We start from the raw sequence: 57,671 nt of genomic DNA on the forward strand, positions 1-57,671 counted from the left end.
CCAATTTCAATTGCACAACCTGGGTCAGCGGGTTTGCCGTACCCAGGCCATCAATGGCGCTTTGCCATGCCGCACGCGCTTCGTCGCGCTTGCCTTGCGCAGCGAGAATATCGCCGCGGCGGTCAGCGAACAAGGCGGCGAAAGCGGCCGGCGGGTTGTTCAGTTGTGCAAGCGCCGGATCATATTGCTTCTGATCCAGCAGCATGCCGGCCAGACGCAGGCGCGCCACGGCTTGCATGGCGGGGTTCTTGCCTTGGCCGGCCAGCCATTCCAGCTGTTCGCGGGCGCCGGCTTCGTCCTTCTGGGCAGCCAGAGCTTGCGCTGCCACCAGCGCGCCACGGGCGGCGTAGCCGGTTGCCGGATATTGATCACGCAGCGTGGCGGCGGCGGTCTTGATGCGCACCGACGAATCGGCGCCGCCCAGACGGGCCGCATCTTCCAGCGCTTCAAAATAGCCCATGGCCTGATTGGCACGGTGCGATTCGTAGGCCTTCCAGCCCCACCAGCCGCCCCAGGCCAGCGCCACCACGGCAAACAGCGTCACAACAAGCGTGCCGTAACGGGCCCACCACGCCTTGATAGCGTCGAGTTTTTCCTGTTCTTCGAGATCGTATGCCATGCCTTAACCCTTGTTGTTCAGTACCGCAGCCAGGCCCGACAACGGAACCTGCTGCTGCGCGGCGTCGCCCTGGGCGTCCGCACGCAAATATTTGACGCTGGCGGTTTGTGACGCGACTTCATCGGCGCCAAGAATAACCGCAACCCGAGCGCCGCTGGCGTCGGCACGCTTGAATTGGGACTTGAAGCCCGCCGAACCGGCATGCACGATGACCGACAAGCCGGCATCGCGCAGGTCTTCGCCAACGCGGGCGGCCAGGCGCTGTGCGTCTTCACCCTGGTGCACGACGTAAACGTCGCACTCGGCGGGCGCCGCAAGCTCAACGCTTTGTTCCCAAAGGTCCAGCAGGCGTTCCATGCCGATTGCGAACCCGACGGCCGGCGCGGGCTTGCCGCCCAGCAGTTCGATCAGGCCGTCATAGCGGCCGCCGCCGCACACGGTGCCTTGGGAACCGAGGCGATCGGTCACCCACTCGAATACGGTCAGGTTGTAATAGTCCAGACCGCGCACCAGGCGCGGGTTCAAGCTGTATTCGATGCCGGCTTCGGTCAGGCGCTGGCACACGCCATCAAAGTGAGCACGAGATTCCTCGCCCAGGAAATCGAACAGGCGCGGCGCGCTGTTGGCCATTTCCTGCATGGCGGGATTCTTCGTGTCCAGCACGCGCAGCGGGTTGGTGTACAGGCGGCGCTGGCCGTCTTCGTCGAGGATGTCGCGATGCTTTTCCAGGTGCTCGATCAACGCGGCGCGGTGCGCGGCGCGTTCGGCGGGCTGACCCAGCGAATTCAATTCCAGACGCACGTCCTTCAGGCCCAGCAGCTTCCACAGGCGGGCCAGCATGACGATCAGCTCAGCGTCGACATCGGGGCCGGTGAAGCCCAGGGCTTCCACGTCGATCTGATGGAACTGGCGATAGCGGCCGCGCTGCGGGCGCTCGTGGCGGAACACGGGGCCGATCGAATACACGCGCTGCGGGCGGTCATAGAGCATGTTGTGCTCGATAGACGCACGCACGATGCCGGCCGTCATTTCAGGACGCATCGTCAGCGACTCGCCATTCAGCGCATCGGTGAACGTGTACATCTCTTTTTCGACGATGTCGGTGACTTCACCGATGCCGCGCGTGAACAGGCGCGTATGCTCAAGCACAGGCGTACGCACATTGCGATAGCCGTAGCCGCGCAGCCAGCCGCGCACGATTTCCTCGAATTGTTCCCAGCGGGCGCTCGGCCCGGGCAACACGTCATTCATGCCGCGTATGGCGGCGACTTTCTGGAAAGCTTGAGTCATCTTGATCATGCCGCATCACGCGCCTGCCGGCGCGCTTCACGGCTACACCCTTTCTTTTAATGAGAGGCGAGCACGCCGTAACGGCGCGCCACGTAGTCTTCGACGATGGCCTGGAACTCTTCGGCGATATGGTCGCCTTTGAGCGTCACCGTGCGTTCGCCATCCACGAATACCGGCGCCGCGGGCACTTCGCCCGTTCCCGGCAGACTGATTCCGATATCGGCATGGCGGCTTTCGCCCGGCCCATTGACCACACAGCCCATGACCGCGACGTTCATGCTTTCGACGCCCGGATACTGCGACTTCCAGACCGGCATCTGACGACGCAGGAAGGACTGGATGCTATCCGCCAGTTCCTGGAAGAACGTGCTGCTGGTGCGGCCACAGCCGGGGCACGCAACCACCATGGGGGTGAATGCGCGCAGGCCCATGGTCTGCAGGATTTCTTGCGCCACGACCGCTTCGCGGCTGCGGTCGCCACCGGGTTCCGGCGTCAACGAAATACGAATGGTGTCGCCGATGCCCTGCTGCAACAACACGGCCAGCGCAGCGGTGGACGCCACGATGCCTTTGCTGCCCATGCCGGCTTCGGTCAGGCCCAGATGCAGCGGGTAGTCGCAACGGGCGGACAAGTCGAGGTAGACGGCGATCAGGTCCTGCACGTGGCTGACTTTGCACGACAGGATGATGGCGTCGCGCCGCAAGCCGAGTTCTTCGGCCCGCTGCGCATTGGTGATGGCCGATACCACCAGCGCATCGCGCATCACGGCCTGGGCTTCCCAAGGCTGCGCGCGGCGGCTGTTTTCGTCCATCTTGCGCGCCATCAACTCGTGGTCCAGGCTGCCCCAGTTCACGCCGATGCGCACGGGCTTGTCGTAGCGGCAAGCCACTTCGATCATCTGCGCGAAATTGTCATCGCGACGCTTGCCGCCGCCCATGTTGCCGGGGTTGATCCGGTACTTGGACAGCGCCTGCGCGCATTCGGGAAACTGCGTCAGCAGCTTGTGGCCGTTGTAGTGGAAGTCGCCCACCAGCGGCACGTTCACACCCATGCGGTCGAGCTGTTCGCGGATGGCGACCACTTCACGAGCCGCCTCGGGCGTATTCACCGTGATCCGCACCAGCTCGGAACCGGCCAGCGCCAGTTCTTTGACCTGGATCGCGGTAGCGATGGCGTCCGCGGTGTCGGTGTTGGTCATGGACTGCACGACGACGGGGGCATCGCCCCCGATCATCACGACACGTTCGCCCCACTTGACCGCCACCGAGCGCGTGGCGCGGCGCGTAGCGGCCCCCACGGCGGGAGGCGGCGCGTCCTGGCAAGGCAGAGAGGAATCTTGCATCGGTGGAATCGGTTTACTTGGTCGGCTTCGGCAGCCAGTCGAACGGCAGCCATTGCTGCGGCAACCAGCCTTGCCAGAAGGCATACGCCACGCCGGCGGCCAGCACCAGCACGATGGCGATCAGCCACCCCCAGGAGGTCGAGGACGAACGGTCGTCATCGGCGCTGGACTGAGGAATGGAATTGGCCGAATGCAGCGCGCCCGGGCTCAGCTTCACCGGACCGGTGACGCGTGCTTTCGGGTCGAGCGAATCGACGATGGCTTGCGAATCCGCGCCCAGCAGGCGCGCGTAGTTGCGCACCAGGCCGCGAAGGGAAACGCCGGTGGGCAAGTCTGCCCACGCTTCGTTTTCCAGGGCTTCGATCTGCTTGGTAGAGAACTTGATGCGGCTGGATACTTCGTCTAGCGACCAGCCCTTGGACTGCCGCAGCGCGCGTAGCGCCGAGCCGACGTTGCCCGCTGCGCTTGCGGGCGTTTCAGAAACTGCAGAAGCGAAATCCTGCGTCATGCATGCACCTGTTTAATTGGTATGGTCTGGCGCTGTGCGGCATTGCGCTCGGTAATCCGAGTGCGGTCGCGCACTTCTCCGGCCAGTTGACCACAAGCTGCATCGATATCGTCGCCCCGGGTCTTGCGCACGGTCGTGATGATGCCGGCATCCATCAGGCGCTGCGCAAACACCTTTACGCGCGCGGAGTTGGAACGCTTCAGGCCCGACTCAGGGAAGGGGTTGAACGGAATCAGATTGAGCTTGCAGCGCAGCTGGCGTGCAATTTGGATCAGTTCCTTGGCGTGCTGGTCGGTATCGTTGATGCCATCCAGCATGCAATATTCAAACGTGATGAAGTCGCGCGGGGCAAACGCCAGATAACGTTCGCAGGCCGCCAGCAACTCCTTCAGCGGGTACTTCTTGTTCAGCGGCACCAGCTCATCGCGCAGCGCATCGTTGGGCGCATGCAGCGACACGGCCAGCGCCACCGGACAGTCTTGCGAGAGGCGGTCCATCATGGGAACCACGCCAGACGTGGACACCGTAACGCGGCGGCGCGACAGGCCGTAAGCGTTGTCGTCCAGCATCAGGCGCAGCGCCGGCAACACCTGGTCGTAGTTGAGCAAGGGCTCGCCCATGCCCATCATGACCACGTTGCTGATGACGCGCGTATCTTCGGTGGCTTTGGCGCTTTCCAGGCGGGCGGTGCCGATGTCGGCCTCCAGCACGCGCTTGGCCCACCACAGCTGGCCGATGATTTCGCTGGTTTTCAGATTGCGGTTAAAGCCCTGATGCCCGGTCGAGCAAAAGCGGCAATTCACCACACAGCCGGCCTGGCTGGAAATACAAAGGGTGCCGCGATCGTCTTCAGGAATGAAGACGGTTTCGATGGCATTGCCCTGCCCCACATCGAACAGCCACTTGCGCGTGCCGTCGGTCGAGCGCTGCTCGATGTTGACGGGCAAGGCTTCGATGCGGCAATTCGACGCGAGCTGGCTGCGAAATTCGCGAGCCAGGTCGGTCATGGCGTCGAACGAATCGGCGCCGCGCTGGTGCATCCAGCGCTGCAGCTGGCGAGCGCGAAACGGCTTGCCGCCCCACTGCCCGACAAGTTCGGACAGGGCGGAGCCATCCAGCCCCAGCAGATTGATTCGTTCGACGGATTCCATGACCTGGGTAACGCTAAAAAACTAGAACAGTGCTTACGCGAAAATCAACGGCTGTGGATGTTGATTTCGGGGAAGAAGAAAGCGATTTCGACAGCAGCCGTTTCCGGAGCGTCCGAGCCGTGCACGGCGTTGGCGTCGATGCTGTCGGCGAAGTCGGCGCGGATGGTGCCGGGAGCAGCCTTCTTCGGGTCCGTGGCGCCCATCAGGTCACGGTTCTTCAGGATGGCTTCTTCACCTTCCAGCACTTGCACGAAGACCGGGCCCGAGATCATGAAATCGACCAGGTCCTTGAAGAAGGGGCGTTCCGAATGCACGGCGTAGAAACGCTCGGCGTCGGCGCGCGACAGTTGCGCCAGGCGGGCGGCGATGACCTTCAGGCCGGCTTGCTCGAAACGGCCGACGATCTGGCCGATGACGTTCTTGGCGACGGCGTCGGGCTTGATGATCGAGAGGGTGCGTTGGATGGACATAAGGAACTCCGAAAGCTGATTTCTGACTGGTTTCTAATGAATTGCCTGGCGTGGCTCTGCACTTGTCGGTGTCAACCTAGAAGTGTCATCGCGCTGTTGGCGCACAGGCGGTCCGGGTTGCTTGAACGATGCCGTTCGCATTCCGGGCCGTCCTGAACCACATGGCCAAGGCAGGGATTCGACACTGCCTACCGATCGGATGCGCCCTCAATTCTTGTTGAGAATACAGAAAGGTGAGCTTTTCGGCGCATATTTCTGAAGGAATCCTCAATGAATTCAGGGACTTCTAAAAGGTTTTCAGTAACCCGGTATTCTAACACGCTGAGAAGACCGCATTACATCTTAAAATGAGCGGTTTGCTGCCCGTATCCCTACGCCGGGCGCCCTGTTTGCCGGAACCCTGTAATGACTCAAGCTGCCCCCCCGAACGCCGCGAACCCCGCGAGCGACACCCCGGAACTCTCCAAGAGCTTCGAACCCTCCGAATTGGAATCCCGCTGGTACGCCGAGTGGGACAAGCGCGGGTACTTCACGGCGGGCCAGCACGTAAAAACGGGGACGGAAAGCCAGCCCTACGTCATCCAGTTCCCGCCGCCCAACGTGACAGGCACGCTCCACATGGGCCACGCCTTCAACCAGACCATCATGGACGGGCTGGTGCGCTACCGCCGCATGTCGGGCGACGACACCGTATTCATTCCCGGCACCGACCACGCCGGCATCGCCACGCAGATCGTTGTTGAAAGACAGCTCGACGCCCAGAAGGTTTCCCGCCACGACCTCGGCCGCGAAAAATTCGTGGAAAAGGTCTGGGAATGGAAAGAAAAGTCGGGCAACGCCATCACCGAGCAGGTGCGCCGCCTGGGCGCGTCGGCCGACTGGCCCCGCGAATACTTCACGATGGACGACCGCATGTCGCGCGGCGTCGTCGAAACCTTCGTGCGCCTGCATAAACAGGGACTGATCTACCGCGGCAAGCGCCTGGTCAACTGGGACCCGAAGCTGCTGACCGCCGTATCCGACCTGGAAGTGCAGTCCGAAGAAACCGATGGCCACATGTGGCACATCCTCTACCCCTTCGTCGACGGCCCGCAAACCATCGTCGACAAAGACGGCCAGACCGTCACCTTGCGCGGCATGACCATCGCCACGACCCGCCCGGAAACGATGCTGGCCGACGGCGCGCTGTGCGTGCACCCCGAAGATCCGCGCTACCAGCACCTGATCGGCAAGGAAGTCGAGCTGCCGCTGTGCGACCGCAACATCCCCATCATCGCGGATGATTTCGTCGACCCCGCCTTCGGCACGGGCTGCGTGAAGATCACTGGCGCGCACGACTTCAACGACTACGCCTGCGCGATGCGCCACGATCTGCCCCTGATCGTGATCTTCACGCTGGACGCGCACATCAACGAAAACGGCCCCAAGCAGTTCCAGGGCCTGGAGCGCTACGAAGCCCGCAAGGCCGTTGTCGCCCAGCTGGATGCCGAAGGCTATCTGGTCAAGATCGAACCGCACAAGATGATGCAACCCAAGGGCGACCGCACCGGCGTCGTCCTGGAACCCATGCTGACGGACCAATGGTTCGTGGCCATGAGCAAGCCCGCGCCGGAAGGCACGTTGAATCCGGGCAAGAGCATCACCGAAGTGGCGCTCGAAGTCGTGGCCGACGGCCGCATCCAGTTCTACCCGGAGAACTGGACCACCATCTACAACCAGTGGCTGAACAACATCCAGGACTGGTGCATTTCGCGCCAACTGTGGTGGGGCCATCAGATTCCGGCTTGGTATTCGGACGACGGCCAGATCTTTGTGGCGCACGACGAAGCGGGCGCCATCGAGCAGGCCCGCGCCGCTGGCGTGACGGGCGATCTGAAGCGCGACCCCGACGTCCTGGACACCTGGTTCTCGTCGGGCCTTGTGCCCTTCACGACGCTGGGCTGGCCGGACAACACGCCGGACCTGCAACGCTACCTGCCTTCCAGCGTGCTGGTCACGGGCTTTGACATCATCTTCTTCTGGGTCGCCCGCATGGTCATGCTGACCACGCACATGACCGGCCAGATCCCGTTCAAACACGTCTACGTGCACGGCCTGATCCGCGACGCCGACGGCCAAAAGATGAGCAAGTCCAAGGGCAACACCCTGGACCCGGTTGACCTCATCGACGGTATCGACCTGGACGGCCTGGTCACCAAGCGCACCTACGGCCTGATGAACCCCAAGCAAGCAGGCGCCATCGAAAAGGCCACGCGCCGCCAGTACCCGGACGGCATTCCCGCCTTCGGCACCGACGCGCTGCGCTTCACGATGGCCGCTTACGCCACGCTGGGCCGCAACATCAACTTCGACCTGAAGCGCTGCGAGGGCTATCGCAACTTCTGCAACAAGCTGTGGAACGCCACCCGCTTCGTGCTGATGAACACCGAAGGCCATGACCTGACGGGTTCGGACACGGGCGAGACCTCGTTCGTGGACCGCTGGATCGTCAGCCAGATGCAGACGCTGGAAGCCGATGTGGCGCGCGGCTTTGCCGACTACCGCTTCGACAACATCGCCAACGCGCTGTACCGCTTTGTCTGGGACGAATACTGCGACTGGTATCTGGAACTGGCCAAGGTGCAGATCCAGACCGGTACGCCGGCCCAGCAACTGGGCACGCGCCGCACGCTGATCCGCGTGCTGGAATGCGTGTTGCGCCTGGCGCACCCCATCATTCCGTTCATCACGGAAGAGCTGTGGCAGAAGGTGTCGGTGGTGGCGGGCAAGCGCAAGGAAGGCGTTGCCGACAGCGTCAGCGTGCAGCCGTATCCGCAAGCCAACCCGGCCGCCGTGGACGCTGCGGCAGAAGCCGATGTGGCTGAGCTCAAGGCGCAGGTTGAAGCCGTGCGCGCACTGCGTGGCGAGATGAATCTGTCGCCCGCCCAGAAGGTGCCGCTGTGCGCCCAGGGCGACGCGCCCACGCTCAAGCGCAACGCGCCGTATCTGGCCGCGCTGGCCAAGCTGAGCCAGGTCGATGTGCTGGACGTGCTGCCCGACGCCGGTGCGCCGGTCCAGGTCGTGGGCGCCAGCCGCCTGATGCTGCACGTGGAAATTGACGTGGCCGCCGAACGCATCCGCCTGGACAAGGAAATCGCGCGCCTGGACGGCGAGATCGCCAAGGCCAACGGCAAGCTGTCCAACGCCAGCTTCGTCGAACGCGCCCCGGCAGCGGTTGTCGAACAGGAAAAGGCGCGCATGGCGCAGTTTGGCGAAACGTTGCAGAAGGTGCGCGAACAGCGCGCCAAGCTGGGCGACTGAGCAAACGGCCTGGCCGCTTGAACGAATAACCCCGGACGATGTCCGGGGTTTTTTTATGGCCTCTGTCCTGACAGGCACGTCCTGACAGGCATGTCCTGACACGCACGTCCTGACAAGCACCGCCTGACAGACAACTCCGCACCGACCTCCCGCCTACACACCGCCATCGTTCAGGCGATACCAGGTCACCACTGCATTCACGTAGAGCCGCCGCAGCCCGTACAGCGGGAACGGCACAATCGGCGAAAGCGGCACCGGCAATGCATTCGCGTCGCCCGTGGCCACGTATTGCGCCATCGCTCGCCCCATGCTGGTCTGCAAGCCCACGCCCCGCCCTTGGCAGCCGATATCCACCAGCAGGCCCGGTTGCGGCTCGTGCAGATGCGGCAGGTAGTCGCGCGTAACGGCAACGCGTCCGCACCAGCGATATTCGAACGGGGTGCCGGCCACCTGCGGGAACAGCTTCAGCATCACGCGTTCCAGATGCGCCCAGTCCTGCGGGCCCTTGGGTTCACGAAAGGGCCCGCGACCGCCCATCAGCAATCGGCCCTGGTGATCCAACCGGAAGTACAGCAACAGGTTGCGGGTATCCGACGTGACATGCCCCTCGGGGAAGATGCCTGCGCGCACGGCCTCCCGCAGCGGCGCCGTGGCCACCTGGAAGGTGTTGGCGTCGATGATGGACGTCTTCAAACCGGGCAACAGATCACCGCCATAGGCGTTCGTGCACATCACCACGCGGTCGGCGGTAACCGTCGCGCCGCGCGCGGTGGTGGCGGTCCATTTGCCGGCCTCGCGCTTCAAGCCCGTGACCGGCGTATCGGTGTGGATGACCGCGCCCGCATTCAATGCAGCACGCGCCAGACCGCGCACATAGCTCAAGGGCTGCACGGCGCCCGCGCGGTTATCGACCCATCCGCCCAGATAGCGGTCGGTTCCCAGCAAGCGCGCAACCTGCCCGCGATCCAGCGGCTGCGCATCCACGCCATGGCGCGCCCATTGGGCGGCGCGGTCGTGCGCGGTGCGCAACGCGTCGGCGGTGTGCGCGCCTTGAATCCAGCCTTTACGGACGTGCGGCACATCCATGGCATGGCGGTCGATCAAGTTGAACACCGAGTCGGCCGTGGCGCCGGCGAACCGCAACAGCCGCTCGCCGCGGTCGTGGCCGAACATCGAGATCAAGGCGTCCGGGTCGTACTTCAAGCCGGGAATCACCTGCCCGCCATTGCGGCCCGATCCGCCGAAGCCGATCTCGCGCGCCTCCAGCACCACGGTTTTGACGCCCCGCTCGGCCAGATGCAAGGCCGTGCTCAGGCCCGCGTATCCGCCGCCGATGACGACCACGTCCGCCTGTGTGGAGGCCATCAGCGGCTCGGTCGGCGGAGGCGCCGCGGCGGTGGCTGCCCACAATGACGGAGATAAGGGAAACGGCGCTTGCTGCATGATGATTCCTTACATGGGATGCAGCACGCGGCGCAGGAAGTCCTGCGTACGGGGATGCTGCGGATGATTCAGCACTTCGCGGGCCGCGCCCTGCTCCACCATGACGCCGCCATCGAAGAACATGACGCGGTCGGCAACCTCGCGGGCAAAACTCATTTCGTGCGTCACGACCACCATCGTCATACCGGCTTCCGCCAGCTTGCGCATGACGCCCAGCACATCGCCCACCAGCTCCGGGTCCAGCGCGGAGGTGGGCTCGTCGAACAAAATCGCTTTGGGCTGCATCGCCAACGCGCGCGCAATCGCCACGCGCTGCTGTTGGCCGCCCGACAACTGATTCGGATGCGCGTCCGCCTTGTCCGCCAAGCCCACGCTAGCGAGCAGCTCGCGGCCGCGTTCCAGCACTTGCGCACGCGGTTCCTTCTTCACGAAGATCGGCCCTTCGATCACGTTTTCCAACGCGGTGCGGTGCGGAAACAGGTTGAAGCGCTGGAACACCATCGCCACCTGCGTGCGGATGGACACGATGGACGGCGCATCGGCGTCAACCAATTCCCCATCAACCGTGATACGGCCAGCGTTGTAGCGTTCCAGCCCGTTGATGCAGCGCAGGATGGTGGATTTGCCCGAACCCGACGGGCCGATCACGCAAACGACTTCGCCCTTGCTGACTTCGGCATCGATCCCTTTCAGCACCTCTAGCGGGCCGAAGCTCTTGCGGACTCCCTGGAGTTCGATCATTTCGTGGCGCTCCTTTTTTCCAGATGCCGGACCAGCAGAATCAGCGGCACACACATCACGAGGTACATCAACGCCACCAGCGAAAACACCGTCGCGTTCTTGAAGGTCGACACAGCGATCAGCTTGCCCTGCAAGGCCAGCTCCGCCACGGTGATCGTGGAGGCCTGCGACGAATCCTTGAGCATCATGATCATGATGTTGCCGTAGGGCGGCAGCACAATCTTCACAGCCTGCGGCAGCACCACGCGGCGCATCGTCATGCTCCAGCTCATGCCCATCGCCATCGCGGCTTCGATCTGGCCACGGTCAATCGCCTGAATCCCCGCGCGAAAATTCTCGGCCTGATAGGCTGAATACGCCACGCCCAAGCCGATGATGGCGGCCTGCACGGCTGTCAACGACACACCCATGTCGGGCATCACGAAATAGATATAGAACAGCAGCACGATGATCGGAATGCCGCGCAGCAGATTGATGATGCCGCCGCTGAGCTTGGACAGGAACGTGTTGCCCGACACCCGCATCAGCGCCCACACCAGGCCCAGCACGGTCGACAGCGCCAACGACCCCAGCGTCACCAGGATTGTCAGCTTTGCCCCTTGCAGCAATATCGGCAGATACTCCGCCGAATCCTTGAAGAATTCCATCATGACTTCACCCACCCCGACGAGACAGCCCACGGGAACGCGGGATGCGCCCCGCCCGCCGGCGCGCGGGCGCGCACCGGCCAGGCTGATGCAAAAACTGCGAGTTGCTTGAGATCAGGCCGGCATCACGCGCCGGACAGGCCCCACTTTTTCAGGATGGCGTCGATGGCGCCGTCCGCCTTCAGCTTGACCAGCGCCTTGTTGATGCGATCAAGCAGCGCGGTGTCTTCCTTGCGCGTGGCCAGCCCCAGGCTGCCCATGATGGTGGGCTGGTAAGACTGCGCCATCTTCAGGTTCGGGTAGTTGCCTTGCGTCAGGATGTAGGCCGCAATCGGGTAGTCCATGAAGCCGCCCTGGATACGGCCGGCATTGGCGTCGCGCATCATGTCGGGCGGGTTGTCGTAGAGCTTCACTTCCTTGAACACGCCGCTCTTTTGGATGGGTTCGACAAACGCGGTGCCCACCTGCACGCCTACCGTCATGTCTTTCATGTCGGCAAAGGACTTGTAATCCTTGTTGTCGGTCTTCAGCACCATCAGCCCTTCGCCGTAGCGATAGACCGGTTCCGAAAAACTCACCACCTGCTGGCGCTGCGGCGTGATGAACATGGCCGCCGACACGATGTCGATACGCTTGGAAGTCAGCGAACCGATCAGCGCCGAAAACGCCATGGGTTCGATCTGCACCTCGAATCCCGCTTCTTTGCCAACCGCTTTCACGATGTCGACCATCACGCCTTCAATGCTGTTGGTCTTGGTGTCGAGAAACGTGAACGGACTGCCGGTGGGTGTGGACCCCACTTTCAACACCGTCTGGGCGTGCGCGCCCGCGGCCATGGACAATGCAGCAAATACCGAGACAACCAGAGTCTTGAATTTCATGACATTTCCTCATCGTGGCAAAGAAGTCCGGGCAACGCCTGGCGTGTCCGGTGGCGCGGCGATCCCCAGTGTCGCCACGCCGCTGTGGATGCTGCGCGCCTAGGGCGCTTGTTGCGTGTCGTCCCCCGCGGCTTGAGTGATGTTGGAAATGGCCCAGATGACTTCCGTCGCCTGCGAGCCGGGATTGCGCCAGCGGCGCGGCGTGCTGCTGGCATAGCAAAAACTATCGCCTTCGTTGAGCAGCACGACGCGGTCGCCTACCCAGAGTTCTAACGACCCTTTGAGCACCACGCCGATCTGCTCGCCCTGCCCCGTTACGAACAGCTCATTGCCGGTGGAGCCGCCCGGTTCGATGGTCGCGCGGCAGAGATCCATGCTGCGGCAGGCGGGCGGCGTATACATCTCTTTGCTGATGCCTTTTTCGCTCAGGTCGATAAACCGATGCGTACCGGCGCGCGCCACGCGGCCGCCATCTTCGCCCTGCGTGTGCTCGGCATTGCGCAGCAGCGAATTGACCGACACCTGAAATTCACGGGCAAGCAGGTCCAGCGTCTTGACCGAGGCGGAACTCAAGCCCCGCTCGATCTGGCTCAACAGTCCGACCGACATGCCGCAAGCACTGGCCACATCGGTCAGCGAGCGGCCCTGTTGCTTGCGCAACTGGCGCAATTGCTGGCCCAGCCACATATCAACGGCGGATTCCGGCCGGCCGGACGACAGGCGCGATGACGCCGGGGTTGGGCGTTCAGAGGAAGACAGGCCAGATTCGTCGCGGCGGGGCTGATTCATATGAAAATTTCATTTGCATGTAATTTTCAATACTAAGGAGCACACAAACCGCCCACAACCTAGGAACATCCCTAGCGGGGTTGGACAGCGCCAGTCTGATGAAAAGCGTTAAGAAGAGGCGTCAGGCGTTGCGGGCGTACTGGCCGCAGGCTTGCTTGAAGATTTGCGCCGCCGCTTGGGGGCATCAGATGCCGGGTCGTACGTGCCGGCCAATTCAGCCAAAAAGCGCTCATCGGCTTTGCTCAACCAGCCCTTGGCACGGGCGGATTCGAGCAGCTCAGGGCGCCGGGCGGCGGTCAACGCCAGCGAGCGTTCGCGTCGCCAACGGGCGATGTTGGCGTGATGGCCACTAAGCAGCGCCGGGGGCACGGACTCGCCCTCGTAGACTTCGGGGCGCGTGTAGTGGGGGCTGTCCAGCAAGCCGGACAAGGTGTCATTGAACGAGTCCTGCAATGCGGAATCGCCATCGTTGAGCACGCCGGGCAAGAGACGCACGGCGGCATCGATCACCGCAAGCGCGGCGATTTCTCCGCCAGACAACACAAAGTCGCCCAGGGATATTTCGTGGGTCACGCAGCGTTCAATGAAGCGCTGGTCGACACCTTCGTATCGGCCGCAAATCAGGATGATTCCGTCGCTTGCAGCCAGTGTTTCGGCGCCCGCCTGATCGTAGCGCTGCCCAACCGGGGCCAGCAGCGCAACGGGGGCACGGCCCAGGCCAAGCGCGGCGCGCGCGTCCTGAGCGGCGTTGACAGCGGCTTCCAAAGGCCCCGCCATCATCACCATTCCGGGGCCGCCGCCGTAGGGGCGGTCGTCCACCGTGCGATGAACGTCGTGCGTGAAATCTCGAGGATTCCACGCATGCAGAGACCACCGGCCCTGGGCATGCGCCCGGCCGGTGACACCCAGATCGCGCACTACCCCGAACATTTCGGGAAAGAGCGTAACGACGTCAAATCGCATCAAAGATCCGCCGGCCAGTCGCTGTCAATGCGGCGAGCAGCCAGATCGACGGCGTGTATGTGCGCACGTACGAACGGAACAAGCATTTCGGCGGGTCGGCCTTTGGCGGTCAGGATGGGCTCGGGCCCTTCGGCCCCTGCCTTCTGGCACAAAACCTTCAAGACGGCGTGAGCGCCGTTATCAAGGACTTCGTCCACCACGCCAATCAAGGCGGGTTCACCGTTGGCGCTGGTGTACAGCGCGCAGCCGATGAGGTCGACCCAGTAGTATTCGTCTTCTTCCGGCGCGGGGAAAGATCCGCGTGGCGCCTGCACGGAATATCCGCGCATGGCTTCGGCCTGATCGCGATCGGCAATACCCGCCAGCTGGGCCACGACCGTGGCGCCTTGCGAGCGGGCTTGCAGAACTTTGATTACGACAGGCGCAGACGCGACAGCGCCCCGCGCCAATTCAGGCACAGGGCGAGTCAACCACCATTGAGATGCTGAGAGCAGCACTTCGGCATTGGCCGAATGAGGCTGCACTTTGACCCAGCCTTTCACACCGTAGGCTGCAGTGATGCGGCCCAGCTCGATCAAATCCGTAGGCGCCGCGTTAGAGGTTGCGGCATCAGACATGTATCGCGCTCTTGGTAAGGATGAAACAGCTAAGAATGGTAGCTTTTACAGCTGAACTAACGACTTGGTTGGTCGACGCGGCAATTAAGCAGCGGCGGAAACCTTAGCCGAGTAGTCCTTGACCAGACGCTCAACAGCAGGCGACAGTTGGGCGCCAGTGCCGGTCCAGTACTGCACGCGATCCAGCGCAATGCGCAGGTTTTCCGTGCCTTCGCTAGCTACGGGGTTGTAGAAACCCACGCGCTCGATGAAGCGGCCGTCGCGACGGTTACGCGAATCGGTGGCCACCAGGTTGTAAAACGGACGCTTCTTGGACCCACCGCGGGCCAGGCGAATCACCACCATAGGTAATCCCTTGAATTAGTTGTGAAAAACGGGAAATTCTAGCACTTAAACAAGCCAGCTGGCAAATGCAGGTGCTGAATCAGTCGTGGCGGCGCGTTTTGTATCCTAAAACACCACATCCGGGTATTCTACAAAAACGGGCCGGAGCCCGCCGCAGACCAAAGTGTAGCCTTCTCGCCGCGCCCACGTCTGCATTTCCTGCGGTTGATCGTTAGTGCGTTTGAAGAATAACCCGATTGGAGAGATCGGATTTATGTCGTCGTACGCCTTACTCCACGCTTTGCTCCACCCGGCCACGCCCCTGCGGCGTCGGCCCATCGCAGTATTCAAGCCCTCGTCCTGAAGGCGGATATCTTCCGCTGAGCTCGCATTTTCCCCAGTTCCCTCGTGTTTTTTCCCAACACTTCCTCTACTGGAGGGTGCCACATCATGAAGAACCAGAAATCTGTCTTCACTCCCGTTGCGCGCCTGGCGTTGACGGGCATTTTGCTGGGCACATTGGCGATGCCGTTTGCGGCGTCTGCCCGCGTGGTCGGCGCGGCGCTCACCACCGCGTCCGGCAAGGTGACGGCGGTTGACCCCGCCACGCGCACCATCACCCTGCAAGGCGCCAACGGCAATTCCGTCGATGTCGTTGCAGGCCCGGACGTGCGTAATTTCCAACAGATCAAAACGGGCGATACCCTGACGCTGGATTATTACGAATCCGTCGCGGTCGATGTGCGCCGCGCGGGCTCAGGCGCGCCCGAGGTCGTCACAGAAACGTCGGCGACCCGCAGCGCCCCCGGCGCCAAGCCCGGTGGCGCGATGGGCCGCCAAACGACCATCACCGCCGAAATCTGGCACATCAACAAAAGTGCAAACTTGGTCACTCTGAAGGGCCCGCAAGGCGGGATGCGCACCATCCAGGTCAAGGACCCCGCGCTCCAGGCACGCTTGCAGCAGCTGAAGGAAGGCGATCTGGTGGATTTCACCATTACGCAGGCGGTCGCTGTGGCCATCCACAAGTAAACCCGTCAGCGTCATGCAAAAAGGCCCGCTGGAAGGCGGGCCTTTTTATTGCATCGGGCGATGATTATTGGCCGAGGGCCGGAAGGTCAGCGCCGTTGCAGGTAGTGCACGCAATGGCCATCAGCCTCGTGCTGCGCAACCAGCGCATTGCCGGTTTGCCGAGAAAACGCCTGAAAGTCGCGGATTGCATTGCGGTCGGTGGTGACAACGCGCAAGACTTCGCCGCTGACCATCTGCGCCAACGCTTTCTTGGCGCGCAGGATGGGCAGCGGACACGTCAGGCCGCTGGCATCCACTTCCTGCTGAAACACGGGCGTTTGCGCGCCCGCGTTCAGGCCGGTATCCCCGCTGCTCATCACAGACGCTCGTCCACCCACTTCTGCACGCCGGCAATCGCTGCGGGCAAGGCTGCGAGATCGGTGCCGCCGCCCATGGCCATGTCCGGGCGGCCGCCGCCCTTGCCGCCAACCTGGCTGGCGACAAAGCCCACCAAATCGCCAGCCTTGATGCGGTCGGTCAGGTCGGCGGTAACGCCGCCCACCACGCTGATCTTGCCATCGGCAGCGCCGGTGGCCAGCAGCACCACCGCCGGCTTCAGGCGGTCTTTCAGGTTGTCGACCATGCCGCGCAATGCCTTGGGATCGACATCGGCGATGCTGGCGGCCAGGACTTTGATGCCCTTGACGTCAACGGCGGCACTGGTAGCCAGGTCGTTACCCGCGCTGGCGGCCAGCTTGTTGCGCGATTGCTCAAGGTCCTTTTCCAGCGCCTTGACCTGATCCTGCACCTGCGCAATACGCGCCGGGACATCGGCCGGCGTGCTACGCAGCATGCCGGCGATCTGGGTCAGCAAGGCGTTCTGGTTCTGCACCCAAGCCAACGCGTTGTCGCCCGTGATGGCTTCGATACGGCGCACACCCGCCGCCACGCCGCCTTCGGAAATGATCTTGAACAGGCCGATGTCGCCCGTGCGGCTGACGTGCGTGCCGCCGCAGAGTTCACGCGAGAAACCAATGTCCAGCACGCGCACGGTGTCGCCGTATTTTTCGCCGAACAGCGCCATGGCGCCGCCCTTGACCGCGTCGTCGTAGGCCATGACCTGGGCCACGGTGGGCTGGTTGGCCAGGACTTCGGCGTTGACAATGGCTTCAACGCGCGCGATCTGCTCGGCGGTCATCGGCGCATCTTGCGCGAAGTCGAAACGGGTCTTGTCGGGGTCCACCAGCGAGCCGCGCTGCTGCACGTGCGCGCCCAGCACCTGGCGCAAGGCCTTGTGCATCAGGTGAGTGGCCGAGTGGTTGCGCACCGTGCGGGCGCGGCGAACTGCGTCAACGCGCGCCAGCAGCGTGTCGCCGATCGACAGCGTGCCCGATTCCAGCACGCCATGATGGCCAAACACGCCGGCCTGGATCTTGAGCGTATCGGCCACGGCAAAGCGCACGCCGTCCGCTTCCAGCAAACCGGTGTCGCCGACCTGGCCGCCCGACTCCGCGTAGAACGGCGTGACGTCCAAGACCACCACAGCGCTTTGGCCGGCCTTCACTTGCTGCACTTGCGAGCCATCGACATACAAGGCCGTGACCTTGACGTTGTCGAGCTCCAGCTTTTCGTAGCCTTCGAAGCGCGTGTCGGCGCCTTCGTAGCTGAGGCCTTCGGCCATCTTGAACTTGCCGGCGGCGCGCGCCTGGTCACGCTGGCGCTCCATCGAGACCTCGAAACCGGCCATATCGACTTCCACTTCGCGTTCGCGGCAGATGTCGGCGGTAAGGTCCACGGGGAAGCCGTAGGTGTCATAGAGGGTGAACAGCGTCGTGCCGTCCAGCACGCCGCCCTTGGGCACGTTGGCCAGGGCGGTGTCCAGAATGCGCATGCCATGCTCGAGCGTTTCGCCAAAGCGCTCTTCTTCCTGCTTGAGCACCTGGCCCACGCGGTCAGCCATGGCGGCCAGTTCCGGATAGGCTTCACCCATTTCCGCGACCAGATCCGGCACCAGACGGTGGAAGAACGGCTTGGTCTGACCCAGCTTGTAGCCATGGCGCAGCGCGCGGCGGACGATGCGGCGCAGCACATAGCCGCGGCCTTCATTGCTGGGAATCACGCCGTCCACGATCAGGAACGAGCACGCGCGGATGTGGTCAGCGATGACCTTCAGCGAGTTGTTGTCCAGATCCTTCACACCGGTTTCGCGAGCGGCGGCGTGGATGAGCGTCTGGAAGAGATCGATTTCGTAGTTGGAATGCACGCCCTGCAAGACGGCGGCGATACGTTCCAGACCCATGCCGGTATCGACACAGGGGCGCGGCAGACGCGGCATATTGCCTTGCGCGTCGCGCTCGAACTGCATGAACACCAGGTTCCAGACTTCGATGTAGCGGTCGCCATCTTCCTCGGGCGATCCCGGGGGGCCGCCCCAGATTTCGGGGCCGTGGTCAAAGAAGATTTCCGAGCACGGACCGCAAGGGCCGGTGTCGGCCATCTGCCAGAAGTTGTCGGAAGCGTAGCGTGCGCCCTTGTTGTCGCCGATGCGGATGATGCGCTCGGCCGGCACGCCGACTTCCTTGGCCCAGATGTCGTAGGCTTCGTCGTCTTCCTGGTACACGGTGACCCAGAGCTTCTCGGCCGGCAGCTTGTAGACCTGCGTCAGCAGTTCCCAGGCGTACTGGATGGCGTCGCGCTTGAAGTAGTCGCCGAAGCTGAAGTTACCCAGCATTTCGAAGAACGTATGGTGGCGGGCGGTGTAGCCCACGTTCTCCAGGTCGTTGTGCTTGCCGCCGGCGCGCACACTGCGCTGCGACGAGGTGGCTCGCGTGTACGACCGCGATTCCTTGCCCGTAAACACGTCCTTGAACTGGACCATGCCCGAATTGGTGAAGAGCAAGGTCGGGTCGTTGCCGGGGACGAGCGACGACGAAGGAACAATGGTGTGTCCCTTCGACTTGAAGAATTGCAGGAACTGGCGGCGAATCTCGGAGGATTTCATCGTGGATGACGCAGGATTTAGGCGAATCTTTGATTATAGAGGTTTGGCGGAAAAGCGCGGGAATGGGTGCCAGACCGCCTATCTGACGCAGACATAACCGGTGGTCCACCCTTCGGTTTCGGTCCATTTCCCGCCTGCCGACACGATGACCTCCGTGAAACCAGGTGGGCAAGAGCACTGCCCGGTGACGGGATTTGCGGTGGAGGCTCCGGAAAAGTGCGTGCAGCCCCTCGGATAGTTGACGCTATACGCGCCGCCGAAGCCGCTGCTGGCGCGCCGCCAGACGCTGGATTGGCAGGTCAGCAATTCGCCATCGTCCGACGTGGCGATCGTGCCAACCGCCACCCCGCAGTGCTGCCCCGCCTGAGCCCGCGCCCCCACCGACAGATACCCGCCCGCGATCACGGAAGACGCGGCCGTCAGCGTGCCTTGCAGCATGGGGTCACGCGCGTCGCCAATCCTGACGAAAGGGTCCAGGTCGGGCATGACGGGCGAGCGATCGGCTCCAGGCCCCGCCCCGGCCCACAGCGCCACCGTGCCTGCGGCATAGGCAGGGGCGCCGGGCGCCAGAGGGTTCGGGAAACTGAACGACGAGCCGCGAACCCGGTCAGGCGACTCCGCCCACACCGCGCCGCCATAACCTTGCGCGGCGTCCATCACCGCAGCAATGCCAATCAGATCAGGAAAGCGAGACCCAGATTTCAGAATCGGTGCGGCGCTATAGACCAGGGCATCGAGCCGGCAGCGCTCGCCTGGGCAACCTTCGCCCCTGACTACCCTGATCTGCGCGCCGAACCCCATCGCCGAACGCTCTGGGAACGCCGCCGGCAGCAGCGCCAGGGCGCGAAGCTCGGGCACCGTCGGCGCAAGAGCATCCACGAATAGCGGCTGCCCGCCCTCACTCAACGGGGCCTCTGCCTTGGCCAGCACGTCGAAATGCCGAGTCAGCATCCCCGCCGCAGCCTCGCGGACCTGCGTGAGCCACAGCCCCGAGGCACGCGCCGCCGCGTCTTCGATTCGCTGTACGACCTGGTTCGACGCCCAAATGGCGATGACAGACGTCAATGCCAACGCAAGCGCCAGGCCCACCAGCGAAAAGCCCCCCTGCTGATGCGGACTCAAGATGGCGCGCCACCGCGCGCCGTCCGACAAGGCAGGCCGCATCATTTTGCCGTGAATACAAAAGTGTTGACGTCCCCTTGGCCGCATTGCGCCTGGGCCTGCGCTGCGCGGTAGGGCAGGATGGGGATGGATTGCGTATCTTTGACGACTTTGACGCCTTCGCCGCCGCCGATGGAAATTGTGTCCGACACGCGTTGCAGCACAGACGCCAGCGCCGGACAGGCTGCGTGGCTCACATTCGTCAGCGTCACGGTGAAGGCAGAACCCAGGCCTGCGCCCCCCAATGTCCCGGCCACCACCTCCACCACCCCATTGCGGCCCGCCCCGCTGCCGCCCAGGCCATGCACGATACGGGCCGACGCGCCGCTGCCCTGAACGGCCAGCACGCTGGAATCGCGCAGCGCATTCGCCATTGCGCCAGTGTCCAAACCCAAGTACGGATTGACGCCGCCGCCTTGGGCATTGATTTTCATGCTGGCGATGAACCGCTGGAGTTCTTCGCCCACCTTGGGCACCTTGTTCTCGATCACGTACGCACCAATCGCGGGAATGCCGACGATGGCGATCAACAAGACGATGGCGGTAACGATGGACACCTCCATTAACGAGAACCCTCGCTGACGCGTGCTGAGCCGATATTGCTGAACCCTTAGACCAGGCATGGTTGCCTCCTTTCGTTGATGAAATCAGTGGTTTGAGTGATGCATCGCCGCGCTACTGGCTTGCGTAGAAATTGGTCAACGCCTGGCGCAGCTCATCAATGACGCCGTAATGCCAGAACGTGACGCCCAACACGGTCGCCAGCGACAGGATCAGCAACGACCATCGCAGCGTGGCGGCTTGCCGGCGCACCCGCACCAGCAGGCGCAACTCGACGCGCTGGCGAACCTGCGCCAGACCGGCCTCCAGCCCCAACGCGTCCATCATGTCGGCCATGTACCACCAGGTTTCCTGATCCAGCAGGCCCGTGCCGAATACCTCGGGGCCGCTTGCCCCGGCATTGATGCGGTCCAACATGGTTTGCAGGTGCGCGTGCATCCACGGTTGCGCGCTGCGCGCCTGGACAGACAGCGCACGGCGAAGCCGGGTGTCAGCCGCCCCGTGCTGGCGAACCAGCACCGATAGCAGGCAAAGAAAGCGAATCGCCTGGAAATCCCGGTACAAGCGCCACAGCAGCCAGCCATCAAGCACGCGCCTGAATGGACCCGTGAGATTCGGCAGCGACCACAGACTCAACCCCGCCAGGCCCAAACTGAGCACGAGCCAGAGCAGCAGCCACTGCTTCAACGCGCGCGCCAGGGCGAACAAACCGCGCGTCAGCCCCCGATAGTCTTCGGGCGGCACCAGCTGAAAGACCTGCTGCAAGCGCGGMACGCTGAAGTAGGGAATCGCGCACAGCAGGGCGAACGCGACGGCAGCCGCCACGACGCCCGCCGCCGCCGCCGTCGCCACAGCCAGCCAGGCATCCCCGGCCAACTGGACGGCACGCGACAAGTCGCGCAGCGCCGCCGCAAGATCGCCGCCCTCTTCCTGCACGCAGCTAAGCAGCAAGCATTCGCCGGAAGGGAATGAGTCCCGCCACGCCAACCCCAGGTCGCCGCCCGCCTCAAGGTACGCCGCAGCCCAATCGCGAGACAGCCGGCCCCGTACCGTGCGCGGGCCGTATCGGCGCGCATCGTCATCAAAAATGTCGCGCAGGTTCTTGCGCCCCTGCGTGCCATCGATCAGATCGGCAAGATAGGCGTAGTAATCGGCGCGCTGGAAACGAAAGCGCATCGCATCCATCCATCGCGGCGCGGCTACGAAACGCAAACCGAACCGAACCGGGGCCGGGCGAGTCAGCCAAGTCATGTCAGCCACCTCATGTAAGCCACCTCATGTCAGCCACCTCATATCAGCCACCGATCCCGTCCGGCGCCCGGTTCGGCGCTGGCGGCTTGCGGTGAAACCAGAAGGTCGAAGCGGCGCAGCAGCGCTCGCGGGTCCACCTCGCCGGAGCTGACTCGATGCAAGGCGCCGTCCAACGCCCTTGCGCCTCGTGTTGAAGCATCGCTCCATGCCCATGGGTCTGCCTCTTGCGTGGCCGACATCAACGCCGCGTTATCGCGCAAACGCACGCGTTCCAGAAAACCCTCTACCCGTTCGGGCTCGATCATTTCCGCCGCAACACAGCGCCCCGCCGTGCCATTGAGTTCAGGCAATTGCGGACGACGGCAAGCGCCGCACCCGGCCGGATTTCTGACCCTCAGTGCATGCGGCTCCAAGCGGTACACGCGTTTCATTTCGTGCGTCCAAGCCTGCCAATCCCATTGGGCAGCGAACGCCGAATCCGATGTGCGCGAAAAGGTTTGCTCTCGCCAGAGGGATTCCAGCGGCAACGCGCAGGCCGAACACAAGCGCGGCAACAGCGTTTGATAAACCAGCAGCTTGAGCATGCCGGGCGTCGCGAGGAAATCTCGAGACACACCAATCGCCTCTGACGCCAGCCGTTCAGGAACCATGGCCGCCGACCCCGCATGCGTGGTGGCGTAAAGGCTGACGCCCGAACCGGCCAGGTCCATGAACGCTCGCCCCGTATCCACATCTCGGATTTCTCCGATCAGCAAATCGTTCATCGCCGACCGCTTGATGGTCTTCAACTTGGCGTCCAGCGTCGGCCACGCGGATTCCGCCAGCGCGCCGTTCAGCGTGTTCTGTAATGCGTTGGGGATAACGTATTCAACCGGGTCTTCCAATGTGATGACCTTGCGCGTCGATTCGATGCCCCGCATCAACGTCGCGATGGTCGTGGATTTGCCGGAGCCGACCACGCCGGCAAGCACGATGGCGCCGCCTTCGCGGTCGCGGGCGCGCAGCAGCGTCTCGATTTGCGTGGGCAGATAACCCAGTGCGTGAAGATCGCCGCCAGCCGTGGCGTCCAAGCGCAGAATCCGCAGGCAGACCGACGGCCCCACATCGGTTGCCAGCGATGCCCAGCGCAACACAATCGGGATGCCGTCGACCTCAAGCGCGATACGCCCTTGCTGCTCAAGCGCCGGGTCGAACACCGCGCCGTTGCCCCCGCGCACCTCCATCCAGGCCACCGCCAGCACCTCCAGCAATGTCGTGTTCGAAAGCCCGGCAAAACGTTCCGTGCCGACATACTCGCCATTGATGGTGTAGCGGATGTCGCAGAAAGCCTGCCGCTGATTGACGTTGATATGGACATCGCTGGCGCCCTGCGTCACGCCCCAACGGACGACGTCTTGAAACAAGGCAGCCAGGGCGGACGTTCGTTCAGCCGGTGATCCTTTGCCCCGACGCCCCAAGCCCGCCGCCGTCAATTGCCCGCGCGCAATCATCAGCAGCAACGGCGCAGGCAGGATGTAGCGTGACGGCTTGGCCAAGCGGTATCCGGCCGCGCGCACCATGCGTTCAAGTTCGTCGACGGTATCGCCCAGCGCGTATTCGTCGACCGCGAACAGAGCTGCCTGGCCGCTGTCCAGCAGCACCGGACACAACCGGCCCGCCAATGAGGCAAGATCGAATTCGTCGCCCAATGCGCGGACGAAAGCGGGCGCTAGCCGAGCGATGTCGTCGGCGGTATGCAGCGATTGGGGGTCGCTCGGTTTGCGTCGTGTTGAAGACGGTGATGGCGTTAAAGGCAGCATTGCGTACGGCGTTAAAGGCAGCGTCATGGCAGTGCCCTCCCGACCGGCACGCAGGCCATGTGATCGTGTTCGTTGCGGCGCAAGTGCACGCAAGCCCCAACGACTGCCAGCAGTTGATAGCCATTCGCCGAGACCGCCCCGGCGATAGGCGCACCATGGCCCGCCCGATAGCGCAGCAACGCACCATTGACGACGACATCGACAGTGAGCCGCCGGGTGGACCCGAAGATCGCGGCCACGCGGATGTCGTCCTGTTTGGGTCCGGCAGAAGCCGCCTGGTCCGCAGGTGCGGCCCCCGGCTGGCAGATCCCCGGCGTCCGGCAATCGGCCAAAGCCGCCGCCGCATCGGCGCGCAACAGGGTCTGCACCGTCTCAACATCCGGCCACCCGTGAGCCTCATCAACGTGCGGCGACAACGCCTGAGCCTGCGCACCGATGGCCAGCGAGAACGCCACAATTAAAGATTGCGCAACGCGCTGGGCGGCAAGCCTAATCCTGTTCATAGAGATCTCCGTGCAATTCGGCGACCAGCGTGCTGGCAGCCAGAGTGGGCCGCTGAAGGGGCTGCACGTTCACGGCCAAACGAGACCAGCGCACCGTTTCAAACGGGCCGGGCAATAGCGCGAATGAACGCAACGGGCCGTGCATGCGCAATGCGCGACGCCGGATCAAGGGTTGGAGAGTTTGCGCAGCCTCCGCTGACCCGTCCGCTGACGAGGGGGAGGACGGCGACGGCAACGGTGACGACAAGGCAACGGCTGGCGCCAACGCCACAGCGGTGAATGCAGGCTGCAACTGTTGCAGCGCCCCGGCCAGTTCGGTATCGACGCGCAGCGCGCTGGGTAGCGTCATGGACGCCAACGGCACCAACGCCGACGTGATGTGCCAGCGCAACGTCGCTTCTTCAAGCGGATTGAAAGACACCCGCCAGCCAACGGGCAACCGGTCGTGCAGCTGGAGATTGGTAGCCTGCGGCGAGGCGCGCGCGTAAACCGCGCCGCAATCCCAGCCTGTTGCACCCGCATCACACTGTGCGCGGCGCAACGCCCAACCTTGCACGTGAACGGGAAGCCTGCCCACACTGCGCAACAGGTTCGACATTTCAGTGCGGGCATGCGCCGCCATGCCTTCAAGCAACGGCCGAGATGGCGTCAGCGCAGCCGCCGAATCGGCAGATGGCGAAGCCACCGTGGGCTCGCGAACAGTGAAGCGTGCCGACAACAGGTTCCATACCGGCGGCGCCACTGCGGACAGCCCCACGCACGCCAGGAAAACGCGCGGCACAAGCGGCAATGCGGCCCAGCGGGTAAGCAATGGCGTCAACTGCGCGCCTGGCTCCACCGCTTGCAACAGCGCCGCCCATACCGTGGCAGTGTCGTGGGCCTGCAATCCGGGCCGGTCGTCGGCCAAGCGCCTGTGCGCGTGCAACGCCTCATCGTGCGAGTCAAACAAGCGATCCGCCTGCGACAGCGCCATGCCGTCTTGCGCTGCCGCCAGCCAATAGCGGCCGTCAGGCAACGGGATCAGGCAATGGCCGCCGCTGGGATACAACAGCGCGTATAGCTGAGCGGCCGCCTGGATGTGCGGCACACCACCGCGGCGGGACCGCCCCGCGCGCCAGCCCCGGCGCCACGCCGAGTGCGTTCTGCCATAGCCCGCCATGGTGGCGGGCGAGCCACCAACCACGAAGTGCGTGGCCCGCAACCGCCGGCCACGCGCCCGCGCCAAGCCCGGCACATCGGAACCAATCAGCGCGAGCCAGCGCAGGCCAAACGCCAGGTAGCGTGCGCTGCCCGGACATTCATGCATCAGAAAATAGGGAGCTCGGTTCATATCGTGTCCTTAGTACCCTTCTTCGACCTGCGCCGTAACCAGCATCAGCGTGGTCTCGCGCTCCTGCGCCGCACTGTCTTGCCCGCCCGTGATCAGGGGCATGCCAGGTGCAAGCCGTTGGCGATCGTGCTGGTCTTGCCGGCGGTCGAAGCCCGATAAGATGACGGGCTGACCGGGCCGCAGCTCGATCTGTTGCACCGTGCCGTTGCCGTCAATCGTGATCTGCTGGACTTGCACCTGATTGCCGCGTTCTCCGAACGTGATCGTCTTCAGCGGATGCGCCACCGCGTTGTCATAGGCGACGGATAGCAGGATCTGACCGTCTTCCTGGATATCGGGCAGCAACGTCAAAAACGAGCCGACGGTTTCTTCCTTCTGGCTGATGGAGACCGCGGGCAGCGACCCATTGGCGCCCGCCGTCGTTGCGCCTGGCACCGACGTGCTTTGAACACGGTCGATATAGGAAAAGGTGGTGCGGATGGCATGCGTGACAGGCCGGCGGTTCAAGGTCAGCACGGGGACTTTGCTGTGCCGGACGATGGCGCCCATGTTGCTTAGCGCCGACACCACCGCCTGCGATCCTTGGAACGGCCCGCTGCCGACGCCGCCCGCCAACTCAGCCGCGCCCACACCCGATACGGCTGCCATCGCGAAGCGCGCCGACGCGCCTGCTGCGGCGTAGAGCGCGTTCCAGTCCAAGCCTCCTGACGCCGATTGCTTGGCGATGACAGTGATCTCTTCAAACACCAGCCGCACGCGGCGCGTCAACGCCTTGTTCTCGCGGTCGAGATAGTGCGCCACGCGGTCCAGCGCTTCAGGCGTGTCGGTGACCACCAACGCCGTCGCGCCATCCACTGTGTCGGCGACGAAACCTGAGCGCGTCAGGAACGGCGTGATGTTGGCGCGTAATACCGCCAACGCGTTGTGCTCCCGGGATGACAAGGTGGTGTTGGACGTGCTTTCGAACCCTTCGCCGTCGTCGCTGCCCGAACGGCCCAGCCGGATGTCGACCGTACTGGCGAGCGATAGCGCGCGCATGTCGAACACCCGGGTTTCCGTGCGGTAGAACTCAATGGCTTGATGCTGATAGCGCCAATGCACCGAGAACCGGGCAGCCAATGCATCCAGCAAGTCTGCAAGCGGCAATGGACCATCGCGGACTTCCAGACGGACGGGCGCCGGTACGGATAAGCCGGCATTCGACGCCAGGCGCGGCAGGAAATGTTCAAGCGCAAGCAAGGCGTCGGGCTTGACCCGCACCGGAATGCCGGTAGCGGCAACCAGCCGCTGCGCCAAGGCGGAAAGATCGGTTTCTTCAGCAAGCATCAACGTGGTCGGCACGTTTTCACGCAATGCCGGCGGCAAGGTGACGTCGCGCGCCAACGGCTGCGGTTTGCCGGCCAGCCAAGGCGCGGCCACTTCTTGCGCGGCGATCCGTGCCTGGCGGTCAGTCAGCCCATTGGCAAATGCCTGATGCTGGTCCGCAAGCGTGGCGTGGCGCTGGCTCGCGTTACGGCCAAGTTCAGTCGCCTGCTGCGACGCCACGCAAGCGCCCAGCATGCCGCTCACCACCCCGCACGCGACGATACGCATTCCTCGACGGATCATCATGCTCCCCCTCCCGCGGCCGTGGCGGCCCGTGTGCAGGACTGCGCCAAGGGCACCACTCGCAACACCTGATTGCCGTAAAAACACGGCTGCAATGGCCGGTCGGCCAGCTCGGTGGCGCCCAGCAATTCACGGACGGCGGATTTGAAGTCGCCCGCAAAGTCCGCCGATGCGGACAAGGGAATATCAACGTCGACCGCCCAGTGTTGCGGCGCGAACGTCCAACCTGAACTGTCCGCCCAGCGCGCCAGCACGCCGCGCAACGTGGTGTCTGGCGGTGCGGCGCGATATCGCGGAGCGGCCGCAACGGCCGGCGTCGCTTGCGGAGCGGCCGCAACGGCCAGCGTCGCTTGCGGGGCGGCCGCAACCGGCAACGTCGCTTGCGGGGCGGGGAGAAGGGTTGATTCGGTAGCGCTGAGCGGCGCCTGCGCTATCGGCGCGTCGGAACGAGAACCCGCCTGAACACTTCGGCGCAACGGCCCGTTGGACGCCAGCTCATTGACGCCTTGGTTATTCACGCCTTGGTCCTTCACGCCTTGGTCATTCACGCCTTGGCGCGGCGTCGCGGATTCAAGCACCACGGGCTCCGCATCCACCGGCGCTTGCGCAACGATGTCGTTGTCGGCATCGCGCTCGGCGCGCGCCGCCAGTCGCCCCCCGCGAAATCGCAGCGCATGCCAGTCGCCCGACACAACAACATAGGGTTCGCGCCGCACATACGGCAACGCGTGCTCGCCATTTCCACGTACACCGAAAATCGCTGGCAAAGCCTGGCCGGGCGTGAATTGCAGCCAGACATCCTTGCCGTCGTCGAACACCTGCAACGGCGCGACCGCAGGGTCGCCGGACAGGCGCCAGTCAAAACGGAAGGCCCGCGCAACCGGCGCGGAGGTTGACCAGGAAGGAATGACGCCGCCATTGAACGGCCCGTTTGTGCAGGCCCCCAGGCAGGACAGCGCCGCCGTCAGGAAGAAGATTCGAACCATGCCTCACCACGAGCAAAGGGCGCACCGGAAGTAGTACGCATGCCGCAGATGGTGGACGAGGGCCGGACGCGCCGCCAGACTGGCATGTACGCATGGATGCTTTGATCCACCCTGCCCTGACGAACCTTATGGACGAAAAAAAACCCGGCCCTGGGGCCGGGTTCTTGCAGGCCAAACGGACAGCGCGAACGCCGTCCGATCAGCCGTGTGCGATCAGCGTTGCGTCGCGAGGGAACGCGCTTGGGACGCGGCGTTGTTCAGGGCCGCGACGGGCGGCACCTTGCCTTCAAACGCATCGTTCAACTGCTGGTTCAGCACCGGTTCGATACGGTTGTAGTTCGCCATGCGGAAACCACGGCTGTTGCTGGCCGGGCGGTTGCTCATCGACGCAATCACGGCTTGCGCGCCCGGGATGCTCTTGTAGAACGACACATCCGAGGCACGGAACGCGGCTTCGGTCAGCGGCAGGAAGCCCGTGCGCTGATGCCATTCGGCGGCCACGACCGGCTTGGACAGCCAGGCCAGGAACTGCGCGGTGGCCTTTTCTTCGGCTTGCGGGCGGCCTTCAAGCGCCCACAGGGCCGAACCGCTCACAAAAGGCTGGCCGGCGGACTTCGTGGCCTGATCGTAGTAAGGCACCGGCGCCACGCCGAACGCAAGCGACTTGGTGTTCAGGAACGTGCCGAACGCGCCCGAGTTCGCCGTCAGCACCGCGCATTCGCCCTTGGCGAACAGCTTGTCTGCGGCAGCGTCACCCGTGTGCGCCATGAACAGCAGCGAACGCTTCCAGCTGACCATCAGCGAGATGTGACGCATGTAGAGCGTGTCGAACTGCATGGCAGGCGCAGCGCTCTTCTTGGTCACGGCATCCAGGCCGTTGTTGTTGGTGGTGAACTGCTGGCCGTTGATCGGGGCCAGGTTCTCCAGGTGGACGGTGACCTGGTCGCTGGAGGCGTAGGGGCAGTCGATATCGGCCACGTCGCGCAGCTTCAGGAGTTCGGCTTGCAGGCCGGTCCAGGTGCGAGCGGGATTGTTGGGATCAAGACCGGCCTTCTTGTAGGCGGCGGTGTTGTAGAACATCACCGGCACTTCGGCCATCCAGGGGAACGCCAGCAGGCGGCCCTTGCTGTCGCGCGTGAAGCTGCTGGTGGCCGGCACAAACCAGTTCAGGTCCTTGATCGGGTACTTGGCCAGCAGTTCGTGCATGGGCAGGATGGCCTTGTGCTGGGCCACGACTTCCGGGGAGTGGTTGTCGGTCAGTTGGACCAGGTTGGGCGCCTTCTTCGCCTTGACGGCGCTGATGGCTTCTTGCTCCAGCGCGTCCTGCGAGCTGAATCCACGCAGCTTGACGCTGACTTGGTCCTGTTCTTTGTTGTATTGCTTGGCCAGTTTTTCGAACTCGGCCTTATTCGCGTCAGACAGCGTGTGCCAGACTTGAATTTCCACTGGGGCGGCATTCGCCACACCCGCGATTGCCATCGCGGCGCCAAATACCCATGCACGCCGGCTGGCGAACATCGCGCGGGCAACGCCCGCCAATTGCAGATTCTTCATAGGTTCACAGACCAAGAAAAGGGAATTCCGGTTCTGGCCGCCGTCCACTGAGCAGATCGGCCAAAGCCCGGCCCGAGCCAACACCCATCGTCCAACCGAGCGTACCGTGTCCCGTATTGATATACAAATTGGGGATACGGCTGCGGCCGATGATGGGCACGTTCGAGGGAGTGGACGGGCGTAAGCCCGACCAATAGCTGACGCTCTCGAAATCGAGCGCGTCGGGGAAAAGTTCTTGCGCCAGGTGCGTCAACGCTTCGCAACGGCCGGTGTTCAGGCCGCGGGAATAGCCCGACAGCTCTGCGGTGCCTGCCATGCGCAGGCGGTCGCCCAGGCGCGAAAACACGATTTTGTGGCTGCTGTCCGTCAGGCTGACCGTGGGCGCGGCCTCCGGCTTGATGACCGGAAACGTCGCCGAATAGCCCTTGGCCGGATAGACGTTGCAGGGGATGCCCAGCGGGCGCAGCAGGTTCGGGCTGAAACTGCCCATCGCCACCACATAGGCATCGGCCGAAACGGTGCCGTAGCGGCCGTCCGGTTCAATGATTTCAATACCTTGCACTGTGCCGCCTTGCGTCAACAGGCGGGTCGCGCGTGTGCTGTAGCGGAATTCGACGCCTGCGCGGGCGCAGCGTTCGGCCAGTGCGACGGTGAACAGATGCACGTCGCCGCTTTCGTCTTCGGGGGTGTAGTCGCCCCCGACGATGGTTTGTCGATGCGGCGCCAGGGCGGGCTCAATTGCAATGACTTCGTCGGCCGTAACCACACGGCGCTCGACGCCGAAATCGCGCATCAGGCCGGCGGCGCGCTGCGAGTTTTCGAATTCGTGGGGATCGCGATAGAAATTCAGGATGCCGCGTTCAAGGTGGTCGTATTCGATACCCAGTTCGGCGCGCATGCTGCGCAACGTAGTGCGGCTGTATTCGGCCATGCGGACCATGGCGCGGATGTTCGGCGCCAGGCGGCTGGGCAGGCATTCGCGCAGGAAGGCCAGGCCCCACATCCATTGGCGCCAGTCCAGCTGCGGACGGAACAGCAGCGGCGCATTATCCTGGAACATCCATTTGAGCAGCTTCAACGGCGCCTGAGGATTGGCCCAGGGCTCGGCATAGGACACGGAAATCTGCGCGCCATTGGCCAGACTCGTTTCCTGTGCGGGACCGGTGCAGCGATCAATGACCACGACGTCGTGGCCGGCCTGGCTTAGCCACCAGGCGCTGGAGATTCCGATAATGCCGCTACCCAATACCGCTACTTTCATGCCCGCATTGCTCCTTGCGTGCCAAATCGGTTCGCGGACCCGATGTCCGCCGCCCTTGGCAAGCCGCTGCCAGGGCAGTTTACCTTGCCGATTTGCCTTCGCCTACGTATTAAAAAGGGGCGGAAGTCACTAAGCTTTTCAGCTTGTGAATTCGCCCCCGTATCCGTGCGCTTTCCGGTTACGACGCGGCTTTCGCCAGGTCGGCTTCGGACGTGAACGCGTCCGCGTAGAACTCTTCCGGCGGCAGGCCATTCTGCGTGCTGAATTCGCGGCGCGCGGCATCCACCATCAACGGCGTGCCGCAGGCGTAAACCTGGTGGCCCGACAGATCGGCGATGTCTTGCATGACGGCCTCGTGGACGAAGCCCGTGCGGCCCGTCCAGTTATCTTCCTGCAAGGCGTTCGACACGACCGGCACATAGTTGAAGCTGGGCAACAGGCCCGACCACGATTGCGCCAGCGCATCCATGTACAAGTCCTGCGGGCGGCGGCCACCCCAGTACAGCGTGACCGGACGCGTGATGCCCTTGTGGATCATGTGTTCCACGATGGCCTTCACCGGCGCAAAGCCCGTGCCGCTGGCCAGCAACACGATCGGCTTGTCGCTGTCTTCGCGCAGGAAGAACGAACCGAACGGCCCTTCCAGACGCAGGATTTCGCGCTCTTTCATCTGCGTATCGCCCGCGCCGAAGACGTGGTCGGTAAACAGGCCGCCCGGCATGTGGCGAATGTGCAGTTCCAGCGGGCTGCCGGTGTGCGGCGCACCTGCCATCGAGTAGCTGCGGCGGCGGCCATCCTTGAGGATGACTTCGATGTACTGGCCGGCGTAATAGCGGAACTGCTCGGACGCGGGCAGTTGCAGCTTGATCACGGTGACGTCGGGCGCCACGCGTTCCAGCGTCTGCACGCGCGAGGGCAGCTTGCGGATCTGGATGTCGCTGGCCAGGCGGACTTCGGTGGATTCCACCACCATGTCCGACTCGGGCCGCGCCTGGCAGAACAGCGTGTAGCCGTCGGCCAGTTCTTCGGGCGACAGGATCTGGGCGGGATATTGCCCGGCGTCGAACTCCCCGGACACCACTTTGCCCTTGCAGGTGGAGCACGCGCCGTTGCGACAGCTATAGGGCAGCACGATGCCGGCGGCCAAGGCGCCGTCGAGCACTGTCTGGCCGGGCTCGACCGGGAATTGATGCTTGCTGGGTTGAATGATGACCTGGAAGCTCATGATGAAACGGTTCAGGGTTGAGGAGAGCGCCATCCGGCTAGGCCAGGATGGCGCTGTGCCCGGGCCGGCCTCAGGCCGGGAACTTGCGGATTTCCTTGACGCGGTTCGCGTCGTCCACCAGCACCACTTGCGGCTTGTGCGTGGCGGAATCTTCTTCAGACATCGGGCCGTAGGTGCAGATGATCAGCAGATCACCAACCTGAGCCCGGCGCGCGGCGGCGCCGTTCAAGGAAATGGCGCCGCTGCCGCGGGCCGCCTTGATGATGTAGGTGTCGAAACGTTCGCCATTGGTGACGTTGTAGAGTTCGATGCGTTCGAACTCGCGCATGCCGGCAGCGTCCAGCAGGTCTTCGTCGATGCCACAAGATCCTTCGTAGTGAAGGTCGGCTTCGGTGACCGTGACGCGGTGCAGCTTTGCCCGCAGCATGATGCGTTGCATGATAGAAATATCCTGGTTCGCGGTCCGGTCCGCGACGTGTTGCTAAGGTGATGCCCGGCATCCGGTTTTGCCGTTGGAAGCCGGTATTCTATAATTTTTGCCGCAGCGGGACGGCCCGCTGCTGCGCGCGGTCAAAGACCCGCCTGTTTTTTATCCGGGGACGACCCCTCAATGCCGGCGCCCCGCCGGCAGCGCAACAGTAGGAGTCGTCTATGACCTGGATCATCCTGGTACTTGCAGGCCTGTTTGAAATCGTTTGGGCCGTCGGCCTGAAGTACACCCATGGCTTTACCCGCTTGTGGCCGTCCCTGATTACCGCAGGCGGCATGGCCATCAGCGTCTGGCTGCTGGCCGTCGCCATGAAATCCCTGCCGTTGGGCACCGCTTATGCGGTGTGGGTGGGCATTGGCACCATCGGCGCCTTCGTGGCCGGCATTGTGCTGTTTGGTGAATCCACAAGCTGGATGCGCATCGCCAGCGTAGCGCTGATCGTGCTGGGGCTGATCGGCCTGAAGATGTCTTCGGTGTAAGCGCTGGTTTAAGCCCCGCTGCCCCGGCCAGGGCGCCGCTGCTACGGCGCTCCTGGCTCACGCCCCCAAAGCTACGCAGTCAGAAATCCAATTCGATCTCGACCTCGTCGCCGACCTTCAGGCGCGCCCCGGCCGGCGCGTCCAGAATGGCGTTCTGGCCGAACACCACCCCTATTTCCAAATTGCGATAGCCCGCCAACGTGCGGCCGGGCTCGTCGTTCTGCTGCGCGGTGCGCTGATCAATATCGGGAATCGAGCAGCGCGTGCAGGGCTTGACGAAAGCCATACGTACCCCAGCCGCAGTGATCATCGCGGTGTGGTCTTCTTCGAAAGGCTCCCATTCGCCTTGCACCACGATATTGGCGCGGAAGCGGTCCATGGGAACCGGCGCCACGCCTTTGGCTTGCAGCCGGGCGTTCAGGTCATCTAGCGATGCCTGGTTGGCGACCAGCAGCGGGAAGCCGTCGGCAAAGCCAAAGTCATGCTCGCCCGCAAACGCGTCCGCCAGATCGGGATGCGCATCCAGCCAGCGCGTCACCCAGTCCGGCTTGGCGTTGCGATGCGCGGCCGGGTCCACCTTGACCAGGCGGCACGGCGTCTTGAGGAAATCGGAAAACCACTGCCCCGCTGCGGCGCTTTCGCGCTGGGCTGAGATCGTGTCGCTCCAGACGGCCACGGGCGCTGCCCCCGGCTCAACGCCCGACCCATCCAACGCGATATCCAGGTCCGCCATGCCCGGCGCGGACAGCCGCAACGCATCGGCGGTGATCGCCGTGCGGATCAGCGCCATCGCGGGCCACTGGCGCTGGGTCATGAACTGGCCGTCTTCGCTGATCAGCATCCAGCGGCGGTCGTAGGCCAGACCGGCCCGGTCGATGGGGGACTCGGCCAGGTCGATGCCGGCGCAGGATTTGATCGGGTAAATATGCAAGCTGAGAATACGAGCGGACATGGCGGCGGAAGATCAGCAGGAGGAAGGATGGGCGGGAATAGTCCGCGAGAGAATAGCAGAGAGCCCCGTGCGCCCTCCCCCCTTTTTCGATGGCTGCGCGCATGAAAAACCCGGGCCAGGCCCGGGTTTCGTTTACAGCGCGGCCCACGGGCCGTATTGCCTTCAGTGCCATCAGGCAGCAAACCTTAACTGCCCACCAGCTTTAACGTGTCCAGCGGCGTCACCGCCTTGAACCCCTTGCGCGTGGCGATATGCTCGGGACGCGGGTTCAGCCCGTACTTGGGCGGGTTCAGCGTGTTTTCCATGCTGTTGTAGACCATGAACACATTGGCGCGCGGCCACGGCGAGATGTTGCTGTTCGAGCCGTGCATCGTGTTGCAGTCGAAGAACACCACCGAGCCGGCCTTGGCCGTCATCGAGCGGATACCGCCTTGCTCGACCAGCAGTTGCAGGCTGACCGGGTCCGGCACGCCGTACTCCTGCTTCTTCAGCGACTGCTTGTAGTGCTCGTTCGGGGTCTCGCCCACGCACGAAATGAACTGCCGGTGCGAGCCCGGCACGAGCATCAAGGGGCCATTGCACTCGTTGTTATCGGTCAACAGCACCGAGCAACTAAGCGCACGCATCGACGGCATGCCGTCTTCGACGTGCCACGTTTCAAAGTCGGAGTGCCAGTAGAACTCCTTGCCCTTGAAGCCGGGTTTCATGTTGGCGCGCGATTGGTGGATGTACACCTCGGACCCCAGGATCTGGCGCGCCACATTGACCAGCCGCGGGTCGCGCACCAGGCGCGACAGCACGGGGTTCAGCACGTGGACCATGAAGATCGAGCGCACGGCATTGCTGCCGGGTTCGGTGATGGATTCCTCACGCCGGATGATCGACGGGTCGCGCGTCATGCGTTCGACCTCGGACGACAGGGCGCGGATTTCCTCTTCCGAGAACAGGTTTTCCAGCAAGAGGAAACCGTCGCGCTCGTACTGTCCGACTTGCTCGCCGGACAAGGCGCTGGCGTATTTTCCGTCTTCGTAAACCACCGGGTCCTGGCGGGAGATGATGGCGGAGCTTCGATCCGTACGTGAGGCGTACGGGTCCTGAGCAGGTGAGATCATGCGAACCTCCTTGTATCAAGCCGCTTTGGCTTCGGCTTCAGGCAAGGCGTAGACGCCTTCTTTGTCGTGCACTTCCTGGCCGGTCAGCGGCGGGTTGAAGACGCAGATGACGCGCAGCGGCTCTTTGCCGCCGCACAGCCAGTGCTCGTCGTTCTCGTTCAGGGCGTAGACCACGCCGGGGCCCAGGTCGTACTTCTTGCCGTCGGCGATGGTCTCGATGGAGCCGTCGCCTTCAATGCACCACACCGCTTCAAGATGGTTCTTGTAGTGGATGTGCGTGCGGCCGCCCGGGAAGATGGTGGTCTCGTGGAAGGAGAAGCCCATGCCGTCCTTCTTCAGCAGCACGCGGCGGCTGACCCAGGTGTCGGTGCGAACTTCGTCGGCGGTGCCGATCACATCTTTGACATTGCGTACGATCATTGACGTTTTCCTCCAAATTTCAGAATGCGGGCAGACTGCCCTTCTTCAGCCAGCGCTTCCGCCACGCTGGCCTCGATCAGGTCCAGGCCCTTGCTGAGCAGGTCTTCCTCGATCGTCAGCGCGGGCAAGAGCTTCAGCACTTCATCGTGCGCGCCCGACGTTTCGATAACGACGCCCTTCTTGAAGGCCTGCTGCGCGATGCGGTTGGCAAGCGCAGGCGTGCTGTTGCACACCAGGCCCTGGATCAGGCCGCGGCCGCGCACCGACAGGCCAGCGTTGGGATAGCTGTGGACCAGGTTTTCCAGCCAGTCGCGCACCGTGCGTTCCTTGCGCTGGATGTCGGCGGTGAAGGCGGTATTGGCCCAATACGTTTCCAGCGCCTGCGTGGCCGTGACGAAAGCCAGGTTGTTGCCGCGGAACGTGCCGCTGTGGGCGCCCGGCTTCCAGATGTCCAGCTCGGGCTTCATCAGCACCAGCGACATCGGCAGGCCAAAACCCGACAGCGACTTCGACAGGGTGATGATGTCGGGGCGGATGCCAGCGGCCTCGAAGCTGAAGAACGTGCCCGTACGGCCGCAGCCGACCTGGATGTCGTCCACGATCAGCAGCATGTCGTGGCGCTTGCACAGCTTTTCCAGCTCCTTCAACCAGCGTAGCGTTGCAACGTTGACGCCGCCCTCGCCTTGCACCGTTTCCACGATGACGGCGGCGGGCTTGTCCATGCCGCTGCTGGGATCTTCCAGCATGCGCTCCAGGTACGCCATGGTGTCCACGTCGGGCCCGAAGTACCCGTCATAGGGCATGAACGTCGTGTTGCCCAGCGCGTAGCCGGAGGCCTCGCGGAACTTCATGTTGGCCGTCACCGCCAGCGAACCGCCGCTGACGCCGTGAAAACCGTGCGTGAACGAAATCACATTGGGGCGGCCCTTCACCTGGCGCGCAATCTTCAGCGCGGCTTCCACGGCATTGGTGCCGGTGGGGCCGGTGAATTGCAGCGTGTATTGCCAGTTGCGCGGCTTGAGCAGCACGCGATCCACCGTCTCCAGGAAACGCTTCTTCGCACTGGTGGCCATGTCCAGACCATGGACGACGCCGTCCGATTGGACATATTCCAGCAGCTTTTCCTTGAGAACAGGATTGTTGTGGCCGTAGTTCAGCGTGCCTGCGCCGCTGAAGAAATCGATGTACTCGGTGCCGTCTTCATCAATCAGCGTTGAGCCTCTGGCCTGGCTGAATATCACGGGAAACGACCGAATGTAGCCCCGCACCTCAGATTCCATCCGGTCAAAGATTTTCAAGTCCATATGATTAATCCTCCCTTTTCATCTCATAAGTTGACAGACGGCCAGCTCCCTCCGGATGCGTAAACGCATTCGGATAGGTAAAACCGTCTCGGTATTTCGATAAGTCCGCTGGGGTTGCGCCGCCCTACGGGGCGGGCAATGCGAACGGGCCTATCCTCAACAGCATCTCGTCGTCATGGTCCGCGCCCCCAAACAATTGCCGGTCGAAGAACGGCTGCTCGGAAACGTGGGCGCCCAGCTCGCCGGCCAGGCCGGTAAAGCTGCGGCGCGATGCCTGGTTGTCAGGCCCCACCGTGGTTTCAAGATGACGAACATGCTCGAGCCCCTTGCGCTGCAAGAGTTCACGAAGCATGGCGCGGCCCAACCGATGGCCGCGTGCGCGGGCGTGCACCGCAACCTGCCAGACGAACAACACGTCGGGCCGGGTCGGGATCACATAAGCGGAGATAAAACCGTCGATACGTCCGCCGGAGCTTTCGGCGATGACGCAGGTGTCGCTGAAATGCTCACACAGGAGCAAGTAGGCGTAGAGGGAATTCAGGTCGAGTGGCGGGCACTCGGAAATGAGGCGGTGAATGGCGGCGCCGTCTTTTCGGTTGGGCAGACGCATCGTATGGGTCTGCGCGCGAACCGCCGGCGCCACGGCACTTGAGAGAGTAGTTGTATCCAGTTCGTTTTTCTTCATGCAACGATTCCCGATTCTGGGGGTGCCCCGCCCGTGGGCACTTCAAGGATGGGCGACGAAACGTCGCTATGCGCTTCCGCGGCAACTGCCTGACCCTCTTGCTCCATCAAAGCCACGATGCGTTCCAACGACAGCGTGATGGTGGCTTGCTCAAGTTCGGGCAGCGCGTTCAAGGCTTCGGCCAAGTGTTTCTGCAGCGGCGACGGCGCGCCATGCGCCAATTCACGGCCCGCGTCCGTAGCCGTGACGAAAACGATGCGGCGGTCTTCGCGGCCGCGTTCACGACGGATCAAGCCCTTGTCTTCCAGGCGGTCCAGGATGCCGACAACCGTGCTCGGGCTGACGTGCATTTCGCGGCTGATGGCCGTGGCCGTCATCGGGCCGTTGGCCATCACCGTGCGCAGACACATCAGCTGCGGAGCAGTGATGTGGCTGACCGCGGACAACTGACGCGAGTGCAGGGCGATCGAACGCGTGATGCGGCGCAGGGCTCGCAAGATGCGCAAGTCGTACTGCTGTGAGGGATCAGATTTCGCGGCGTTGGTCATGGAAGAGAAGGGTTCGGTCAAATTCATTTCTACACGAATGATATGCGCACGATTTATTCGAGTCAAACAAAAATCCCCCGCACGATGTAAATAAATAAACACGAAATTGCAGAAGATAACTACCGGATTACTGGACTTGCCGTTGTCATCTCTCCCCCCAGGAACTGCCGCTGGGCGCTAGGGGGAATCCCCGATAAAAAACATATGTTTTATTTAAACAATCAGATCTATCATTTGTTTTTTATCTGACGGCGCAAGCCATGCCCCTGCCTTCCGACCTGATTCCCACCTTGCAGGAAAAGCTGGAACACCTGCCCCCCGAGCTGCAACGCGCGGCGCATTGGGTGGTGGCGCATCCTGCTGAAGTCGGCCTGTGGTCCATGCGCCGGCAGGCGCAGGCGTTGGGCGTGGCGCCGGCCACCATGCTGCGGCTGGCGCGCGCCATTGGTTATTCCAGTTACGAAGCCTTTCGCCAGCCGTTCCAACAAGCGCTGGCCGGTCAAAGCGCCCCCGGCTTGCGCGACCGCGCGGCCGCCCTGCAAGCCGCTGCGGGTGACCCTGCCACGCCGGGTCACGACGTGTTGACTGACTACCAGATCCAGGCCATGAGCTCGGTGTGCGCGTTGAACCCGGCCACCGCGTTCGACGCCGCCGTGCAGACCTTGCTGGACGCGCGCCAAGTGGGCTTTCTGGGTACGCGCTCGGCGTTCGGCATCGCCTTCCAGATGCGTTACGCGTATCAGCTGGTGCGCCGCAACAGCGTGCTGATCGACGGCCTGGGCGGCGCGCCCGCCGAGCAGGCCGACAACCTGGATGCCGGCGACGCGCTGATCGTGATTTCGCAAGCGCCCTATCCCACCGCCACCGTGCAGCTGGCCCGCCAGGCCGCGCAGCGCGGCGTTGCCTTGATCGCATTGACCGACGACCCCTTGTCGCCGCTGGCCATGGACGCCCGTCACACGCTGCGGTTCGCGCCGCCCGACCGCGACGGCGTTCAAGCACGCCCCGCGCGCCAAGGCCCCGGCTCGTTCTTTCACACCACCGCCGGCCTGCTGGGGCTGGCCGAGCATTTGATCGCGCGCCTGACCGCCCGCGGCGGCGCAGACGTGCTGAACCGCCTGACCGAAGTCGAACAGCGCCTGCGTACCGACAACGTGTATTGGACCGGCCCGGCTTCCGGGCGACGCGGCTGATCCGCGTCAGCGCTGACCGCACCCGCTTTATTACTGCCAACCCTTGCATCACGGAACTCCCATGAGCCAGACCCACGTCCTGCATCGTTCCCTACGCCAGACGCCGCCTGTCGCCGTACGCGGCCAGGGCGTATGGATTCACGACAGCGCCGGCCGCGCCTATCTAGACGGATCGGGCGGCGCGGCGGTGTCGTGCCTGGGGCATAACCACCCCGACATCCAGGCGGCCATGCACGCGCAGATCGACGCGCTGGCCTACGCTCACACCAGCTTCTTCACGACAGAAGTCGCTGAACAGCTGGCCGACCGTCTGGTGGCCGACGCGCCTGAAGGCATCTCGCATGCGTACTTCGTATCGGGCGGGTCGGAAGCCGTGGAAGCCGCGCTGAAAATGGCGCGACAGTACTTCGTGGAAATCGGCCAGCCGGAACGCCGCCATATCGTGGCGCGCCGTCAGAGCTACCACGGCAATACGCTGGGCGCACTGGCCGTGGGCGGCAACGCGTGGCGCCGCGCGCAATTCGCGCCCTTGCTGATCGAAGTCGAACACGTCTCGCCCTGCTATGCGTATCGTGATCAGCGCGACGGTGAGAGCCCCGAACAGTACGGCGAGCGCTTGGCGCAAGAGCTGGATCAGACCTTTGAAAAGCTGGGGTCTGGCACGGTGATGGCATTTGTGGCCGAACCCGTGGTGGGCGCAACATCCGGCGCCGTCACGGCAGTGCCGGGTTACTTCCGCCGCATCCGCGAGGTCTGCGACCGCCATGGCGTGCTGTTGATCGCCGACGAAGTGATGTGCGGCATGGGCCGCACCGGCACGCTGTACGCGGTGGAGCAGGAAGGCATCGTGCCTGATCTCATCACCATCGCCAAAGGCCTGGGCGGCGGCTATCAGCCCATCGGCGCCGTGATGGCGCAGCAGCGCATCGTGGACGCCATGCAGCAAGGCAGCGGTTTCTTCCAGCACGGCCACACGTATCTGGGCCATGCCATTGCCTGCGCCGCCTCGCTGGCCGTGCAAGACGTCATCCGCCGCGACAACCTGCTGGCGCGCGTGCGCGAACAAGGCGCGGGCTTGCGTCAGCGGCTGGAGCACGCGCTGGGCGCGCATCCGCATGTGGGCGACATCCGCGGCCGCGGCCTCTTCATGGGCATTGAACTGGTGCAAGACCGCGCCACCAAAGCGACGTTTGATCCGGCGTTGACGCTGCACGCGCGCATCAAGCGCGAAGCCATGGCGCGCGGCCTGATGGTGTACCCGATGGGCGGCACCATTGACGGCCGCCACGGCGACCATGTGCTGCTGGCCCCGCCCTTCATTATTTCCGACGACGAACTGGACCAACTGACCGAACGCCTGGCTGGCGCCATCGACGCCGCTATTACGCAGACGCGCGCCTGACGGCCTGATCAGACTGCGCGTGCTCGCCGCCAGGGTGGCAACGCCCCGACGGTGAGCGCGCGCAGAAACCATTCCACCGGGCCATAGGCATGGTGCCGCAACCACCAGGCGGACCACGGCAACTGCGCGGCGAAGATCGCCACCGCGATGCCGAAGGTCGCCAACGGCGACAAGGACGCGAACAGGCGCAAGCCCCATCCGGTGAACAACAAGGCGCAAATGACCGACTGCATCAGGTAGTTGCTCAGCGCCATCCGCCCGGCCGGCGCCAGCCAGCGGCCCAACCATCCAAGCGCGCGAGTGCGGATCGCCAGCAGGAAGGCCGCCGCGTACGACATGCTTAACAGCGGCGCGGTCAGCAAGTCGGCCGCCAGCCCGGGCAGTTCCCACGCCGCGCCTGCCGACGGCAGCGACGTGGTGGCGTACAGCGCTGACCCGGCAAGCCCAGGAAGCAGCCCCAACGCGCACAACAGCCACAACACGCGCGGTCGCCGCCAGGGATCAGCCAGCGCGTTGCGCCGGCCCAGCGCCAAACCGGCCAGGAACATCGCGAAGACGAATGGCCCCTGCACGAACAAGACCATGAACCACACGGACGTGGTCAGTTCATAGATGTGCTGCGTGATCGTCGTGCCGATGGTGCCGCGGTACGCCAGGATGGACGCCAGCGCGTCCGCCTTGTACTGCGCCGTGTAATCCGCTTGCACAGGGTCCAGAAAGCTCACGAGGCCAAGAATGCCCCAGACCGTTGCGGCCAGCACGATCAGCCACAGCGCCGTGAGCAGCGCGCGCTTGGGCGCCATGCCTCGGCACGCCAGCAGCCCCAGGCCCAGCAAGGCGTAGGTCAACAGGATGTCGCCCTGATAGAACAGCACGGCATGCGCCGCACCCAGTACTGCCAACCCCGCCAGCCGCCGCAAAAAGCGCGGGCTGAACGCGGCCTGGCTACGTTCCGCGGCCGACATTTGCAAGGTGAAGCTATACCCGAAGAGAAACGAGAACAGCAGATAGAACTTGGTTTCGAACAGCAAGGCGATCAGCCAGCGCACCACCAGGTCCACGGGACGCGAGTAGTTCGGGTCCGCCATGCCCGCGCCATAGAACGGCGACGAGAAGACGCCAATATTCACGATCAGGATGCCGAAGAGCGCAAAGCCGCGCAGGGCATCCACGTGGGCCAGACGGCCGGGCGGCTCGTTGGCGATCATGCGCGCCCCTTTCGCATTGACGTATCCATGGCAAAACAGGCAATTGATAACAGCAGATTCATCAGCGCAGACCGCCACGGGCGCGGGTCATCCCGCGCCCGTGGCTTGTTGCATTACCCCAGCACGGGCGACAGCACCGGCTGCTTCGGACGCACATCCAGCTGGCGGCCCTTGCGTGCGCGCTTGCCCACATAAGGCGCCAGTGCATCGCCCACCAGAATGTCTTCGGTCAGCTTGTTGCGGTAGATGCCCGTGGCGCGCAGGCCGCGGGGGCCAATCGGCACGGTTTGTTCCAGCTTGTCGGACGCGTCCAGGCCCATCAGGATGGTGCCGCGCCCACCGCCGGACAACGACTTGCATTCGTCCAGGCCGAAGACCAGGAACTTGCCCTTGGCCGACAGCAGCGCCAGTTGCGTGGCCCCGTCGAACAACGGCACCGGGCGCAGCATTTCGTCGCCCGTTTCCACCGTGATGAACTGCTTGCCTGCGCGCTGGCGGCTGACCATGTCGGACAGCTTGGCCGAAAAACCGTAGCCGCTGCGCGTGGCCAGCAGCCAGCGGGATTCCGGCGCGGCCGCGATGGTGTGCACGATGCGCGTACCCGATTCCAGGTCGATCATCGTGGTGACTGGCTGGCCGTCACCGCGCGCCGAAGGCAGCCCGGCGACCGGCACGGAATACACGCGGCCGTTGTCGCCCATGGCGATCAGGGTGTCCGTCGTGCGGCATTCGAAGGCGCCGTACAGGTCGTCGCCCTGCTTGAAGGCGAATTGCGCGGCGTCGTGGCCATGGCCCTGGCGGGCGCGCAGCCAGCCCTTTTGCGACACCACCACCGTAACCGGCTCGTCCAGCACCTTGGTTTCCAGCACGGCGCGTTCAGCGGTTTCGATCAGCGTGCGGCGCTCGTCGCCGTACTGCTTGGCGTCGGTCTCGATTTCCTTGATCAGCAGGCGCTTGAGCGTGGCCGGATTGTCCAGCAGCTCTTGCAGCGAAATCTGATCCTTGCGCTTGTCGGCCAGTTCCTGCTCGATCTTGAAGCCTTCAAGACGGGCCAACTGGCGCAAACGCATTTCCAGGATGTCTTCGGCTTGCCGCTCAGACAACTTGAAGCGTTCCATCAGCGCTGCGCGCGGCTCGTCGGACTCGCGGATTGTCTGGATGACTTCATCCACGTTCAGATAGACCAGCATGCGGCCTTCCAGCACGTGGATGCGGTCCGTGACCTTATCCAGGCGGAAGCGCGTGCGGCGCACCACCGTGTTGGTGCGGAACGCCACCCATTCGACCAGGATGTCGCGCAGGCCCTTCTGGCGCGGCCGGCCATCGGTGCCGATGCACACCAGGTTGATCGACGAGCTGCTTTCCATGCTGGTCTGCGCCAGCAGCGTGTTGACGAATTCGTCACGGTCCACGCGCGAGGTCTTCGGCTCGAACACCAGACGCACGGCTGCGTCCTTGCCCGATTCGTCGCGCACGGCGTCCAGCAGGTTCAGCATCACCGCCTTGGCCTGCGTCTGCTCGGGCGTCAGGCTCTTCTTGCCGGACTTGACCTTCGGATTGGTGATTTCCTCGATCTCTTCCAGCACCTTCTGGCCCGACGTGCCGGGCGGCAGTTCGGTGATCACCAACTGCCACTGGCCGCGCGCCATTTCTTCAAACGTCCAGCGCGCACGCACCTTCAGCGAACCACGGCCCACGCCGTAGATCTGCGCGATATCGGCCGCGGGCGTGATGATCTGGCCACCGCCGGCGAAGTCGGGGCCGGGAATCATGGCGTGCAGTTCGGCGTCCGGCAGTTGCGGCTGCTTGATCAGCGCCACGCAGGCCTGCGCCACTTCGCGCAGGTTGTGCGGCGGAATCTCGGTGGCCATGCCGACCGCGATGCCCGATGCGCCGTTCAGCAGCATCACGGGCAGGCGTGCGGGCAGCATTTGCGGTTCTTCCTGGCTGCCGTCGTAGTTGGGCACGAAATCCACCGTGCCCTCGTCCAGCTCGTCCAGCAGCAGCTTGGCAATCGGCGTCAGGCGCGCTTCGGTGTATCGCATGGCGGCGGCGTTGTCGCCGTCGCGCGAACCGAAGTTGCCCTGGCCGTCGATCAGCGGATAGCGCAGCGAAAAGTCCTGCGCCATGCGGACCATGGCGTCGTAGGCGGCCTGGTCGCCGTGCGGGTGGTACTTACCCAGCACGTCGCCCACGACCCGCGCGGACTTCACCGGCTTGGCGCCAGCGGCCAGCCCCATTGCCTGCATGGCGAACAGGATGCGGCGCTGCACGGGCTTTTGCCCGTCGCCCACATCGGGCAAGGCGCGGCCGCGCACAACGGAAACCGCGTAGTCCAGATAAGCCTGTTCGGCATAGCGCGCCAGCGTGATGGCGGCGTTGGCATCGCCATCGCCATCAGGCGGGGTGGGGTCGAACAAGCCGGGTTGATTGCTGTCGGTCATGTTTATTCAGGTAGACAAATTCATTGAAACGGCGTCAAAGCGCCTCAAGCGGACGGCGCCAGCTGCGTATCGGCAACATGCGCGCGCAATTGGGCGCGCACCGCCGCCAACGTAGCGGCGTCCTGGCCGCGCTTGGGAATGATCACGCCCTGCAAGGTGCCCAGAATGACGTACAGGTGCTGCGGCGTCTCTTCGACCCGGCGAATATCAGACCATTCCATGCGCCCGGAGGCCGTGGCGGTGGAGTCCGAAATGCCCTCGGGGCCGAAGTCCAGCTGATGCCGGCCCAGGAACAGGTCGTCGGGCTGCTTTTTCAGCATGCGCCGCGTGTTCATGCGAACCAGCGGCGGCAGCACGAACTCGTAAGCCAGCGCGAGCAGCGCCAGAATGCCCAGCCCCACCGCCAGCCCCTGGAAATACACGGGCAGCAACTGCCCCCAGTTCGGCCCCTTGCCATCCCAGGTCTGCCAGATCAGGTAGGCCAGCAAGGCCACGATCATCAAGACCCCGAATCGCAAGTGTGACCGGTAGCGGCGGCGGCGCAGCTCGGGACGCCGATACACATAGGCGGCGAACTCCGCGTAATCGTCGGCCGTCATGTCTACGGTCATACGAGCGGGGGTGGGTGTATCGGCTGCGGGCATACCGGCTGCGGGCATACCGGCTTCGGGCGTACCGGCTGCGGGCGTACCGTCGGCAGGCGTGCCGGCGCCGGGGGTGACGCGCTCGGGCGTGGCGGACGTCATCAGATATCCAGCTCCGCCAGGTTGCCCTTTTCTTCGATCCAGGCGCGGCGCTGCGACGATTCGCCCTTGCCCATCAGCATGTCGAACATGCGGGTGGTGTCTTCAGGCGTCTGATCCCCGTAGCCCACGGGTAACAGGCGGCGCGTGTCCGGATTCATCGTGGTTTCCCACAGCTGCTCGGGGTTCATTTCACCCAGGCCCTTGAATCGGCTGACCGACCAGGCGCCCTCGCGCACGCCTTCCTTGCGCAGCTTGTCCTGCGCGGCCTCAAGCTCGCCCTCGTCCAGGCAATAGATCTTGCGGGCCGGGCGCTTGCCTTGGGCCGGCACGTCCAGGCGGAACAGCGGCGGCTTGGCCACGTACACGTTCCCCGCTTCAACCAGCTTCGGGAAGTGCTTGTAGAACAGCGTCAGCAGCAGCACCTGAATGTGCGAGCCGTCGACGTCTGCATCGGACAGGATGCAGATGCGGCCATAGCGCAGGCCCGACAGGTCCGGGGAATCGCCAGGGCCGTGCGGGTCCACACCGATCGCCACGGAAATGTCATGGATTTCGTTGTTGGCGAAGAGACGGTCGCGGTCAACTTCCCAGGAATTCAGCACCTTGCCGCGCAGCGGCAGGATGGCCTGAAATTCCTTGTCGCGCCCCATCTTGGCGGAACCGCCTGCCGAGTCGCCCTCGACCAGGAAGACCTCGGTGCGCGTCGCATCGCTGGATTCACAGTCGGTCAGCTTGCCGGGCAACACCGCCACGCCGGAGCTCTTGCGCTTTTCGACCTTCTGGGCGGAACGCTGGCGCGCCTGCGCCTGACGGATGGCCAGCTCAGCCAGCTTCTTGCCGAACTCCACATTGCTGTGCAGCCACAAATCCAGCGCGCTCTTCGCGAAGCCGCCCACCAGACGCACCGCATCGCGGCTGTTCAGCCGTTCCTTGATCTGGCCCTGGAATTGCGGGTCCAGCACCTTGGCCGACAGCACGAAGCTGGCGCGGGCGAACACGTCTTCCGGCAGCAGCTTCACGCCCTTGGGCAGCAGGCTGTGCAGTTCGGCAAAGCCCTTCACGGCGCCGAACAGGCCTTCACGCAAGCCCGATTCATGCGTGCCGCCCGCCGGCGTGGGGATCAGGTTGACGTAGGACTCGCGCACGGCGTTGCCGTCTTCGGTCCAGGCCACCACCCACTGCGCGCCCTCGCCTTCGGCGAAGTTCTCGTGGTCGGAACCGGCGTATTGCTGGCCTTCGAAAAACGGCACCATGAGCTCGGCGCCAGACAGCGCTTCGGCCAGATAGCCGCGCAAGCCGTCCTGGTACTGCCACGTCTTTGTGTCGCCGGTTTTTTCATTGACCAGCGTCACTTTGACGCCGGGCAAGAGCACGGCCTTGCTGCGCAACAGGTGCGTAAGTTCACCCAACGGGATGTTGGGGCTGTCGAAATATTTGGCATCCGGCCAGACGCGCACGCGGGTGCCGGATTTCTTGCGGCCGCCCTGGTCGTAAGGCGCCAGGGGTTCGGCAACGTCGCCGCCCTTGAACACCAGGCGGTTGACGGCGCCATCGCGCCAGACCACGACTTCCAGCCGGGTCGCCAACGCGTTGGTGACGGAAACGCCCACGCCGTGCAGGCCGCCAGAGAACGCGTACGCGCCCCCGCCCGCCTTGTCGAACTTGCCGCCCGCGTGCAGGCGGGTGAAGACCAGCTCCACAACGGGCGCGCCTTCTTCAGGATGCAGACCGACGGGAATGCCCCGCCCGTCATCCTCGACGGACACGCTGCCATCAAGATGCAGCGTGACTTGAATCTGTTTGCCGTAGCCGGCCAAGGCCTCGTCTGCGGCGTTATCAATAACCTCCTGCACAACGTGCAGGGGGTTTTCGGTACGGGTGTACATGCCCGGGCGCTGGCGCACGGGCTCCAGCCCCTTCAGGACGCGAATGGACGCCTCGGTGTAACGTGGAGTGGCCAAGTTATCCCCAACATCTGTGGAAAAAAACCGACATTTTACGGATAAGCCTAGGTTCTGCGCGGCTCCCAGTGGGATGCGCACGACCTGACCAACACCGAATTCGGTAGGATGATGACAAGTCACAGCCAGCGTGCCCGGGTTTAACGGCCCGAATCACATCAACTGCGCCGCAACATCCTACACAAAACCAGCAAACCCTGTTGTTATTAACAGTGGTATGCCTGTTGTTATTGACAGTGGTATGCTTTAGCCCATTCCACAAACAAGAACAACGGCAAGGCGCGTCCCTTTTTACGCGCCTTTTGCTGCCGAACCGAGAATCACCATCATGAGCGACCAAATCAAGAACGTCAGTGACGCGAGCTTCGATGCCGATGTGTTGAAATCCGGCCAGCCGGTGCTGGTGGACTACTGGGCTGCCTGGTGTGGCCCCTGCAAGATGATTGCCCCGATCCTGGAAGAAGTTGCCACCGAGTACGCAGGTCGCCTGACGATCGCGAAGCTGAACGTGGACGAAAACCAGGGCACCGCCACCAAGTACGGCATCCGCGGCATTCCCACCCTTATGCTCTTTAAAGACGGCCAAGCCGCCGCCACCAAAGTTGGCGCGCTGTCGAAGTCGCAACTCACCGCATTCCTGGACGGCGCGTTGTAAACTGCGTGCTGTGAACGAAGGCGCCGCCCCGAGGGCGGCGCTCATTCAATACCGCGCGAGCCCGTCCGTGGCGCGCCGCCAGAGCCCTCCTTTACTTTTCCCCACCAATCACCGCGATGCACCTCAACGAACTGAAGGCGCTGCATGTCTCGCAGCTGCTGGAAATGGCCGCTGGCCTGGAAATCGAGAACGCCAACCGCCTGCGCAAGCAGGAGCTGATGTTCGCCATCATGAAACGGCGCGCCAAGCAGGGCGAGCAGATTTTTGGCGACGGCGTACTTGAAGTCCTGCCTGACGGTTTCGGTTTCCTGCGCTCGCCCGAGACCTCGTATCTGGCCAGCACGGACGATATCTATATCTCGCCGTCGCAGATCCGCCGCTTCAACCTGCACACCGGCGACTCGATCGAAGGTGAAGTGCGTACGCCGAAAGACGGCGAGCGCTACTTCGCGCTGGTCAAGGTGGACAAGGTCAACGGCGTGGCGCCTGAAGCGATCAAGCATCGCATCATGTTCGAAAACCTGACGCCGCTGCATCCGAACCGGACGATGCGTCTGGAACGCGACATCAAGAGCGAAGAAAACCTGACGGGCCGTATCCTCGACGTTTTCGCGCCGATCGGCATGGGCCAGCGCGGTTTGATCGTCGCCAGCCCCAAGTCCGGCAAGACGGTGATGATGCAGCACATTGCGCACGCCATCACCACCAACTACCCCGACGCGGTCATGATCGTTCTGCTGGTCGACGAACGCCCGGAAGAAGTGACCGAAATGCAGCGCACGGTGCGCGGCGAAGTGGTGGCGTCGACGTTTGACGAACCCGCTACCCGTCACGTGCAAGTGGCCGAAATGGTCATCGAAAAGGCCAAGCGCCTGGTCGAAATGAAGAAAGACGTCGTGATCCTGCTGGACTCGATCACCCGTCTGGCCCGCGCCTACAACACCGTGGTGCCGGCCTCCGGCAAGGTGCTGACGGGCGGTGTGGACGCCAACGCCCTGCAACGCCCCAAGCGCTTCTTCGGCGCGGCCCGTAACCTGGAAGAAGGCGGTTCGCTGACCATCCTGGGCACGGCGCTGATCGAAACCGGCAGCCGCATGGACGAAGTCATCTACGAAGAGTTCAAGGGCACGGGTAACTCCGAAGTCCACCTTGAGCGTCGTCTGGCTGAAAAGCGCGTCTACCCGTCCATCAACCTGAACAAGTCAGGCACCCGCCGCGAAGAACTGCTGATCGCGCCGGACCTGCTGCAAAAGGTCTGGGTGCTGCGCAAGTTCATCCACGACATGGACGAAGTGCAATCCATGGAATTCATCCTGGACAAGATGCGCGCCACGAAGACCAACGCCGAATTCTTCGACATGATGAAGAAGAAGTAAGCAGCGCGTCTCGTGCAATAAAAAACCGCCTTGAAGGCGGTTTTTTATTGGCTGGACGATGTTCGATGTGCGCGCCGCAATCAGTGTTCGATGTGGTCGGGCATGCGGCGCGGCGAGGAATTCGCCGGCCTCGGCGTCTGCTTGTCCGGCGCCTTGCCCGAGGCATCGATGGGTTCCACCTGCGGATCGTCCCAGTTGCCCGTCACGGAATACTCCATGGTCATCGCGCGCGCCAGTGGTTGCTTAAGCAGCCACTGCGTGACAAAAGCGCCCAGGCCAATCAGCGGATTCACGGCCAGCGCCGTCACCATGGCCGCCCCGCTGGCGTCCAGATTGGGAATCACCACCGCCTTCAGGTCCCAGCGTTCGCGGATGATATTGACGCCGCCCGCCAGCACGATGGCGGCTACCGGGCCGTTGATCTTGTAGCCTTCGGTGGTCATCTGGCCATCCGCCATCTTCACGCGTCCGCGGATGGTGTCAAACGGGAACCCGTCCCGCAACAGATTGGTCGGGTTCACATCCAGGCGCGCCAGCCGTTGCAACGATTGCAAAGACAGCAGCTCCAGCAAACGCGCCGTGCGCGAATTCACGTGCATGAAGCGGCCCTTGTCCAGGCTGATGTCGACCTCGCCCGAAATATCCGCCACGTTGTGCGTCCACGGCAGGTTGCGCCAGGTTGCTTTGCCCTGGGCCGTACCTTCGCCGGCGGATATGATTTTCTCGAAACCGATCCGGTTCATGAATTTGCCCAGGTCCACGAACTTGGCGCTTGCATCCACGGTCAGGCCCCGATCAGGCCCTTCCAGCCGCCAATTGCCGGTGGCGTTCAGGCTCGCGTCGCTGTTGATAATCGACAGCTTGTCCAGACGCCATTGCCGGCCGCGCTCCAGGTTCGTGCCGTTCACCTGCAATTCGCCCACGTTCTTGCCGTACAGGAAGAACTCTTTGGCTTGCAGGTCGATGGCCGGAATGTCTGACAGGTCATTGCCCGACGCCAAGGCCTTGTCGGCCTCGTTCGTGTCGCCTTCGCCGCCCAAGGACAAGTGCTTCAAGCGTGCCGTGATCTGGCCCGCAATGGCGCCAGAGGCTTCGCGCCATTCCAGCGAACCCGCCGCCTGACGCGACTGGATATCCACGCGCCACTGCGCGGGTTCGGGCCGCGTTGCGTACAGCGTCAAATCGTTCAGGGTGTAGCCACTGGTGCGCAAGATGCTTGCTGCCACGCTGATGCGTTCGGGCTGCGGGAAGATCGGTTTCGACACCGGCTTCTTGGCGCCGCCCTTGCCCGCCGGGGTGTCGAAGCCCGTCATCACCGTTTCCCAGCTGTCCATGTCCAGCTCGGGCAGGCTGGCGTTCAGGCTCATGCCATGCTCGGGCAGGCTGGCGGGCCGGCCGATTCCCAACGCCCCCCGGGCGAAATACGAGGGGCCATCACCGGGGTCGCGCTCAAACAGCGCATTCACGTTGTCGCCCAGGCTGGCGGTCAGCCAACGGCGGTCTTTGATGCCACGGTCTTGCGCCGCGCCCCATTGCAGCTTCAGCAGCTGTGACGCGGGCGCCGCCTTGCCCACGGGCGCCGGCATGTCGATCGCCATGCCCACCAGGTCGGATTCCATCGAGATATCGACTGAGCCGCCCTTCTGATAACCCAACCGGCCCTTGTAGGCGGCCTTGCCCGTAAACCGCGACATGGACGGCGTGTTGCTCAGTTGCGTCAGGCCGGAACCGGCCAGCGTGCCATCAAAGCGCAGGACGTCGGTACTTTGCGCAAGCGTGCCGTAGATCTTGACCGGCCCGCCCAGGAACTGCGCACGAAGCTCTTTGGTATGGACGCCCTTTTCCGAGAATTCCAGATCGCCATGCATCTGGGTAAGAAGCGGCATCTCGGGCATGAAGGTGAAGGTGTTGTCGGCGAACAGGATGTGGCCGGTGACCTGCGTGTCGTCGGTGTTCATCAACGGCACTTTCAGCTTCAACGGCATGCGCCAGTCGCCCGTGCCGCGAGCCTCGTCCAGCGCGCCATCGAGCAAAACACCCAGCGGAGAATTCGCCGCCATCGCCAGATAGGCGGGCACAGGGCCCGATGTTTCGCCATCAACGAACAGCTCGGCGCCGTGTTCCATGTCGGGAATGGTGGCTGTCACGGCGCCCAGGCTGACGGTCTGCCCCGGCCCCGTGTGCGCCACCGCGCCGCCCGAACTATCCAGCGTCAGGCCGACCTTATCGATGCGGAAATTACCCGACAGGTTTTCCAGCATCGGCCAGCCCTTGCGGTGCTGGCGCGCGGGGGCATAGTCCACTTTGGCGCCCACGTACGCGCCGGCAATAATAAATTCGCCCGTTGCGCCCGACGCGCCAAAGGGGAAGTCGTCCAGATCGCCCTTGAGCGTGATGGCGGCAGACTGCATTTCGCCCGCGGGCAGGCCGGTGGCCAGCCATTCGCGCGCATCGGCATTCACGTCCAGTGGCAAGTAGCGGTGAATCGCCGGCATGGCGCCGCGCACCATCGTGCCACGCATGTCGGCGCTGCCCGCGGCCGTCTTGCCTTCGCGGCGCCACTGGCCTTGCAGGCGCACGTCCAGGTCATCATTCACCACATGCAATTGGGCGACGTCCACAAACCAGTTCTTGGCGTCCGGCCCTTTGATTTCCGCATCCACCGCCAGCTCGCGGGCATTCAGCGTGGGGTCCGCGAACACGCCCGGCAGCGTGACGCGCAGCTGCTGCACGGCCCCTTTGACCGATACATCGGGCGCGCCAGTGCTACGGGAAAGCGGCATCCCGTCAACCTGCACGAAATCACCCGGCAGCCCTTGAACGCGCAATTGCGCCGACGCGCCACGTACCGCCGGGCCATCCTTTTCCGGCGCCCAATTCACGCCGCGCACGGCGATGTCCGACGTCAGCTCGGTGAATTTTCCGCGATCCAGTTGCAGCCAGGCGCGGCCTGCGATGCGTCCCGAAATCTCGGGCACCTTGAACCATGGCGACCAGGCCAAAGGCTCCACATCGTCCAAGGCCGCATAAAGCTGGCCATTCCAGTTTGCAGGATTCGAGGCATTGGCGGCGAACAGGCTGCGATTGAATTCGCCGCGCAGCTCCACGTTGCGGGCCAGCGCCGCGCCAGCGCTGGCACGCAGCACAAAGCGATGCGACAGGCTGCCATTGCGCATCAGAAAATCGACGCCCGTCAGCGGCAGCGCGGGCGCCTGGCGTAAATCGTCTTGCCAGACGATGGTGGCGTCACGGACCAGCAATTCGCGTTGGGCGACCAGCCACCGCAGCGCGGGGTGATTCAGATCAGATTGATGGTCGCTGGCGTTCAGGTCGATGTCCTGACCCGCCACCCACAAATGGTTGGCGGCATCGCGGCGCAAGGTCAGTTCGGGCTTTTCGACGCGCAAGCGCACCAGCCTGGGTGACAAGGTCAGCACGCTGCGCCACGCCAGCACGGCGGAAACGGAAGGCAGGTTGAGCACCGGCGTGGCGTCATCATCGAACACCTGGACCGACGCAAGATCAAGCTTGGGATTCAGCCCCTGCCAGTTCGCCTTGATACTGCCGATGGTGACGCGAGCGCCCAATTCCTTACTGGCGTAGGCTTCAATCTGTGGACGCCATTGGTCCACGCGAGGAAGCACCCAATACCGCACGCCCAGAAACCCGACGGCCACGACGCCATAAACGATCAGCGCGACCCAGAACAGGCAGCGAAGCACGCTTCGCGTGCGCGCAGTGGGGGCTTTTTTTGAAACAGACACGGATCGGTGGGCAGGAGAATATGTCTTGCGGTATCGTCCCCACTTATACCTGAAACGCGTCCATTCGTCTGCCGCCCTTACGCCATGTCATCGACTCCTATGCTTGCCCCCGCCCTTGCCTGGTCTGGTCACTTGCGCCGCCGCCTGGATGCCCATCCCGACTTGGCCGCCTGGCTCGAAACGGCGGTGCAGCAACCCGTCACCGCMGAACGTCTGGCGCAATGGCAGGCTGAACTCGCCGGCCCCGATGCGCCTGCGACCCTGCCGGTGGAGACGTGCCGGATGGTGCTGCGCAAGCTGCGCGAGCGCGTCTTCAGCGTGTTGATCGTGCGTGACCTGGGCGGCCAGGCGGATCTGGAAGAAGTGGTGGGCGCAATGACCACGCTGGCGGACATCGCCGTGGCGCAGGCTTACCGCAGCGTGGCGGCGGAACTGGCGGCCGTGCACGGCGTGCCGCGCGACCCCGCCACGGGCAAGCCGCAGGAAATGCTGATCGTCGGCATGGGCAAGCTGGGCGGCTGCGAATTGAATGTGTCGTCCGACATTGACCTGATCATGCTGTACGGCGAGGAAGGCGACACCGATGGCCCGCGCCGCATCAGCCATCACGAATTCTATGGCCGCCTGACCCGGCGCATGATGCCGGTAATTTCCGAAGTGGACGCCAATGGGCAGGTGTTCCGCACCGACCTGCGCCTGCGTCCCGATGGCGATTCGGGCCCGCTCGCCTGGAGCCTGGACGCGCTGGAACACTACCTGATCGGCCAGGGCCGCGAGTGGGAACGGTATGCCTGGCTCAAGGCCCGCCTGATGCCGGCCAAGGCCTTTGAAGACAGCGACAGCAGCACGCAGGCCCGTCAGCTGGAAAGCCTGCGCGTGCCGTTCGTGTATCGCAAGTATTTTGACTTCGACGCGCTGGCTGCCCTGCGCGCCTTGCGCGAGCGCATTCGCCAGGACTGGCAGCGGCGCGCCAGCGCGCGCAACGGGATCGACAGCGCCAACAATATCAAGCTGGGCGATGGCGGCATCCGCGAAATCGAATTCGTGGTGCAGCTGGCGCAGCTGATTCGCGGCGGGCGCATGCCTGCCCTGCAAAAGCGGGGCTTGCTGGAAGCGCTGCACGCCGAGCGCCTGGCGGGTCTGGTGCCCGAAGAAGACGCGCGCCGGCTGGAAGAGGCGTACCGCTATCTGCGCCGCACCGAACACGCCTTGCAGTACCGGGAAGACGAACAGACGCACCTGCTGCCCGGCGACCCGCCTCAGCGCGCAGCGTTGGCGGCCGCATTGGGCATGAGCCCGGACGACTTCGAAAGCACGCTGGCCGCCCACCGCAAGTTTGTATCGCAAACGTTCCGCAACGTATTCCGCATGGTCGGCATGGGCGACGCTGAAGACACGTCCACGCCCGCCGACCGCGACGATAGCGCCGACGAGCCCGACCAGGAATGCGAACTGGCCGAACAGATCCGGCAGGCATTCGGCGACGAAGCCCAAGACCTGTTGCGGCGCACCGAGACGTTGCTCGGCAGCCATCGGGTACGCAGCCTGCCCGAAAGCAGCCGCCGCCGCATGGAAGCCTTGCTGCCTGCGGCCTTGCGCGCCGCCCGCCAGACTTCCGCGCCCATGAACGCGGCGGTTCGCTTGTTTGACCTGATCGAAAAAATCGCCCAACGCAGCGCCTATCTGGCGCTGCTGGCCGAGTACCCCGACACCCTTGCGCGCGTGGCCCGCATGGTCGCCGCCAGCCCCTGGGCCGCGCAATACCTCACGCAACACCCCCTGCTGCTGGACAGCCTGATCGACTGGCGCACGCTATTTCAGCCCTTGGACTTTACGCAGATCGCCCGTCAACTCACCGCGGATCTGGACGCGTGCCGCTTGCCCGATGGCGACCCTGACATCGAACGTCAGATGAATCTGATGCGCGACGTGCAGCGCCAGGCCAGTTTCCAATTGCTGGCGCAGGATCTGGAAGGCGAGCTCACGGTTGAAAAGCTGGCGGACCAACTGTCGGCGCTTGCCGATTTGCTGCTGACGGAAACCATCCGCCGCGCCTGGCCGCTGGTGAACAAGGTAGAAGGCGCCCCGCCCCGATTTGCCGTCATCGCCTACGGCAAGCTGGGCGGCAAGGAACTGGGCTATGCGTCTGACCTGGACCTGGTCTTCCTGTTCGATGATCCGCGTGAAGACGCCGCCGAGGTCTACGCCAAGCTTGGCCGGCGAATGACGTCGTGGCTGTCCACCATGACCTCATCGGGCCGCCTCTATGAAGTGGACCTGCGCTTGCGGCCTGACGGCGATGCCGGGCTGCTGGCCGTCTCCGTTGAAGCCTTCGAGCAATACCAGCACAAGCATGCCTGGGCCTGGGAACATCAAGCATTGACGCGCGCGCGCTTTGCCGCCGGAGACGCCGACGTAGGCGCCCGCTTTGAACAGATCCGTGAGGCCATCCTGGTGCAGCCGCGCGACCCCGCCGCGCTGCGCGAAGAAGTGCTGGCCATGCGCGAAAAGATTAACGCCGGCCATCCCAATACCAGCAAGCAATTCGACCTGAAGCACGACCGGGGCGGCATGGTCGATGTGGAATTCGTGACGCAGTACCTAGTGCTTTGCTATGCCGGGACGCATTCCGTGCTGGTGCGCAACCTGGGCAACATCACGCTGCTGCGGCTGGCCAGCGAGGCCGGGCTGATCGCCCCCGAACTGGCGACACGCGCCGCCGACGCGTATCGCGTCTTGCGCCGCGTCCAGCATCAGCTGCGCATGCAGGGCGTCGAGAAGGCGCGAGTCGGGCCGGATGAATTGGTGGCGGAACGCCAGGCCGTCAGCGAACTCTGGGACACCGTGATGGGCCGCGCGCCCGGCTGACGGCAACTCGCGGTAAAATAAGGAGTTTTCCGCCTTTTTGCTTGCAAGCCATGTCTGAACTCGTCCGCCCCAAGCTTGACCTTCCCGCTGGCCGCAGCAAGGTGCTGATGCACTCGTGCTGCGCGCCCTGTTCCGGCGAAGTCATGGAAGCCATGACGGCCTCCGGCATCGACTACGCAATCTACTTCTACAACCCGAACATTCATCCGGTTAAAGAGTACGAAATCCGCAAGCAGGAAAACATCCGCTTCGCCGAACAGCACGGCATTGAATTCATTGATGCCGATTACGACATGGACAACTGGTTCGACCGCGTCAAAGGCATGGAAGACGCCCCCGAACGTGGCGAACGCTGCACGGCCTGCTTCGACATGCGCTTTGAGCGCACCGCGCTGTACGCCCACGAACACGGCTTTGACACCATCACCAGCTCGCTCGGCATTTCGCGCTGGAAAGACATGAACCAGATCAACGGCTGCGGCGAACGCGCTGCCGCCCGCTATGACGACCTGGTCTATTGGACGTACAACTGGCGCAAAGGCGGCGGCTCCGCCCGCATGATCGAAATCAGCAAGCGCGAAAACTTCTACCAGCAGGAATATTGCGGCTGCGTCTATTCCCTGCGCGACACCAACCGCCACCGCCGCTCGCAAGGCCGCGACCGCATCCACATCGGTGTGAAGTTCTACGGCAAGGAAGATCTGATCAACGAAGAACTGCTCTGATTCCAGCGCGCTTCAACGCCCCGAGCCTCCCCGGCCGGGGCTATACCTGGGGCTATACCAGGGACTACACCCGGGACTTCACTTAGCGCCCCTGGCGCCGATACTCAGACGGCGACGCCCCGAAACGCTTGCGGAACGCATGGCTGAATCGCGCGGCGTCTGAAAAGCCAAAGCGGTAGGCGATATCGCCAATCTGCCGCGCCCCTTGCGCCGCATCACACAAGACATCTTTGCTGCGTTCCAACCGCGCGCTAAGAATGAAATCAGCGGGCGTCGTGGACGCCAGCGCAAACAGGTTGTACAGGTAGCGCCGCGACATCCTGAACGCCGCCGCCGCAGACGCAGGCGACAACGCCGGGTCATGCAGGTTTTCAAGGATGTGCTGCTGAACGCGGCGCAGCTGCGCCTGCTTCACGCCAGCCTGATCCTGCTCGGCCTGCTCGCCCGCCCGTTCGCGGATATCCAGCCCCATCATCTGCAACACCGCGTTGGCCGCATCGCGCGCCGCGCTCTCGGACAAATGGGCGTGTTCGCTCAGCGCCACACGCAGCAGATCCATCGCCATGCGGCCGCAGCCCTGTTGCGCGCTGAAGCGCCGCGCGACCGCATTCTGCATGTGCGGCTGCCAGGTCTCGGTATGCTTGCCCGGCACCTGCATCACCAGAAAATGCGCGCCATCGTCCACATCCACTTCGTAGGGGCGCGTGGTGTCGTAGATGCCCCATTCACCCGGCATCAGCAGCGCCGAGCGATTGGACTGGCGAATCTCGCTACGGCCCGCCAATTGCAGCGTGACTTTGTAGCCGGCTTCCTCGGCGCGGTCAGCCAGCAGCTTGCTGCGGCGTACGCGTTGCGCGCTGCTGCGCAATTCGCTGACGTGCAGCCACCCCAGCGAATCCACCGCCACGCTATTGCGAAAGCGCGTGGGGAACACGGCGGACACCTCCAGGGGCACGAAGGTGTTGCTGATGCTTTCCTGCCAGCTGGCGCAGTCCAGGAAGT

49 protein-coding genes (2 of these 49 cut by a window edge) are annotated in these 57,671 nt (G+C 63.7%); 9 read left to right on the forward strand and 40 right to left on the reverse strand.

Annotated elements, in window-relative coordinates:
* The 6 genes in view from AC1DB0_RS28645 to ndk are tightly spaced (at most 56 nt apart) and all read right to left on the reverse strand, a layout consistent with a single transcriptional unit that may run on beyond the window.
* On the reverse strand, window positions 1–619 hold the 5' portion of the coding sequence (locus AC1DB0_RS28645; protein WP_054427447.1) for a YfgM family protein. The gene continues 20 nt to the left of window position 1, outside the view; only the first 619 of its 639 coding nucleotides appear in the window; the start codon lies at window positions 617–619; its stop codon lies off the left edge, out of view.
* 3 nt (window positions 620–622) lie between these two features.
* Window positions 623–1,909 carry a histidine--tRNA ligase gene (gene hisS / locus AC1DB0_RS28650; protein ID WP_156337025.1) on the reverse strand — a complete coding sequence of 429 codons (1,287 nt, stop codon included), beginning with the start codon at window positions 1,907–1,909 and terminating at the stop codon, window positions 623–625.
* A gap of 56 nt (window positions 1,910–1,965) precedes the next feature.
* Entirely contained in the window at window positions 1,966–3,252 is a 1,287-nt protein-coding gene (ispG, locus tag AC1DB0_RS28655; RefSeq protein ID WP_054427445.1) for a flavodoxin-dependent (E)-4-hydroxy-3-methylbut-2-enyl-diphosphate synthase, read from the reverse strand.
* Between the two features lie 13 nt (window positions 3,253–3,265).
* Complete coding sequence (locus tag AC1DB0_RS28660) at window positions 3,266–3,760, reverse strand: helix-turn-helix domain-containing protein (protein ID WP_054427444.1); 495 nt, start codon at window positions 3,758–3,760, stop codon at window positions 3,266–3,268.
* Entirely contained in the window at window positions 3,757–4,911 is a 1,155-nt protein-coding gene (rlmN, locus tag AC1DB0_RS28665) for a dual-specificity RNA methyltransferase RlmN (RefSeq protein WP_046803686.1), read from the reverse strand. The genes AC1DB0_RS28660 and rlmN overlap by 4 nt, the downstream gene beginning before the upstream one ends.
* Before the next feature lie 44 nt (window positions 4,912–4,955).
* Window positions 4,956–5,381 carry a nucleoside-diphosphate kinase gene (ndk, locus tag AC1DB0_RS28670; RefSeq protein WP_054427443.1) on the reverse strand — a complete coding sequence of 142 codons (426 nt, stop codon included), beginning with the start codon at window positions 5,379–5,381 and terminating at the stop codon, window positions 4,956–4,958.
* Window positions 5,382–5,786: 405 nt separating this feature from the next.
* Here ndk and AC1DB0_RS28675 point away from each other — a divergent pair, with 405 nt between their 5' ends.
* Entirely contained in the window at window positions 5,787–8,681 is a 2,895-nt protein-coding gene (locus AC1DB0_RS28675; protein ID WP_054427442.1) for a valine--tRNA ligase, read from the forward strand.
* Between the two features lie 153 nt (window positions 8,682–8,834).
* Here AC1DB0_RS28675 and AC1DB0_RS28680 read toward each other — a convergent pair whose 3' ends face one another.
* From AC1DB0_RS28680 to rpsP, 8 genes are all read right to left on the reverse strand, one after another.
* A complete protein-coding gene (locus tag AC1DB0_RS28680) occupies window positions 8,835–10,124 on the reverse strand; it encodes an NAD(P)/FAD-dependent oxidoreductase (protein WP_476757068.1) in 1,290 nt (429 codons plus the stop codon).
* 9 nt (window positions 10,125–10,133) lie between these two features.
* The gene (locus AC1DB0_RS28685; protein ID WP_054427440.1) at window positions 10,134–10,865 is read right to left on the reverse strand and encodes an amino acid ABC transporter ATP-binding protein; all 732 of its coding nucleotides are present in this window, start codon (window positions 10,863–10,865) and stop codon (window positions 10,134–10,136) included.
* Entirely contained in the window at window positions 10,862–11,515 is a 654-nt protein-coding gene (locus AC1DB0_RS28690; protein ID WP_175169801.1) for an amino acid ABC transporter permease, read from the reverse strand. The genes AC1DB0_RS28685 and AC1DB0_RS28690 overlap by 4 nt, the downstream gene beginning before the upstream one ends.
* Before the next feature lie 122 nt (window positions 11,516–11,637).
* A complete protein-coding gene (locus AC1DB0_RS28695; RefSeq protein WP_054427438.1) occupies window positions 11,638–12,393 on the reverse strand; it encodes an ABC transporter substrate-binding protein in 756 nt (251 codons plus the stop codon).
* 99 nt (window positions 12,394–12,492) lie between these two features.
* Window positions 12,493–13,182: a helix-turn-helix domain-containing protein gene (locus AC1DB0_RS28700; RefSeq protein ID WP_476757069.1), complete on the reverse strand. Its 690-nt coding sequence runs from the start codon at window positions 13,180–13,182 to the stop codon at window positions 12,493–12,495.
* 108 nt (window positions 13,183–13,290) lie between these two features.
* On the reverse strand, window positions 13,291–14,145 hold the full coding sequence (gene trmD / locus AC1DB0_RS28705) for a tRNA (guanosine(37)-N1)-methyltransferase TrmD (protein ID WP_476757070.1): 855 nt from the start codon (window positions 14,143–14,145) through the stop codon (window positions 13,291–13,293).
* Window positions 14,145–14,762 carry a ribosome maturation factor RimM gene (rimM, locus tag AC1DB0_RS28710; protein ID WP_054427435.1) on the reverse strand — a complete coding sequence of 206 codons (618 nt, stop codon included), beginning with the start codon at window positions 14,760–14,762 and terminating at the stop codon, window positions 14,145–14,147. Before rimM ends, trmD begins: the two co-directional genes overlap by 1 nt.
* 84 nt (window positions 14,763–14,846) lie before the next feature.
* A complete protein-coding gene (gene rpsP, locus AC1DB0_RS28715) occupies window positions 14,847–15,107 on the reverse strand; it encodes a 30S ribosomal protein S16 (RefSeq protein WP_006224007.1) in 261 nt (86 codons plus the stop codon).
* Between the two features lie 429 nt (window positions 15,108–15,536).
* Here rpsP and AC1DB0_RS28720 point away from each other — a divergent pair, with 429 nt between their 5' ends.
* Complete coding sequence (locus AC1DB0_RS28720; protein WP_175169798.1) at window positions 15,537–16,118, forward strand: hypothetical protein; 582 nt, start codon at window positions 15,537–15,539, stop codon at window positions 16,116–16,118.
* An 86-nt stretch (window positions 16,119–16,204) separates the two neighbouring features.
* Here AC1DB0_RS28720 and AC1DB0_RS28725 read toward each other — a convergent pair whose 3' ends face one another.
* The 14 genes from AC1DB0_RS28725 to panD form a co-directional block, all read right to left on the reverse strand.
* Window positions 16,205–16,474 (reverse strand): sulfurtransferase TusA family protein, encoded by a 270-nt coding sequence (locus tag AC1DB0_RS28725; protein WP_054427432.1) that lies wholly within the window; start codon window positions 16,472–16,474, stop codon window positions 16,205–16,207.
* Entirely contained in the window at window positions 16,474–19,098 is a 2,625-nt protein-coding gene (gene alaS, locus AC1DB0_RS28730; RefSeq protein WP_175169797.1) for an alanine--tRNA ligase, read from the reverse strand. The genes AC1DB0_RS28725 and alaS overlap by 1 nt, the downstream gene beginning before the upstream one ends.
* Before the next feature lie 78 nt (window positions 19,099–19,176).
* The gene (locus tag AC1DB0_RS28735) at window positions 19,177–20,220 is read right to left on the reverse strand and encodes a prepilin (RefSeq protein ID WP_346552656.1); all 1,044 of its coding nucleotides are present in this window, start codon (window positions 20,218–20,220) and stop codon (window positions 19,177–19,179) included.
* A gap of 41 nt (window positions 20,221–20,261) precedes the next feature.
* Window positions 20,262–20,882 carry a type 4 pilus major pilin gene (locus AC1DB0_RS28740; RefSeq protein ID WP_054427429.1) on the reverse strand — a complete coding sequence of 207 codons (621 nt, stop codon included), beginning with the start codon at window positions 20,880–20,882 and terminating at the stop codon, window positions 20,262–20,264.
* A 52-nt stretch (window positions 20,883–20,934) separates the two neighbouring features.
* Window positions 20,935–22,005 carry a hypothetical protein gene (locus AC1DB0_RS28745; RefSeq protein WP_476757096.1) on the reverse strand — a complete coding sequence of 357 codons (1,071 nt, stop codon included), beginning with the start codon at window positions 22,003–22,005 and terminating at the stop codon, window positions 20,935–20,937.
* A gap of 104 nt (window positions 22,006–22,109) precedes the next feature.
* Entirely contained in the window at window positions 22,110–23,870 is a 1,761-nt protein-coding gene (locus tag AC1DB0_RS28750) for an ATPase, T2SS/T4P/T4SS family (protein ID WP_476757097.1), read from the reverse strand.
* 23 nt (window positions 23,871–23,893) lie between these two features.
* Window positions 23,894–24,373 carry a hypothetical protein gene (locus tag AC1DB0_RS28755; protein ID WP_054427427.1) on the reverse strand — a complete coding sequence of 160 codons (480 nt, stop codon included), beginning with the start codon at window positions 24,371–24,373 and terminating at the stop codon, window positions 23,894–23,896.
* Window positions 24,360–25,703, reverse strand: coding sequence for a hypothetical protein (locus tag AC1DB0_RS28760; RefSeq protein WP_476757072.1), 1,344 nt, complete (start codon window positions 25,701–25,703; stop codon window positions 24,360–24,362). The genes AC1DB0_RS28755 and AC1DB0_RS28760 overlap by 14 nt, the downstream gene beginning before the upstream one ends.
* Before the next feature lie 9 nt (window positions 25,704–25,712).
* Window positions 25,713–27,314 carry a hypothetical protein gene (locus AC1DB0_RS28765; RefSeq protein ID WP_476757073.1) on the reverse strand — a complete coding sequence of 534 codons (1,602 nt, stop codon included), beginning with the start codon at window positions 27,312–27,314 and terminating at the stop codon, window positions 25,713–25,715.
* A complete protein-coding gene (locus tag AC1DB0_RS28770) occupies window positions 27,311–28,297 on the reverse strand; it encodes a TrbG/VirB9 family P-type conjugative transfer protein (protein WP_476757074.1) in 987 nt (328 codons plus the stop codon). Before AC1DB0_RS28770 ends, AC1DB0_RS28765 begins: the two co-directional genes overlap by 4 nt.
* Window positions 28,298–28,510: 213 nt before the next feature.
* Complete coding sequence (locus tag AC1DB0_RS28775) at window positions 28,511–29,851, reverse strand: extracellular solute-binding protein (RefSeq protein WP_054427424.1); 1,341 nt, start codon at window positions 29,849–29,851, stop codon at window positions 28,511–28,513.
* A gap of 4 nt (window positions 29,852–29,855) precedes the next feature.
* Entirely contained in the window at window positions 29,856–31,112 is a 1,257-nt protein-coding gene (locus tag AC1DB0_RS28780) for a D-amino acid dehydrogenase (RefSeq protein WP_054427423.1), read from the reverse strand.
* 178 nt (window positions 31,113–31,290) lie between these two features.
* The gene (locus AC1DB0_RS28785; RefSeq protein WP_346552650.1) at window positions 31,291–32,337 is read right to left on the reverse strand and encodes a CDP-6-deoxy-delta-3,4-glucoseen reductase; all 1,047 of its coding nucleotides are present in this window, start codon (window positions 32,335–32,337) and stop codon (window positions 31,291–31,293) included.
* Window positions 32,338–32,407: 70 nt separating this feature from the next.
* Window positions 32,408–32,776 carry an aspartate 1-decarboxylase gene (gene panD / locus AC1DB0_RS28790; RefSeq protein ID WP_050446262.1) on the reverse strand — a complete coding sequence of 123 codons (369 nt, stop codon included), beginning with the start codon at window positions 32,774–32,776 and terminating at the stop codon, window positions 32,408–32,410.
* A gap of 212 nt (window positions 32,777–32,988) precedes the next feature.
* Between panD and sugE the strand changes: the two genes are divergently transcribed.
* Window positions 32,989–33,306: a quaternary ammonium compound efflux SMR transporter SugE gene (sugE, locus tag AC1DB0_RS28795; protein ID WP_054427422.1), complete on the forward strand. Its 318-nt coding sequence runs from the start codon at window positions 32,989–32,991 to the stop codon at window positions 33,304–33,306.
* 79 nt (window positions 33,307–33,385) lie between these two features.
* On the opposite strand, the gene AC1DB0_RS28800 is transcribed toward sugE, so the two are convergent.
* From AC1DB0_RS28800 to AC1DB0_RS28825, 6 genes are all read right to left on the reverse strand, one after another.
* A complete protein-coding gene (locus AC1DB0_RS28800; RefSeq protein WP_175169792.1) occupies window positions 33,386–34,258 on the reverse strand; it encodes an MOSC domain-containing protein in 873 nt (290 codons plus the stop codon).
* A 185-nt stretch (window positions 34,259–34,443) separates the two neighbouring features.
* Entirely contained in the window at window positions 34,444–35,370 is a 927-nt protein-coding gene (gene thpD / locus AC1DB0_RS28805; protein WP_054427420.1) for an ectoine hydroxylase, read from the reverse strand.
* Window positions 35,371–35,385: 15 nt separating this feature from the next.
* Window positions 35,386–35,790 (reverse strand): ectoine synthase, encoded by a 405-nt coding sequence (locus AC1DB0_RS28810; RefSeq protein ID WP_054427419.1) that lies wholly within the window; start codon window positions 35,788–35,790, stop codon window positions 35,386–35,388.
* Window positions 35,787–37,094 (reverse strand): diaminobutyrate--2-oxoglutarate transaminase, encoded by a 1,308-nt coding sequence (gene ectB, locus AC1DB0_RS28815; RefSeq protein ID WP_054427418.1) that lies wholly within the window; start codon window positions 37,092–37,094, stop codon window positions 35,787–35,789. The genes AC1DB0_RS28810 and ectB overlap by 4 nt, the downstream gene beginning before the upstream one ends.
* A gap of 124 nt (window positions 37,095–37,218) precedes the next feature.
* Entirely contained in the window at window positions 37,219–37,779 is a 561-nt protein-coding gene (gene ectA / locus AC1DB0_RS28820; RefSeq protein ID WP_054427417.1) for a diaminobutyrate acetyltransferase, read from the reverse strand.
* Window positions 37,776–38,327, reverse strand: a complete 552-nt coding sequence (locus AC1DB0_RS28825; protein WP_054427487.1) for a MarR family winged helix-turn-helix transcriptional regulator — start codon at window positions 38,325–38,327, stop codon at window positions 37,776–37,778. The genes ectA and AC1DB0_RS28825 overlap by 4 nt, the downstream gene beginning before the upstream one ends.
* A gap of 260 nt (window positions 38,328–38,587) precedes the next feature.
* Between AC1DB0_RS28825 and AC1DB0_RS28830 the strand changes: the two genes are divergently transcribed.
* Complete coding sequence (locus AC1DB0_RS28830; RefSeq protein ID WP_175169790.1) at window positions 38,588–39,520, forward strand: MurR/RpiR family transcriptional regulator; 933 nt, start codon at window positions 38,588–38,590, stop codon at window positions 39,518–39,520.
* A 61-nt stretch (window positions 39,521–39,581) separates the two neighbouring features.
* The gene (locus AC1DB0_RS28835; protein ID WP_175169789.1) at window positions 39,582–40,922 is read left to right on the forward strand and encodes an aspartate aminotransferase family protein; all 1,341 of its coding nucleotides are present in this window, start codon (window positions 39,582–39,584) and stop codon (window positions 40,920–40,922) included.
* Window positions 40,923–40,930: 8 nt separating this feature from the next.
* Here the strand turns inward: AC1DB0_RS28835 and AC1DB0_RS28840 are convergent, their stop codons facing one another.
* The 4 genes from AC1DB0_RS28840 to parE all read right to left on the reverse strand — a co-directional run bounded on the left by AC1DB0_RS28840 (window position 40,931) and on the right by parE (window position 47,281).
* Window positions 40,931–42,130 (reverse strand): DUF418 domain-containing protein, encoded by a 1,200-nt coding sequence (locus tag AC1DB0_RS28840; RefSeq protein WP_476757075.1) that lies wholly within the window; start codon window positions 42,128–42,130, stop codon window positions 40,931–40,933.
* Window positions 42,131–42,243: 113 nt separating this feature from the next.
* A complete protein-coding gene (gene parC / locus AC1DB0_RS28845) occupies window positions 42,244–44,574 on the reverse strand; it encodes a DNA topoisomerase IV subunit A (protein ID WP_175169787.1) in 2,331 nt (776 codons plus the stop codon).
* Window positions 44,575–44,618: 44 nt separating this feature from the next.
* On the reverse strand, window positions 44,619–45,218 hold the full coding sequence (locus tag AC1DB0_RS28850) for a YcxB family protein (protein ID WP_175170002.1): 600 nt from the start codon (window positions 45,216–45,218) through the stop codon (window positions 44,619–44,621).
* 101 nt (window positions 45,219–45,319) lie between these two features.
* A complete protein-coding gene (gene parE, locus AC1DB0_RS28855) occupies window positions 45,320–47,281 on the reverse strand; it encodes a DNA topoisomerase IV subunit B (protein ID WP_054427413.1) in 1,962 nt (653 codons plus the stop codon).
* A 328-nt stretch (window positions 47,282–47,609) separates the two neighbouring features.
* On the opposite strand from parE, the gene trxA reads away from it, so the two are divergent.
* A complete protein-coding gene (trxA, locus tag AC1DB0_RS28860; RefSeq protein ID WP_006218534.1) occupies window positions 47,610–47,936 on the forward strand; it encodes a thioredoxin TrxA in 327 nt (108 codons plus the stop codon).
* Window positions 47,937–48,052: 116 nt separating this feature from the next.
* Window positions 48,053–49,312 carry a transcription termination factor Rho gene (rho, locus tag AC1DB0_RS28865; RefSeq protein ID WP_006218533.1) on the forward strand — a complete coding sequence of 420 codons (1,260 nt, stop codon included), beginning with the start codon at window positions 48,053–48,055 and terminating at the stop codon, window positions 49,310–49,312.
* A gap of 80 nt (window positions 49,313–49,392) precedes the next feature.
* On the opposite strand, the gene AC1DB0_RS28870 is transcribed toward rho, so the two are convergent.
* Window positions 49,393–53,034, reverse strand: a complete 3,642-nt coding sequence (locus AC1DB0_RS28870; RefSeq protein WP_476757076.1) for a YhdP family protein — start codon at window positions 53,032–53,034, stop codon at window positions 49,393–49,395.
* 126 nt (window positions 53,035–53,160) lie between these two features.
* On the opposite strand from AC1DB0_RS28870, the gene glnE reads away from it, so the two are divergent.
* Together glnE and AC1DB0_RS28880 are read left to right on the forward strand one after the other, a co-directional pair.
* Window positions 53,161–55,944: a bifunctional [glutamate--ammonia ligase]-adenylyl-L-tyrosine phosphorylase/[glutamate--ammonia-ligase] adenylyltransferase gene (glnE, locus tag AC1DB0_RS28875; protein ID WP_476757077.1), complete on the forward strand. Its 2,784-nt coding sequence runs from the start codon at window positions 53,161–53,163 to the stop codon at window positions 55,942–55,944.
* 50 nt (window positions 55,945–55,994) lie between these two features.
* On the forward strand, window positions 55,995–56,669 hold the full coding sequence (locus AC1DB0_RS28880; RefSeq protein WP_054427410.1) for an epoxyqueuosine reductase QueH: 675 nt from the start codon (window positions 55,995–55,997) through the stop codon (window positions 56,667–56,669).
* 82 nt (window positions 56,670–56,751) lie between these two features.
* Here AC1DB0_RS28880 and AC1DB0_RS28885 read toward each other — a convergent pair whose 3' ends face one another.
* Window positions 56,752–57,671 carry the 3' portion of an AraC-like ligand-binding domain-containing protein gene (locus AC1DB0_RS28885; RefSeq protein ID WP_054427409.1) on the reverse strand. It continues 34 nt past the right edge of the window, so the window shows 920 of its 954 coding nt (coding positions 35–954); its start codon lies beyond the right edge, outside the window — the gene reads right to left on this strand; the stop codon is at window positions 56,752–56,754.

The organism is Achromobacter sp. 10T422 (genome assembly GCF_056394065.1).

Bases quoted from the DNA above. Each gene is read 5' to 3' on its own strand.
- AC1DB0_RS28680 (WP_476757068.1), bottom strand. From the start codon at position 10,124: ATGCAGCAAGCGCCGTTTCCCTTATCTCCGTCATTGTGGGCAGCCACC.
- AC1DB0_RS28720 (WP_175169798.1), top strand. From the start codon at position 15,537: ATGAAGAACCAGAAATCTGTCTTCACTCCCGTTGCGCGCCTGGCGTTG.
- AC1DB0_RS28760 (WP_476757072.1), bottom strand. From the start codon at position 25,703: ATGAACCGAGCTCCCTATTTTCTGATGCATGAATGTCCGGGCAGCGCA.
- AC1DB0_RS28755 (WP_054427427.1), bottom strand. From the start codon at position 24,373: ATGAACAGGATTAGGCTTGCCGCCCAGCGCGTTGCGCAATCTTTAATT.
- ispG (WP_054427445.1), bottom strand. From the start codon at position 3,252: ATGCAAGATTCCTCTCTGCCTTGCCAGGACGCGCCGCCTCCCGCCGTG.
- AC1DB0_RS28775 (WP_054427424.1), bottom strand. From the start codon at position 29,851: ATGAAGAATCTGCAATTGGCGGGCGTTGCCCGCGCGATGTTCGCCAGC.
- AC1DB0_RS28695 (WP_054427438.1), bottom strand. From the start codon at position 12,393: ATGAAATTCAAGACTCTGGTTGTCTCGGTATTTGCTGCATTGTCCATG.
- AC1DB0_RS28740 (WP_054427429.1), bottom strand. From the start codon at position 20,882: ATGCCTGGTCTAAGGGTTCAGCAATATCGGCTCAGCACGCGTCAGCGA.
- AC1DB0_RS28825 (WP_054427487.1), bottom strand. From the start codon at position 38,327: ATGACCAACGCCGCGAAATCTGATCCCTCACAGCAGTACGACTTGCGC.
- ectA (WP_054427417.1), bottom strand. From the start codon at position 37,779: ATGAAGAAAAACGAACTGGATACAACTACTCTCTCAAGTGCCGTGGCG.
- AC1DB0_RS28685 (WP_054427440.1), bottom strand. From the start codon at position 10,865: ATGATCGAACTCCAGGGAGTCCGCAAGAGCTTCGGCCCGCTAGAGGTG.
- AC1DB0_RS28840 (WP_476757075.1), bottom strand. From the start codon at position 42,130: ATGATCGCCAACGAGCCGCCCGGCCGTCTGGCCCACGTGGATGCCCTG.
- AC1DB0_RS28660 (WP_054427444.1), bottom strand. From the start codon at position 3,760: ATGACGCAGGATTTCGCTTCTGCAGTTTCTGAAACGCCCGCAAGCGCA.
- hisS (WP_156337025.1), bottom strand. From the start codon at position 1,909: ATGACTCAAGCTTTCCAGAAAGTCGCCGCCATACGCGGCATGAATGAC.
- AC1DB0_RS28675 (WP_054427442.1), top strand. From the start codon at position 5,787: ATGACTCAAGCTGCCCCCCCGAACGCCGCGAACCCCGCGAGCGACACC.
- thpD (WP_054427420.1), bottom strand. From the start codon at position 35,370: ATGATCTCACCTGCTCAGGACCCGTACGCCTCACGTACGGATCGAAGC.
- parC (WP_175169787.1), bottom strand. From the start codon at position 44,574: ATGACCGACAGCAATCAACCCGGCTTGTTCGACCCCACCCCGCCTGAT.
- AC1DB0_RS28690 (WP_175169801.1), bottom strand. From the start codon at position 11,515: ATGATGGAATTCTTCAAGGATTCGGCGGAGTATCTGCCGATATTGCTG.
- sugE (WP_054427422.1), top strand. From the start codon at position 32,989: ATGACCTGGATCATCCTGGTACTTGCAGGCCTGTTTGAAATCGTTTGG.
- AC1DB0_RS28810 (WP_054427419.1), bottom strand. From the start codon at position 35,790: ATGATCGTACGCAATGTCAAAGATGTGATCGGCACCGCCGACGAAGTT.
- AC1DB0_RS28765 (WP_476757073.1), bottom strand. From the start codon at position 27,314: ATGATGATCCGTCGAGGAATGCGTATCGTCGCGTGCGGGGTGGTGAGC.
- AC1DB0_RS28725 (WP_054427432.1), bottom strand. From the start codon at position 16,474: ATGAGCAGCGGGGATACCGGCCTGAACGCGGGCGCGCAAACGCCCGTG.
- alaS (WP_175169797.1), bottom strand. From the start codon at position 19,098: ATGAAATCCTCCGAGATTCGCCGCCAGTTCCTGCAATTCTTCAAGTCG.
- AC1DB0_RS28780 (WP_054427423.1), bottom strand. From the start codon at position 31,112: ATGAAAGTAGCGGTATTGGGTAGCGGCATTATCGGAATCTCCAGCGCC.
- AC1DB0_RS28850 (WP_175170002.1), bottom strand. From the start codon at position 45,218: ATGCCCGCAGCCGATACACCCACCCCCGCTCGTATGACCGTAGACATG.
- AC1DB0_RS28750 (WP_476757097.1), bottom strand. From the start codon at position 23,870: ATGCTGCCTTTAACGCCATCACCGTCTTCAACACGACGCAAACCGAGC.
- AC1DB0_RS28700 (WP_476757069.1), bottom strand. From the start codon at position 13,182: ATGAATCAGCCCCGCCGCGACGAATCTGGCCTGTCTTCCTCTGAACGC.
- AC1DB0_RS28835 (WP_175169789.1), top strand. From the start codon at position 39,582: ATGAGCCAGACCCACGTCCTGCATCGTTCCCTACGCCAGACGCCGCCT.
- AC1DB0_RS28880 (WP_054427410.1), top strand. From the start codon at position 55,995: ATGTCTGAACTCGTCCGCCCCAAGCTTGACCTTCCCGCTGGCCGCAGC.
- rpsP (WP_006224007.1), bottom strand. From the start codon at position 15,107: ATGGTGGTGATTCGCCTGGCCCGCGGTGGGTCCAAGAAGCGTCCGTTT.
- ectB (WP_054427418.1), bottom strand. From the start codon at position 37,094: ATGGACTTGAAAATCTTTGACCGGATGGAATCTGAGGTGCGGGGCTAC.
- rlmN (WP_046803686.1), bottom strand. From the start codon at position 4,911: ATGGAATCCGTCGAACGAATCAATCTGCTGGGGCTGGATGGCTCCGCC.
- rimM (WP_054427435.1), bottom strand. From the start codon at position 14,762: ATGTCTGATGCCGCAACCTCTAACGCGGCGCCTACGGATTTGATCGAG.
- AC1DB0_RS28785 (WP_346552650.1), bottom strand. From the start codon at position 32,337: ATGAGCTTCCAGGTCATCATTCAACCCAGCAAGCATCAATTCCCGGTC.
- AC1DB0_RS28800 (WP_175169792.1), bottom strand. From the start codon at position 34,258: ATGTCCGCTCGTATTCTCAGCTTGCATATTTACCCGATCAAATCCTGC.
- ndk (WP_054427443.1), bottom strand. From the start codon at position 5,381: ATGTCCATCCAACGCACCCTCTCGATCATCAAGCCCGACGCCGTCGCC.
- trmD (WP_476757070.1), bottom strand. From the start codon at position 14,145: ATGCGATTTGACGTCGTTACGCTCTTTCCCGAAATGTTCGGGGTAGTG.
- rho (WP_006218533.1), top strand. From the start codon at position 48,053: ATGCACCTCAACGAACTGAAGGCGCTGCATGTCTCGCAGCTGCTGGAA.
- panD (WP_050446262.1), bottom strand. From the start codon at position 32,776: ATGCAACGCATCATGCTGCGGGCAAAGCTGCACCGCGTCACGGTCACC.
- trxA (WP_006218534.1), top strand. From the start codon at position 47,610: ATGAGCGACCAAATCAAGAACGTCAGTGACGCGAGCTTCGATGCCGAT.
- AC1DB0_RS28770 (WP_476757074.1), bottom strand. From the start codon at position 28,297: ATGGTTCGAATCTTCTTCCTGACGGCGGCGCTGTCCTGCCTGGGGGCC.
- AC1DB0_RS28830 (WP_175169790.1), top strand. From the start codon at position 38,588: ATGCCCCTGCCTTCCGACCTGATTCCCACCTTGCAGGAAAAGCTGGAA.